48 protein-coding genes and 1 pseudogene (2 of these 49 cut by a window edge) are annotated in these 57671 nt (G+C 63.1%); 23 read left to right on the top strand and 26 right to left on the bottom strand.

The window, feature by feature from the left end; all coding sequences use genetic code 11:
- The 4 genes from BLS26_RS28435 to BLS26_RS28420 form a co-directional block, all read right to left on the bottom strand.
- Positions 1-1155: the 5' portion of an amidohydrolase family protein gene (locus BLS26_RS28435; RefSeq protein WP_092515825.1), read on the bottom strand. Its footprint begins 288 nt before the window's first position; only the first 1155 of its 1443 coding nucleotides appear in the window; it begins with the start codon at positions 1153-1155; the stop codon falls past the left edge of the window.
- Between the two features lie 140 nt (positions 1156-1295).
- On the bottom strand, positions 1296-2321 hold the full coding sequence (locus tag BLS26_RS28430) for an ABC transporter substrate-binding protein (RefSeq protein WP_092515824.1): 1026 nt from the start codon (positions 2319-2321) through the stop codon (positions 1296-1298).
- A gap of 46 nt (positions 2322-2367) precedes the next feature.
- Complete coding sequence (locus BLS26_RS28425) at positions 2368-3144, bottom strand: ABC transporter permease (RefSeq protein ID WP_074825941.1); 777 nt, start codon at positions 3142-3144, stop codon at positions 2368-2370.
- Positions 3144-4001, bottom strand: a complete 858-nt coding sequence (locus BLS26_RS28420) for an ABC transporter ATP-binding protein (protein WP_244541711.1) — start codon at positions 3999-4001, stop codon at positions 3144-3146. Before BLS26_RS28420 ends, BLS26_RS28425 begins: the two co-directional genes overlap by 1 nt.
- A 202-nt stretch (positions 4002-4203) precedes the next feature.
- Here BLS26_RS28420 and BLS26_RS28415 point away from each other — a divergent pair, with 202 nt between their 5' ends.
- The gene (locus tag BLS26_RS28415; RefSeq protein WP_092518721.1) at positions 4204-4962 is read left to right on the top strand and encodes a GntR family transcriptional regulator; all 759 of its coding nucleotides are present in this window, start codon (positions 4204-4206) and stop codon (positions 4960-4962) included.
- Between the two features lie 97 nt (positions 4963-5059).
- On the opposite strand, the gene BLS26_RS28410 is transcribed toward BLS26_RS28415, so the two are convergent.
- On the bottom strand, positions 5060-5476 hold the full coding sequence (locus tag BLS26_RS28410; protein ID WP_092515823.1) for a hypothetical protein: 417 nt from the start codon (positions 5474-5476) through the stop codon (positions 5060-5062).
- Between the two features lie 154 nt (positions 5477-5630).
- Here BLS26_RS28410 and BLS26_RS28405 point away from each other — a divergent pair, with 154 nt between their 5' ends.
- Both BLS26_RS28405 and BLS26_RS28400 read left to right on the top strand, forming a co-directional pair.
- Positions 5631-6872: an amidohydrolase family protein gene (locus BLS26_RS28405; RefSeq protein ID WP_092515822.1), complete on the top strand. Its 1242-nt coding sequence runs from the start codon at positions 5631-5633 to the stop codon at positions 6870-6872.
- Positions 6873-6955: 83 nt separating this feature from the next.
- On the top strand, positions 6956-8170 hold the full coding sequence (locus BLS26_RS28400; protein WP_092518719.1) for a mandelate racemase/muconate lactonizing enzyme family protein: 1215 nt from the start codon (positions 6956-6958) through the stop codon (positions 8168-8170).
- Positions 8171-8326: 156 nt separating this feature from the next.
- Here the strand turns inward: BLS26_RS28400 and BLS26_RS28395 are convergent, their stop codons facing one another.
- The 4 genes from BLS26_RS28395 to BLS26_RS28380 form a co-directional block, all read right to left on the bottom strand.
- Positions 8327-9553 (bottom strand): ABC transporter substrate-binding protein, encoded by a 1227-nt coding sequence (locus tag BLS26_RS28395; protein ID WP_092518717.1) that lies wholly within the window; start codon positions 9551-9553, stop codon positions 8327-8329.
- 230 nt (positions 9554-9783) lie between these two features.
- Positions 9784-11826, bottom strand: a complete 2043-nt coding sequence (locus tag BLS26_RS28390; protein WP_092515821.1) for a hydantoinase/oxoprolinase family protein — start codon at positions 11824-11826, stop codon at positions 9784-9786.
- Positions 11827-11828: 2 nt separating this feature from the next.
- Positions 11829-13493: a hydantoinase B/oxoprolinase family protein gene (locus BLS26_RS28385; RefSeq protein ID WP_092515820.1), complete on the bottom strand. Its 1665-nt coding sequence runs from the start codon at positions 13491-13493 to the stop codon at positions 11829-11831.
- Positions 13494-13516: 23 nt separating this feature from the next.
- Positions 13517-14830: an aspartate aminotransferase family protein gene (locus tag BLS26_RS28380; RefSeq protein WP_092518715.1), complete on the bottom strand. Its 1314-nt coding sequence runs from the start codon at positions 14828-14830 to the stop codon at positions 13517-13519.
- A gap of 184 nt (positions 14831-15014) precedes the next feature.
- Here BLS26_RS28380 and BLS26_RS28375 point away from each other — a divergent pair, with 184 nt between their 5' ends.
- Positions 15015-15800, top strand: a complete 786-nt coding sequence (locus BLS26_RS28375) for an IclR family transcriptional regulator (RefSeq protein WP_092515819.1) — start codon at positions 15015-15017, stop codon at positions 15798-15800.
- Positions 15801-15833: 33 nt separating this feature from the next.
- Here the strand turns inward: BLS26_RS28375 and BLS26_RS28370 are convergent, their stop codons facing one another.
- Positions 15834-17069, bottom strand: coding sequence for an MFS transporter (locus BLS26_RS28370; RefSeq protein ID WP_092515818.1), 1236 nt, complete (start codon positions 17067-17069; stop codon positions 15834-15836).
- Between the two features lie 204 nt (positions 17070-17273).
- A complete protein-coding gene (locus BLS26_RS28365) occupies positions 17274-18119 on the bottom strand; it encodes a CmcJ/NvfI family oxidoreductase (protein WP_092515817.1) in 846 nt (281 codons plus the stop codon).
- A gap of 285 nt (positions 18120-18404) precedes the next feature.
- Between BLS26_RS28365 and BLS26_RS28360 the strand changes: the two genes are divergently transcribed.
- Positions 18405-19184 carry an SDR family oxidoreductase gene (locus BLS26_RS28360; protein ID WP_092515816.1) on the top strand — a complete coding sequence of 260 codons (780 nt, stop codon included), beginning with the start codon at positions 18405-18407 and terminating at the stop codon, positions 19182-19184.
- Positions 19185-19358: 174 nt separating this feature from the next.
- On the opposite strand, the gene BLS26_RS28355 is transcribed toward BLS26_RS28360, so the two are convergent.
- Positions 19359-19658: an HU family DNA-binding protein gene (locus tag BLS26_RS28355; RefSeq protein WP_027536409.1), complete on the bottom strand. Its 300-nt coding sequence runs from the start codon at positions 19656-19658 to the stop codon at positions 19359-19361.
- Between the two features lie 436 nt (positions 19659-20094).
- Between BLS26_RS28355 and BLS26_RS28350 the strand changes: the two genes are divergently transcribed.
- Genes BLS26_RS28350 through BLS26_RS28335 form a run of 4 tightly spaced genes read left to right on the top strand, consistent with a single transcriptional unit; the run spans position 20095 to position 25173 of the window.
- The gene (locus BLS26_RS28350) at positions 20095-21711 is read left to right on the top strand and encodes an ABC transporter substrate-binding protein (protein WP_092515815.1); all 1617 of its coding nucleotides are present in this window, start codon (positions 20095-20097) and stop codon (positions 21709-21711) included.
- Between the two features lie 24 nt (positions 21712-21735).
- The gene (locus tag BLS26_RS28345) at positions 21736-22713 is read left to right on the top strand and encodes an ABC transporter permease (RefSeq protein ID WP_092515814.1); all 978 of its coding nucleotides are present in this window, start codon (positions 21736-21738) and stop codon (positions 22711-22713) included.
- 4 nt (positions 22714-22717) lie between these two features.
- Positions 22718-23548: an ABC transporter permease gene (locus BLS26_RS28340; RefSeq protein ID WP_092515813.1), complete on the top strand. Its 831-nt coding sequence runs from the start codon at positions 22718-22720 to the stop codon at positions 23546-23548.
- The gene (locus BLS26_RS28335) at positions 23545-25173 is read left to right on the top strand and encodes an ABC transporter ATP-binding protein (RefSeq protein ID WP_092515812.1); all 1629 of its coding nucleotides are present in this window, start codon (positions 23545-23547) and stop codon (positions 25171-25173) included. The genes BLS26_RS28340 and BLS26_RS28335 overlap by 4 nt, the downstream gene beginning before the upstream one ends.
- Before the next feature lie 6 nt (positions 25174-25179).
- Here the strand turns inward: BLS26_RS28335 and BLS26_RS28330 are convergent, their stop codons facing one another.
- A complete protein-coding gene (locus tag BLS26_RS28330; protein WP_092515811.1) occupies positions 25180-26544 on the bottom strand; it encodes an FAD-binding oxidoreductase in 1365 nt (454 codons plus the stop codon).
- Between the two features lie 74 nt (positions 26545-26618).
- Between BLS26_RS28330 and BLS26_RS28325 the strand changes: the two genes are divergently transcribed.
- The 4 genes from BLS26_RS28325 (at position 26619) to BLS26_RS28310 (ending at position 30747) form a co-directional block, all read left to right on the top strand.
- A complete protein-coding gene (locus tag BLS26_RS28325) occupies positions 26619-27473 on the top strand; it encodes a VOC family protein (RefSeq protein ID WP_092515810.1) in 855 nt (284 codons plus the stop codon).
- Between the two features lie 198 nt (positions 27474-27671).
- Complete coding sequence (locus BLS26_RS28320) at positions 27672-28994, top strand: sugar ABC transporter substrate-binding protein (protein ID WP_092515809.1); 1323 nt, start codon at positions 27672-27674, stop codon at positions 28992-28994.
- Between the two features lie 5 nt (positions 28995-28999).
- Positions 29000-29926, top strand: a complete 927-nt coding sequence (locus BLS26_RS28315) for a carbohydrate ABC transporter permease (RefSeq protein WP_371361042.1) — start codon at positions 29000-29002, stop codon at positions 29924-29926.
- Positions 29923-30747 (top strand): carbohydrate ABC transporter permease, encoded by an 825-nt coding sequence (locus tag BLS26_RS28310; RefSeq protein WP_172804719.1) that lies wholly within the window; start codon positions 29923-29925, stop codon positions 30745-30747. The genes BLS26_RS28315 and BLS26_RS28310 overlap by 4 nt, the downstream gene beginning before the upstream one ends.
- A gap of 9 nt (positions 30748-30756) precedes the next feature.
- Here the strand turns inward: BLS26_RS28310 and BLS26_RS28305 are convergent, their stop codons facing one another.
- Together BLS26_RS28305 and BLS26_RS28300 are read right to left on the bottom strand one after the other, a co-directional pair.
- Positions 30757-32415 carry a regulator gene (locus BLS26_RS28305; RefSeq protein ID WP_092515806.1) on the bottom strand — a complete coding sequence of 553 codons (1659 nt, stop codon included), beginning with the start codon at positions 32413-32415 and terminating at the stop codon, positions 30757-30759.
- Complete coding sequence (locus BLS26_RS28300) at positions 32412-33137, bottom strand: cysteine hydrolase family protein (RefSeq protein WP_092515805.1); 726 nt, start codon at positions 33135-33137, stop codon at positions 32412-32414. The genes BLS26_RS28305 and BLS26_RS28300 overlap by 4 nt, the downstream gene beginning before the upstream one ends.
- Positions 33138-33432: 295 nt before the next feature.
- Here BLS26_RS28300 and BLS26_RS28295 point away from each other — a divergent pair, with 295 nt between their 5' ends.
- Positions 33433-34446 carry a formamidase gene (locus BLS26_RS28295; RefSeq protein ID WP_092518713.1) on the top strand — a complete coding sequence of 338 codons (1014 nt, stop codon included), beginning with the start codon at positions 33433-33435 and terminating at the stop codon, positions 34444-34446.
- Between the two features lie 44 nt (positions 34447-34490).
- Here the strand turns inward: BLS26_RS28295 and BLS26_RS28290 are convergent, their stop codons facing one another.
- From BLS26_RS28290 to BLS26_RS28280, 3 genes are all read right to left on the bottom strand, one after another.
- Positions 34491-34913, bottom strand: coding sequence for a hypothetical protein (locus BLS26_RS28290; RefSeq protein ID WP_092515804.1), 423 nt, complete (start codon positions 34911-34913; stop codon positions 34491-34493).
- Positions 34910-36475, bottom strand: a complete 1566-nt coding sequence (locus BLS26_RS28285; RefSeq protein WP_092515803.1) for a sulfotransferase — start codon at positions 36473-36475, stop codon at positions 34910-34912. Before BLS26_RS28285 ends, BLS26_RS28290 begins: the two co-directional genes overlap by 4 nt.
- A gap of 102 nt (positions 36476-36577) precedes the next feature.
- Entirely contained in the window at positions 36578-38662 is a 2085-nt protein-coding gene (locus BLS26_RS28280) for an alkaline phosphatase family protein (protein WP_092515802.1), read from the bottom strand.
- A 717-nt stretch (positions 38663-39379) separates the two neighbouring features.
- Between BLS26_RS28280 and BLS26_RS28275 the strand changes: the two genes are divergently transcribed.
- Complete coding sequence (locus tag BLS26_RS28275; RefSeq protein ID WP_092509475.1) at positions 39380-40342, top strand: IS110 family transposase; 963 nt, start codon at positions 39380-39382, stop codon at positions 40340-40342.
- Between the two features lie 365 nt (positions 40343-40707).
- Here BLS26_RS28275 and BLS26_RS28270 read toward each other — a convergent pair.
- From BLS26_RS28270 to BLS26_RS28250, 5 genes and pseudogenes are all read right to left on the bottom strand, one after another.
- Positions 40708-41643: pseudogene (locus tag BLS26_RS28270) on the bottom strand (sensor histidine kinase); the annotation flags it as partial.
- A gap of 430 nt (positions 41644-42073) precedes the next feature.
- Positions 42074-42766 (bottom strand): response regulator transcription factor, encoded by a 693-nt coding sequence (locus BLS26_RS28265; protein WP_092515801.1) that lies wholly within the window; start codon positions 42764-42766, stop codon positions 42074-42076.
- A gap of 217 nt (positions 42767-42983) precedes the next feature.
- A complete protein-coding gene (locus BLS26_RS28260) occupies positions 42984-43451 on the bottom strand; it encodes a hypothetical protein (RefSeq protein WP_197681285.1) in 468 nt (155 codons plus the stop codon).
- Positions 43452-43843: 392 nt separating this feature from the next.
- Positions 43844-45220, bottom strand: a complete 1377-nt coding sequence (locus BLS26_RS28255) for a hypothetical protein (protein ID WP_092515800.1) — start codon at positions 45218-45220, stop codon at positions 43844-43846.
- A gap of 164 nt (positions 45221-45384) precedes the next feature.
- Positions 45385-45627, bottom strand: coding sequence for a hypothetical protein (locus BLS26_RS28250; RefSeq protein ID WP_092515799.1), 243 nt, complete (start codon positions 45625-45627; stop codon positions 45385-45387).
- Between BLS26_RS28250 and BLS26_RS36025 the strand changes: the two genes are divergently transcribed.
- On the top strand, positions 45626-45970 hold the full coding sequence (locus BLS26_RS36025; protein ID WP_157676608.1) for a hypothetical protein: 345 nt from the start codon (positions 45626-45628) through the stop codon (positions 45968-45970). The genes BLS26_RS28250 and BLS26_RS36025 overlap by 2 nt on opposite strands.
- Positions 45971-46001: 31 nt before the next feature.
- Here BLS26_RS36025 and BLS26_RS28245 read toward each other — a convergent pair whose 3' ends face one another.
- Positions 46002-46430, bottom strand: a complete 429-nt coding sequence (locus BLS26_RS28245; RefSeq protein ID WP_092515798.1) for a hypothetical protein — start codon at positions 46428-46430, stop codon at positions 46002-46004.
- Between the two features lie 484 nt (positions 46431-46914).
- Complete coding sequence (locus BLS26_RS28240) at positions 46915-48198, bottom strand: allantoate amidohydrolase (RefSeq protein WP_092515797.1); 1284 nt, start codon at positions 48196-48198, stop codon at positions 46915-46917.
- 441 nt (positions 48199-48639) lie between these two features.
- On the opposite strand from BLS26_RS28240, the gene BLS26_RS28235 reads away from it, so the two are divergent.
- Genes BLS26_RS28235 through BLS26_RS28210 form a run of 6 tightly spaced genes read left to right on the top strand, consistent with a single transcriptional unit; the run spans position 48640 to position 54524 of the window.
- The gene (locus BLS26_RS28235) at positions 48640-49752 is read left to right on the top strand and encodes a BMP family ABC transporter substrate-binding protein (protein ID WP_092515796.1); all 1113 of its coding nucleotides are present in this window, start codon (positions 48640-48642) and stop codon (positions 49750-49752) included.
- Positions 49749-50870 carry an ABC transporter permease gene (locus BLS26_RS28230; protein WP_092515795.1) on the top strand — a complete coding sequence of 374 codons (1122 nt, stop codon included), beginning with the start codon at positions 49749-49751 and terminating at the stop codon, positions 50868-50870. The genes BLS26_RS28235 and BLS26_RS28230 overlap by 4 nt, the downstream gene beginning before the upstream one ends.
- Before the next feature lies 1 nt (position 50871).
- Positions 50872-51798, top strand: coding sequence for an ABC transporter permease (locus BLS26_RS28225; protein ID WP_092515794.1), 927 nt, complete (start codon positions 50872-50874; stop codon positions 51796-51798).
- A 13-nt stretch (positions 51799-51811) separates the two neighbouring features.
- The gene (locus BLS26_RS28220; protein ID WP_092515793.1) at positions 51812-52495 is read left to right on the top strand and encodes a cysteine hydrolase family protein; all 684 of its coding nucleotides are present in this window, start codon (positions 51812-51814) and stop codon (positions 52493-52495) included.
- Positions 52492-54024, top strand: a complete 1533-nt coding sequence (locus BLS26_RS28215) for an ABC transporter ATP-binding protein (protein WP_092515792.1) — start codon at positions 52492-52494, stop codon at positions 54022-54024. Before BLS26_RS28220 ends, BLS26_RS28215 begins: the two co-directional genes overlap by 4 nt.
- Positions 54024-54524, top strand: a complete 501-nt coding sequence (locus BLS26_RS28210) for a nucleoside deaminase (protein WP_092515791.1) — start codon at positions 54024-54026, stop codon at positions 54522-54524. The genes BLS26_RS28215 and BLS26_RS28210 overlap by 1 nt, the downstream gene beginning before the upstream one ends.
- A 353-nt stretch (positions 54525-54877) precedes the next feature.
- On the opposite strand, the gene BLS26_RS28205 is transcribed toward BLS26_RS28210, so the two are convergent.
- Positions 54878-56011 carry a hypothetical protein gene (locus tag BLS26_RS28205; RefSeq protein WP_092515790.1) on the bottom strand — a complete coding sequence of 378 codons (1134 nt, stop codon included), beginning with the start codon at positions 56009-56011 and terminating at the stop codon, positions 54878-54880.
- Positions 56012-56610: 599 nt separating this feature from the next.
- Between BLS26_RS28205 and BLS26_RS28200 the strand changes: the two genes are divergently transcribed.
- A protein-coding gene (locus tag BLS26_RS28200; protein ID WP_092515789.1) for an ABC transporter ATP-binding protein crosses the window boundary here: on the top strand, positions 56611-57671 show its 5' portion. Its footprint extends 511 nt past the window's final position; only the first 1061 of its 1572 coding nucleotides appear in the window; the start codon lies at positions 56611-56613; its stop codon lies off the right edge, out of view.

Genomic DNA, 57671 nt, shown 5'->3' with positions numbered 1-57671 from the left:
GAAGTCGGCTGGCGCGCCGGATACCAGCGCCCCGGTTCCCGGCGCGCCGGTCGCCTTGCGCCCGTTGGCAATGGCGAGGCCGAAAAATTCGGCAGGCGTCCAGGTCCGCTTGAAGCCGAGACCGCCGTGCATCATCTGCACCAGCCGCATCTCGCGCAGCACATCGTCGTCCTCGTCGAGCGCCAGCCCGTCGACGCCGACGGCAATCGCGCAGCCGCAGCGGTGCGCGGCGGCGATCGGCGCGAGGCCGGAACGCAGATGCATGTTGGAACTGAAATTGGTGACGATGCGCGCGCCGGAGGCCGCGATCATCTCGATCTCGTCCGGACGCGCATGGATGCAATGCGCGAGTGTCAACCGTTCCGACAGGAAGCCGATGTCGTGGAGATAGCGCATGATACCGTCGGGGAAATTCGCATCGGCCCAGGCACGCTGATAGATGGTTTCAAGGAGATGCATGTGAATGCGGCGACCGGTCGCGGCCGAATTCTCCGCCACCGCTTCGAGCAGCGGCTTCGAGCACCACTGCACGCCAGCGGGGCCGAGTTGCACATCGACCTTCGGGCCAGATATCGCGGCAGCGATCGCATCGGTCAGTTCGATATAGGCCTTGGGCGACATCGGCGCGCGGACGAACAGTTCCTCGATCGTCTTGCGGTCGTCGTTCGCGAGCTCCGACAAGACAGGCTCGCCGTCGCCATACACGACCGGATTCTGGTCGCGCACCGCAATCGCAAAGGCAATGCGGATACCGACATCGGACGCCGCGCGTGCGATCGCCCGGGCTTCCTCAACCAGCGGCATGGTGCCGCTCGGCCGCGTGTAATGCACCATCATCGCGGCACACCCCGCCCGCGCCGAACGCCCCAGCGCGGAGGCCGCCGTCAGATAGGGATCAACGGGCGTGCCGAGTGCCGAACGCAGGATCCAACTTTCCAAGGGCATGCCGATCGCGCCGAACGACGATGCGGTCGGCCGCGCGTGGTCGTGGGCGTTGACGAAGGCCGGAAGCACGAGGGAACGCGGGCCGGTCGCTGATGCAGATCCCTCGGAGATCGAGGTGATAACGCCGTTGTCGTGCCGGACGACGGCATTCGAGAGCAGGCCAAACTCGGGGCTGGAGAAGAGGCTGGTGGCGGTAACTTCTTGTGGCACTGGCCCCTCCCCGTCATTGCGAGCGAAGCGAAGCAATCCATCTTTCCGCCAAGCGAAAGACTGGATTGCTTCGTCGCTCCGCTCCTCGCAATGACGGAAGAGCGGTCAGTGACGGATAGGACGTCACGACGCGGAGATCGTCAATTCGCCGTATACACCAACTCACGCTCCGCGCGCGGCGGCAGGAATTCGCGGGAGAAGACTTCCGATGGCGCAGGCGTCCGGGCAAGCTGGTAGCCTTCGACGACGATGCCGATGGCGCGGGCCATGCGCTCGTCCTTGACGTCGCCGACGCCGATTTCCTTCATCTCGGGCGAGACGATCAGCTTGTCGAAGGAATATTGCAGACGGCGCTTTTCGACATCGACGTTGATCTGATTGTCGAAGTTCAGCGCCGCCTTGATCCCGGCGTTCTGATCCTTGGCGACCGCGATCATGCCCTTGTTGATGGCGCGGACGAGGCCGGCCACGGCTTTCGGGTTGGAGGCCATCAGCTTGCGCGACACCATCACGCCGTTGGAATAGAGGTCCATGCCGTAGTCGCCGAACGAGAACCACTTGTAGTCCTTGTCGGGATCCTGGTTGTTCAGGACCAGGTTGAAATAGCTGGTGATGTTGAACACCAGAGCGGCGTCGATATCGCCCTTGATCAGCATCGGCTCCTGCAGATTCGGCGCCATGTTGGACAACTTGATCTTCTCGCCTTCCAGCTTGTTCTTCTGCACGAACACCGGCAACAGCCGCGTGGTCGGCGTGCCCTGCGCGCCGCCGAGCGTATGCCCTTCGAAATCCTTGATGGTGTTGATGCCGCTGCCGTTCTTGGTCACGATCGCGAATGGCGGCTGGTTCCAGACCATGTAGACCATGACCGGTGCATCCTCTGGCTTGGTCGAGGCATTCTGAATGATCGCGTTGATGTCGCCGAAGCCGGCGTCGTAGGCGCCCGACATGATGTGCGTCACGGTCGCACCGGAGCCGTTGCCCTTGTCGATCACGACGTTGAGGCCCTCCTCCTTGAAGTAGCCGTTGTCCTTGGCATAGAAGAACGCGGCGTCGCTGCCTTGCGTCGTCCACCCCAGCTTGAACTTGATGGTCGTGTCCTCGGCGTTCGCAGCGCTCGTGAACAGAACGGCTCCCAACAGCGCGGCACTTACTCTGGCTAACATGGTGACCTCCTCGACTGGGTTGGATGACGGTTGACGAAATCGTAGTTCAGGTGGCGATCAGATCGTTCTTGCGGGTGGCCCAACCGGTGACGCGCCCTTCGATCAGCGAGAAGATGACGTAGAGCGCGACGCCAAGCGCCGCGAGGACGAACAGCGCGGCGAACACCAGCGGCACGTTGAAATTCGACGACGCGGTCATCAGCACGTTGCCGATGCCGCTGTTCGAGGCGACGGTCTCCGACAGCACCGCGCCGACAAAGGCGTAGCTGACCGCGACCTTCAATGAGGCAAAAAAGAATGGCATCGTTCTGGGCAGACCGACATTCCAGAGGATATCGAACTTGCTGGCGCCCAGCGCTTTCAGCACGTCCTCGAGTTCGGGTTCGGTGGTAGCGAGCCCGGTCGCGATGTTGACGACGATCGGGAAGAAGCAGATCGACAGCGCCGTCAGTATCGCCGGCACCGAGCCGGAGCCGAACCACAGCACGAAGATCGGCACCACGGCGACCTTCGGAATCGAGGAGAAGCCGACCAGCAGCGGGTAGCACGTGTCATAGGCGGTCTTGGAAACGCCGATCACGGCGCCGAGCAAGACACCAAGGCCGACGCCGAGCACGAATCCGATCATGGTGGTCGCCAGGGTCTGCAAAATGTGCGGCCACAGGATCGGGAATTTCTGGAACAGCGTCACGAACACCTGCGACGGACGCGGCAGCACCAGATCGGACATGTGGGTCACCACGCAGAACAGTTCCCACCCCACGAAGAACAGCACGATCAGCCCCGCCGAAAAGGCCTTTTGGCGATAATCGAGATCGGGCATCAGGCCGCTCCCTGTTTTGCAGCAGTTCTGGCGTCGACGATGAACGCGCGCAGTTTCTGATTGAGCGCGACGAAATCAGGCTCGAAGGTTCTGGCGACCGTGCGGGGGCGCTCGAAGTCGACGGGGCTGTCGTCGACGATGCGGCCAGGCCGCGCGCTCATCACGCAGATGCGGCTGCCAAGGAACGCAGCCTCGCGCAGGTCATGGGTCACCAGCAGCACGGTCGGCTTGTGCGCCATCCAGAGGTCCTGAAGAATTGACCACAGTTCCTCGCGGGTGAACTGGTCGAGCGCGCCGAACGGTTCGTCGAGCAGCAGCATGCGCGGCTCGTGAATCAAGGCCCGGCACAGATTGGCGCGCTGAAGCATGCCTCCGGAGAGTTGCCAGGGATAACGGCTGCCGAACCCCTTGAGGCCGACCTGCTCCAGCAGCGCATTGGCCTTGTCGCGGAATTCGGTCTTGCGCAATTTTCGGAACTGGGAACGGAACGGTTCGACGATCTTGAGCGGCAGCATGATGTTCCGCTCGATCGTCATCCAGGGCAGCATGGTCGGATTCTGGAACGCCATGCCGACGCGCAAGGCACGCGCCGCGACTTCACGGCCGCCGACGATGACGACGCCGGTGGTCGGCTGCACCAGCCCGGAGACCAGCCTTAAAATGGTGGACTTGCCGCAGCCGGACGGCCCAACCAGGGCCACGAACTCGCCGTCGGCAATCTGCAGCGTCGTCGGCGATAGCGCCGGCACCGCGCGCTCGCCGCGACCGAAGGTGACGGAGACGTCCGACAGCTCGATCGCGATCGGCAGGGCGACGGGCGAAACCGGGGCTCCGGAGAATTCCTGGTGTGGTTGCATGCGCATCATTGCGAAAGTGCATGCAAGCCGGATGCCAGCGGAGTCAGCCTTGAAAATCAATGGGATCGCAATTTCTGGCGCAATTTTGCGGATTCGTTTTGGGCAATCTTCGGTTCAACCTGCATGCAATTGAGGCGCTCAATTGTTGGCCAATTATGATATCAGATGGCCATTCGAAGCACTTCCCTTCAGGATTCGCCCGATGGCGCCTCGTCCAGGCAGTAAGACCGCAGAATCGTCCGACAAGGTCAGCGTGATCTGCCGCGCGCTTCGCCGCGCCATTATCGAGCAGGCGTTGGCGCCCGGCGCGAAATTGCCGGAGGATTCGCTCGGCGAACGTTTTGGCGTCAGCCGCACCATCGCCCGCCATGCGCTGGGACAACTCGCGGCAGAAGGCCTGGTCGAGCTACGCCGCAACCGGATCGCCGTGGTGGCGACACCGAGCTGGCAGGACGCCCGCGACGCCTTCGACATCCGCATCGAACTCGAACGCCTGGTGGTGCGCCAGCTCGCCGGCAAGCTGACCAAGGCGCAGGTCGCCGAACTCACCGCCCATGTCGATGCCGAGGATGGCGCCCGTGGCGGCACCGACGCGGTTTCGATCCGGCTCGCGACCGAATTTCACATCCTGCTCGCCCATATGACGAACAGCCCGATTCTCGTGCGTTACGTCAGCGAAGTCGCCTATCGCTGCTGCCTCACTCTGTCCTTGTACAGCCGTCCGCATTCCACCGAATGCGCGATCAACGAACATCGCGCCATCATCGCGGCGCTGGTCAAGGGCGACGAGAGCAAGGTGATGGGCCTGATGCACAGCCATCTGGATTCGGTGGCGACGAGGGCGCTGGTAGCTCCCACCCCGCAGCGCGGCCGCGATTTGCTGGATATTCTGGCGCCGTACGCCGAAGAGGGCGAGAGCGCGCGGGTGGTGAAAATGTCGAAGGTGGTGAGGGCGCGCTAACCGTCATTGCGAGCGAAGCGAAGCAATCCATCTCACGGCGCAAAGAAAGAATGGATTGCTTCGTCGCTTCGCTCCTCGCAATGACGATAACGCAAAGCTAAGCCTCAATCCCTCGCTTCACCAGAATCCGCTCGGCGCTGTCGTTCCAGACGTCCATCTTCACGATCTGCCCGCCTTTCACCACGAAGCGATCGACATAGCGGTTGCCTTCGAACGGCGTGCCGTCGATCCATTCGCCGTAGAGCGTGCCGATGCTGTAGACCACAGTCTCGTCCACGCCCGGGCAGACGTCGAAGCGATCCATCTTTTTCTTGACCCAGCGATAGCGGGCCGCGTTGAAGCCGGTCGGGCCGCGCGGATGATCGAATTCGCGGCCGCCGGTGAAGGTGATGATGGTGCCCGGCTTCATATAGGCCGCGGCGGCATCCGGATCCGGGATCATCGACGCCGTCAGATAGGCTTCCACCACCTCGGCATCAGACATGGCTTTCTCGGCTTTGGCGGCAACGGACATGTGACTCTCCCAAGGATACGAAATACTACAATCAGTCCGCCAAATTGCATGCACATTTTTTGAACAGTTTAGCCTCCAAACTGCACACAATCTGGAGCTGTCCGTTCCCTGCGCTTCGGCTAGGCTGAAGGTCTGCTCCAGCCCGCCCGGACCCATGAACGCGAAAACGGCCTTCGACCTGATCTTCCGCAATGCCCGGACGCGGACCTCGCCCACCCCGGTCGATATCGGCGTCTCCGGCGGCCGGATCGCCGCCATCGAACCAAAACTCGCCTGCGAGGCTGTCGAGATCGAGGTCGGCGGGAAACTGGTGCTGCCCGGCTTCGTCGACACCCATATTCATCTCGACAAGGCCTGCCTGCTCGGCCGCTGCGGGCACGACCACTCGACCGTCTCCGAGGCCATTGCCGCGGTCGCGGCGATGAAGCGCGATTTCACGGTGGAAGACGTCTATGCGCGCGGCGCCCGCGTGATCGAGCGCGCCATCGTGCACGGCACCACGCGGATGCGCACCCATGTGGAAATCGATCCGCGCATCGCGCTGCGCGGCTTCGAGGCGGTCAAGGCGCTGAAGCGGGACTATGCCTGGGCCATTGACCTCTCGATCTGCGTGTTTCCGCAGGAAGGACTCACCAACGATCCCGGCGCCGAGGAACTGCTGATCGCAGCATTGCGCGACGGCGGCGAGGCGATCGGCGGCTGTCCCTATATGGACACCGACCCGAACGCGCAGATCGAAAGACTGTTCGACCTGGCGCAACAGTTCGACGTCGATGTCGACCTGCATCTCGACTTCGATCTCGATCCGTCGTGGTGGCACATGGAAGAAGTCTGCCGGCAGACCGAACGTCGCAACTATCACGGCCGGGTCGCGATCGGCCACGCCACCAAACTGTCGGCGCTGCCGCCGGAAAGCCTGAAGGCCGCGACCGCGCGGCTGGCGCAATCGGGCGTCGCCGTCACCGTGCTGCCGGCGACCGATCTCTATCTGATGGGACGCGACGCTACCCATAATTCACCACGCGGGCTGACGGTGGCACACAAGCTCGTCGAAAACGGCGTGCTGTGTTCGGTCGCGACCAACAATGTGCTCAATCCGTTCACGCCGTTCGGCGATGGGTCGCTGCTGCGGATGGCGAACTTCTACGCCAATGTCGCGCATGCCGGGGTCAGCGAGTTCGACGCCTGCCTCGACCTCGTTACGGAGCTACCGGCGCGCCTGATGAACCTGCGCGACTACGGCATCGCGCCGGGCAATCCGGCCGATCTGATCGTGCTCGATACCGACTCTGGCGCCAACGCGATCGCGGAAATGCCGGACATGCTGATGGGCTTCAAGAACGGCCGCCAGGTTTTTGCGCGGCCACGGCCGACGCTGTTTCCGCCGCAGGTTTAGGGACGCGCCTCCGCCCGATTGACGCGCCCGCCGATCCCTGTTTGTTATCTGCCAAAGACAACAACAAGATCGGGCAGGAAACCATGGCCAAGGCGTCCCAAATCAGAAGCGTCGAAACGCTCGCCTGCGACGCCGGCTGGCGCAACTACCACTTCGTCAAGATCATGACCGAAGACGGCATCGTCGGCTGGAGCGAATATGACGAGGGCTTTGGCGCGCCCGGCGTGACGGCGGCGATCGAGCGGCTTGCGGCGCGCGTGGTCGGCAAGAATGCGTTCCAGCATGAACGGATTTACGCCGAACTGTTTTCCGCGACGCGGCCTGCCGCCGGCGGCGTGGTGGCGCTGGCGCTCGGCGCCATCGAGAACGCGCTGCTCGACGTCAAGGCCAAGGCGCTCGGCGTGCCCTGCTACGACCTGCTCGGCGGCAAGATCCGCGACAGGATCAGAGTCTACTGGTCGCATTGCGCGACCTGGCGCATCAACCATCCCGACTGGTTCAAGCCGGCGATCACCGATCTCGACGGCGTCAAGGGAATCGGCCGCGAGGTGCGCGAAAAGAAATTCACCGCGATGAAGACCAACATCTTCGTCTACACCGACGGCAAGCCGCAGGGCTGGCGCCCCGGCTTCGGCTCGCCGTTCGAGCCCGAGATCAATGTCGATCGCACGGTGCTGCGAAATCTCTGCATGCATCTCGAAGCGATCCGTGACGGCGCCGGACCCGATGTCGACCTGCTGCTCGACCTCAACTTCAACGCCAAGACCGAGGGCTATCTCAAGATCCTGCGCGCCATCAAGGATATGGACATGTTCTGGGTCGAGATCGACACCTTCAACCCGCAGGCGCTGGGTTACATCCGCCGCCAGAGCCCGCACCCGATTTCTTCCTGCGAGACGCTGTTGGGCCTGCGCGAATTCCTGCCCTACTTCAACGAACAGGCGATGGACGTCGCCATCATCGACACACCGTGGAACGGGGTCTGGCAATCGATGAAGATCGCTGCCGCCGCCGAGCATTTCGAGGTCAACGTCGCACCGCATAATTTCTACGGCCACCTCTGCACCATGCAGAACGCACATTTCTCGGCGACGGTGCCTAATCTGCGCATCATGGAAACCGATATCGATCGGCTGGCGTGGGACCACGAACTGTTCACGCATGTGCCAGAGATCGTCGACGGCCACCTCATCATCCCGGATCGGCCGGGTTGGGGCACCGAACCGAACGAGGAAGGCCTGCGCGCCCATCCGCCGAAGAACAAGGGCGGGCTGTTGAATTACGGGCAGAAGAAGTAGCTGGGCTAAACCTCGCCCCGCCTGCGGGGAGAGGTCGGATCGCAAAGCGATCCGGGTGAGGGGGTACAGGTCTCTCGATGGTCTCTGCTCGCTGAGAGATGCCCCTCACCCCACCCCCCTCCCCGCAAGAGCGGGGCGAGGGGGAAGCACCACCGCTCAATTATCCCCGGGGCTCGCCGCGAACGCGCTTTCGATTACGTCGCCGATCGGCTGCCACGCGGTGCCGTCGAATTGCACCAGCCGCATCTGTTCGATCGGGCGAAAGTCCGCCGGCCCGGTGTTGATCGCAATGCCCGGCAGCGCGACCGGGCTCTGGTAGTTCTGCAATGACGCCGCCTGCTTCATGATGTTCTCGCGCGACAGGTCGTCGCCGCACTGGGTCAGCACCTGCAACAGGGTTTCGGCCGCGGCATAGCCGAAGATGGCGTAGCTGTCGTCCTTGTCGCCATCGGGATAATATTTGTCCATGAAGGCGAGCCACGCCTTGATGGCGGGATCTTCCTTCCAGGTGGTATCGCCGGTGTCCTTCAAGAACGAGGTCGAGATCACGCCGATGGCGTTCTCGAGGCCGGCCGGCCGCAGCGCGTTGGCGATCGAAGCCGCCGCATTGACCAGCAGCAGCACCGGATGCCAGTCGAGCTCGGCTGCGCGGCGGATGGCGCGCGCCGAGATCGGCGGTGCGCAGTTGAGCACCAGCACCTCGGCGCCGGACGCCTTGAGGATATCGACCTGGGCGTCAACAGACATGTCCGCCTCGATGGCGATATCCGCCACGATGTGGTTGGCGGTGACCCCGAGCCCCTCCTGCAATCCCTTGAACAGATCGCGGCCGAACTGGTCGTTCTGCCAGAGTACCGCGATCTTGCTGTCGGCATAGGAAGCCTGGATGTAGTTGGCGTAGATCCGCCCTTCGGACCGGAACGTCGGCTGCCAGCCCATCGTCCAGGGAAATTTCTTCGGATGCGCCCACTCCTCATCGCCGGAGGCGACAAAGAGCTGGGGGATATTCTTCTCATTGAGATATTTGCGCGTCGCCAGATTGCCGGGCGTGCCGAACGAGCCGAACATCACGAGCACGTTCTGCTCCTCGACCAGCTTCTTTGTCTCCTCGAGCGCTGTCACCGGGTTGGAACTGTCGTCGCGGGTGATGAACGTGATCTTGCGCCCGTTGATGCCGCCGCGCTCGTTGACCATGTTGAAATAGGCGGCCTCCGCCCGTCCGATCGCCGCAAACGCCGTCAGCGGCCCGGTATAGGGCATGATGTTGCCGATCCGGATTTCAGTGTCGGTGACCCCGGCGGCCGCGGCCGGCGGCAGGGGCGACGCCAGGATCACGGCGGCGACAACGGCTGACGTTAGTCCGGTTTTTCTTATGATTTGCATCAACATGGCCTCGAACGCCAAGCTAACGGAAGCGAGTGACGCCTAACCCAGCAGGCGGGAGGATAGCGCCGAAAATGGGGTTGTTGAAATCAAATGTTGAGTCGCAATCGTCATACCCGCACGCGGGACTCGTAGGGTGGGCAAAGGCGCGCTCGCGCCGTGCCCACCATTTAAATTCGCCGCACCCAATGGTGGGCACTCTTCGCTTTGTCCACCCTACGGGCCACATATCATCGCAACGCAATATCCAGCCACCCCAGCGGGTTCACCGTGACACGGTCGCCGGTGTCGACCAGCACCGTCGTGGTCTCGGCCTCGATGATCGCGGGGCCCGCCAAGGTGTGCCCGGGCTTGAGGTCATCCAGCGCATAGACCGGCACCTCGCGCCAGCAGCCGAAGAAGGCCTGCCGTTGGCCACGCGGCGTACAGGTTCCGGACGACGATGCGGGCCTGGTATCCTGCCCGCGTTGTGCGACTTCGCCGACAGCCGCGACGCGGGCGTTGACGAACACGACCTCCTGGCCGCGCGAGGCGTAGGTGTAGAGTTCCTCGTGCTTGACGTGAAAGCGCTCCTCGATCTCTTCGACGAGATTTGCCGCGTTCCAGTCCAGCCCATCGAGCGACACGTCGATCTCAAAAATCTGCTCGCCATAGCGCATCTCGGCGGAGCGCTCGATCGCGATCGGACCATCGAACCATGAACGAAGCCGGCCGGCGGCCTGCTGCTCCAGCTCGGCAAACAGCGCGCGGACTTCGCCCGCGGTGATACGCGGGCCCGCGCCATAATGGGTGCGGCTGACTTCGTAGCGGAGATCGCTGGTCAGCATGCCCCAGGCCGACAGCACCGACGCAACCGTCGGCACGATGATGCGCTTGATCTCGAGTTCGCGCGCCACTTCGGCTGCGTGCAACCCTGCGGCGCCACCAAAACTGAGCAGCGCGAATTTTCGCGGGTCGACGCCGCGGCGCAAGGTCATCAGGCGGATGCCGTCGGCCATCTTCAGATTGATCATGCGGTAGATGCCGGCGGCGGCCTCCTGCCGCGACAGTTCCAGCGCGGCGGCGACGCGATCGATCGCGGCTTCCGAGGCCGCACGGTCGAGCGGACGTTTGCCGCCCATGAACGCGGCCGCATCGAGATAGCCGAGCACGACATTGGCGTCGGTGACGGTCGCAGCCAATCCGCCGTTGCCGTAGCACGCCGGCCCCGGCACCGAGCCCGCGCTTTCCGGGCCAACTCGCAATGTCTTGCCGGCATCGACGCTGGCGATCGAGCCGCCACCGGCCGCGATGCTGGCGATATCGAGGCTGCGCAGCGCGATGCGCTGGCCGGCGAGCATACCATCGGCGGACAGCGAGGCTTGTCCGCCCGAGATCAGCGAAATATCGGTGCTGGTGCCGCCCATGTCGAACGGCACCAGATCGGGAATCCCGACCAGTTCCGCACAGCGCCGGCCACCGGACATGCCGCCGGCGGGACCCGACAGCACGGTGCCGGCAGCGAGCCGCGAGGCCTCCTCCACCGGCGCCATGCCACCATGCGACAGCACCACGAACAGCGAGCCCTTGAAGCCGGCTTCGGTGAGTCGCTGCTCGAGACTGGTCAGGTAGCGCCGCACGATCGGCTCGACATAGGCGTTCACGATCGTGGTCGAGACGCGCTCATATTCCTTGATCTGCGGCAGTACGTCGCTGGAGCGCGATACGCCGATGCCGGGCAGCGCCTGCGCCAGCCGTTTGACTGCGTCGGATTCGTGCGCAGGATTGATGTAGGCGTGCAGAAAACACACCGCGACCGAGGTCGCGCCTGACTTCATGATGCCGGCAATGGCGTCATCGACGGATTTCGCATCCAGCGGAATCGAAACCTCGCCGTTGGCCCTGAGCCGTTCGCGAATGCCGAAGCGCAATTCGCGCGGCACCAGCGGCTCCGGCGGCGGCGAGCGCAGATCGTAGCGGTCGGGCTTGAGGCCTTCGCGCATTTCGATGACGTCGCGATGGCCTTCGGTGGTAAGCAGCGCGACCTTGGCGCCCTTGCGCTCCAGCAGCGCATTGGTCGCCACCGTCGTGCCGTGAACCAGGCGATCGGTCGCAGCCAGCATGTCCGCGCGCGTGACGTTCAGGCGCCGCGCCAGTTCTTCCAGCCCCGCCATCACACCGATCGATTGATCTGATGGTGTGGACGGTGATTTCGCGAATACGGTCCGCCCGGTTTCATCCGTGGCCACCAGATCGGTGTAGGTGCCGCCGACGTCAACGCCAATTCTGTACATGGTTAGCTACGCTGCTCCGCCGGTGCGTCAACAAGACCCTGTTCGCGATCGCGCTGCCGCGCCTCGGCCGAACGTTTCGACGGTGGCCCCCAGCCGCCACCACCCGAGGAGCGAATTTCCAGACAATCGCCCGGATGCAGTTCGATGCCGACTTCCTTGGTGCGCAACACGCGCGGCTCGCGTCCCTCGGACAGCAGGCGGTAGCGATGCGGCTTGCCGTCCTCGCCGCCGAGCATGCCGCAGGGACCATGGCGCGCACCGTCGCCGGCGGTGTTGCCCTTCGCAGGCTTTTCCGTCTCCAGCACCAGATCAAGCGAGACGCCAAGGCCGCCGCGAAACTGGCCGTCGCCGCCGGAGCCCTCGCGAAATTCATGCTGACGGAAATGCAGGGGAAAGCGGGTTTCGGCGACTTCGATGCTGCCGAATTTCAGGCCGCCGACCGAATGCCACTCGCCGATCGACGACCAGCCGTCGCCACCCGACGACGCGCCGCCGCCGGGACGCGCCTGGAACAGATGCCAGATAAAATTCTTGCCGGTGCGCGGGTCTTCGCCCTGGATCGCGATCCGGAACCGGCGGCTCCAGCCGGCCATCGCGCGTTCCGGACAGGAAGCCGACATCGCCTTGACGATCGCCTCGACGATTTCGTTGGAAGGATGGCTGGTGCACAGCGTCACCGGCCGGCCGGGATCGGCCCAGACGATGGTGCCCTGTTTGGCGATCACCTTGAGCGGACGCAGCGCGCCGGTGTTCTTCGGAATTTCGGCGTCGATCAGATAGGCAAAGGCCATCGCGACCGCGGCCTGCATGTTGGCATGCGAGGAATTGACGAAGCTGGTCGACTGCGGATCGGAGCCGGACAGATCGACCTCGATGTCGCTGCCCTTCTTGGTCACTTTCGCCGCAATCCGGATATCGCTGCGGCCATGGCCGTCGTCGTCGAGAAACGCCTCGCCGTGGAATACGCCGTCCTTCCAAGTCGAGACCACGGCGCGGGTCTGCTGTTCGGTCGTGTCCAGAATGGCTTCGATCGCGGCTTCGACCACCGGCGCGCCGAATTCGTTGAACAATTTCGATACGCGCCGCTCGCCCAACTGCGCCGCGCCCAGCATCGCGGCGAGATCGCCGCGAAATTCCCGGGGGTTGCGAACGTTGAGCGCAAGCATGTCGAGCAGGTCGTCGCGCGGCTTGCCGGCTTCGTGGAGTTTGATCGGCGGAATCCGCAGGCCTTCCTGAAATATCTCGGTAGCCGCCGGGTTATAGGCGCCATGGGTGCCGCCGCCGATATCGCTCTGATGCGCGCGTACGATGGTCCAGAGCAGCCGCCTTTCGCCGGCGAAGACCGGCACGAATACGGTGAGGTCAGGCAGATGGCTGCCGCCATGATAGGGATCGTTGAGCAGGAAGACGTCGCCGGGCTTGACGTCCTTGAACCGCTCCTCGACCGCGATCGTCGCCCACGGCAGCGCGCCGACGTGAACCGGAAGGTGGTCGGCCTGCGCGATCAGGCGCGCATCTGTGTCGCAGATCGCCAGCGAGAAATCGCGGCTCGAATTGAGGATCTGCGAATAGGAGGTGCGAAGCATCGCCTCGCCCATCTCTTTCACAATCGAACTGAGCCGGTGCTGGACGACGGATCGCGTGATGGGATCGATCTTGGCGGACATGGTACCCGTTTTCTTGGTGTTGCTCAGAGTGATGCGACTTCCGCCAACGCGCCGGATGCCGCCTCGACGATTGCTTCGATATCGGCGTCCGTCATCGGGGTCGACAATGCCATCAGTCCGTAACCCGCGGCCAGCACCCCGCGATTGAGCAGGCCGCGGTTGAAAACCGCCTGGCGCTTGGCTTCCTCGTCGGTCAGATAGGCCGAGCGGTAATCGCGGATCGGCCGGTCGGCGAAGTGAATCTTCAGGAGCGAACCGAGGCCGACGGTGCGGCCGGGAACGCCGTGGCGGCGAAACGCCGCATCGATGCCGGAACGCACCGCCTCGCCCATCGCATCGAGCCGCGTGAAGGTCGCATCGTCCAGCAGCTCCATCGCGGCGATGCCGGCGCGCATCGTCACCGGATTGGCGGAGAACGTGCCGCCGTGCGGCAGCGCGGGCTTACCGGGGCGCGGATCGAACACGGCCATGAATTCCTTGTGGCCACAGATCGCGCCGACCGGAAAGCCGCCGCCGATGATCTTGCCGAGCGTGGTCAAATCCGGATCGATGTTCCAGATCCCCTGCGCGCCGCGATAGCCGAGGCGAAAGGTGATGACTTCGTCGAAGATCAGGAGCGCGCCGACCTCGCGCGTGACTTCTCGCAGCGCGTCCAGATAGGCCTGATCGGCCGGCGCCAGACCGGCGCGGTTCGGCATCGGATCGACCAGCACGCAGGCGAGCTCGGGACCATGCTCGCGGATCAGGCTGACCGCGGCTTCCGCATCGTTGAAGGGAATGGTGATGACGTCAGCCAGCACGTTGTCGGGCGTGCCCTTGGCATAGGCGACCGATACCGGCGCGTTGCGGCCCCAGGCTTCCGGGGTCGGATCGAGGCTGACCTCGGCATAGTCATAGGAGCCGTGATAGGCGCCCTCGCACTTGGCGATCTTTGGCCGGCCGGTATGCGCGCGCGCCGCCTTCAGTGCCATCATCACGGCCTCGGTGCCGGAATTGGCAAAGCGCACCTGATCGACCGACGGCAGTCGCGCCGCCAGCAGTTCGGCGAGATCGACTTCGGATTCGGTCGGCAGGCCGAACGCCGATCCCAGTGCGAGCTGTTGTGTCGCGGCCTTGACCAAGGCGGGATGGGCGTGGCCGTGAATCTGCGAGGTGAAGTTGTTGATGCAGTCGATATAGACATTGCCGTCGAGGTCCCAGACCCGGCAGCCCTCGCCGCGCGCGGCATAGATCGGATAGGGCTTCATGAACACGGTGGTGCGGGTATTGCCGCCCGGCAGGCTCGCCAGCGCCCGGTCGTACATTTTTTGTGACGATGAATTCGGGTCCGGATACATGCCTGCTTCCATCTTCCCGTTGCGTTGTCGGACCGCGTCTCCGAGCGAGGCGCTTGACATCTCTTGACAGTCGTTCCGTTTTTCGGAACAATGTTCCGTAATATGTTTAAACTAACCGTCGTCCCGTTCCCGAGTCAAGCCATCGGTGAGCGCGACGGCATTTCGATCATGCCGGGTCAACCCGATGAAGATGAATGAAGACAACGACGGCGGCCCGCTCGATCGCTACACGCAGGTCCTCGAACTGCTGGCCGCATTTCCGGGCGCACTGACCCTTGCCGACGTTGCTGCGTTGCTGGAATTGCCGAAAACCACCGCACACCGCTTGCTGAAAGGACTCGTGCGCGCCGGCCTGGCGAAGGACGGTGTCGGAGGCCGCGCCTATCATCTTGGTGATCGCCTGATCCGTCTGCTTCATGCCGGCGCCGACGATGGATGGCTCACAGCACTTGCCGGCCCGTACGTGCACCGGCTGACCGAGACTTCGACCGAGACCTGCTACCTGACGCGACTGATCGGCGCGCGTGTCGTCGTCGCCGTCTCTCATTCGCCGGACGCACGCTGGCGCGGCTATGTGCAGCCCGGACTCGAAATGCCGATCAATGCTTCGGCTACGGCGAAGGCCATCATGGCCTACCAGGACGAAGCGTTGTTGGCGGAAGCCCTGTCGCACGATCTTCCGGTGCTGACCTCCAATACCCGCAACGACCGCGAATGGGTCGAGCAAGAACTCGACGAAGTCCGGCGCCGCGGCTACGCCACCTGCATCGGCGAAATCGACGAGGGGTTGGCCGCGATCTCGGTCCCGATCGTGTTGTCGAACGGCGCGGTGTTCCACTCCATCGGAATGACCGGACCGCTGCAGCGGATCATGGGCGAGCAATTGCCCGATCGGCTTGCGGCACTGAACGATACGGCCGCGGCTTTGGGCAAGGTTCTCTCGATTGGAGAGCGGATCAGGACGCGATGATGCCGTCCGCGCCGGACGACGGTCCGCGCCGGATCAGGTGTAGACGAGAAACACGATGGTTCCGATCAACAGCGTCGCCGCCATGTACAGCAGCACGGCGGGCAACCCATAGACCGCCGCGACCACGCCGGTGCTCGATTGCATCAGCGCGGCGCCGAGGAAGAACGCCAGGTTGATCGCCGACAGCGCCTTCCCGGTATTTTGCGCGTCGACCATCTGCCGTGTCATCCCGTATAACAACGGCTGTGCCGATACCGATATCCCGATCAGCACGAACAGCACGGCGTCATATTGCGCCGGCATCACCGCGACCCCGAACAGGTCCGAGACCGGAAAATGCGGTGCGCCCGCCGCCATCAAGGCCAACGCCAGCACGGCGACGAGATGCGCCGCCGCCAGTACCTCGCGCCGATGGCCGATATTGCGGTCGAGAATGCCGATCAAAAGCGGCCCCACGATCAGCGCCAGCGTGAACAGGCCGAGCTCGTTACCGGCCTCGATGCGGCTCAGCCCCTTGATCTGCATCAGCCACGGCCCGCCCCACAGCCCGCGCAGCACCAGCGAGGCCGCCAGCGACACCAGCGCTACCGCGATCAGGCCGCGGAGCCGACGCGACAATCCGAGCCGGATCACTTCGGTCATTTGCTTGAGCGGCGACGAGCGATCGGCATGTGCGGCCTGTTGCCGCGGCACCAGCGCGAACACCGCGAGCGCCACCACCACGCCGAAACCGGCCGAGATCCAGAAACCCGCCCGCCATCCCCAGTGATCGACGACGAAGGCCAGCGGGCTCGACGACAGCAGCATGCCGATATTGCCGATCGACAGGATCACGCCGGACCACAGCCCGAACCGCGTCGCCGACATGCTCTTCGCCGCCAAGGTCATCGGGCACATCAGCATGCCTGAGGTGGCGACGCCGAGCAGGAACTGTCCGAACAGAAAGCTCTCCGGCCCGGTGGCGAGGCCCGAAGCCAGCGCACCGAACACCGTCCCGATCAGAAGGCTCAGCGACACCGGCCGGACGCCAAAACGGTCCATCGCGGCGCCGACCGGAATTTGCGAGGCGGCAAAGGCGAAATGATAGATCGAGGTCAGGCTGCCGAGCTTCTGCGGCGAGGTGCCGAAGTCTGCAGCCATCACGTCGAGGCTGATCGCCGGAATCGTGCGCAGCAGCGTCGACAGCATGTGACCGGAGGCCAACGCCAACAGGGCAAATACCAGGGCGCGGAAGCTGATACCCACGTTTTCGCCCGCGCCGCCATCCATGAACCGTCTCGCCCCGACTATCGTTCGGGGCGGCGTAACATCAATGCGCGGGGAATGCCATTCCCGGTCTCGTCTCGCCCGCTATGCAGGGCGAGACGATCACGTCAATCGTGTTCAGAGGCTTATCGGAGAATCAGAACCGGGCTCTTTTGTTTTGACGCGTTTTCTTTACGCGAACCGGCGTCCACTTCGCTCGAAACCGCTTTAGTTCTTGTGGAACACCAGCGTCCGCAGTTCGATGCTCTCGCGCGGCGGCGCATCGGCCGGCGTGGTGGGATCGATGAATGCTGTATGCGGCCCGAACCGGGTGCGGCCGTCCGTCGCGGAATCGTAGCACTTGAGCAGCAGCGCTTCGTCGGGCGTCATCTCGGGAACGTAGAACCAACGATGACCGGGATTGTATTTGACCGAATAGGTCTCGCCGCGCCGGTTCGGATAGATCAGGTCGGAAGCGACGAGATCGCCTGGCGCCAAGGTTTGACCGTCCAGCATCGCAAGCGGCGCATCGCGCAGCGGCCCACGGATCGGCCGCCACAGGTTGATGACCTGCACCCGCCCCTTCAGCAGTTCCTCGGCCTCGTCAGGCAGATGTTCGCGAACGCGGTTCGCCCCCGACAGTTCGGTCTGATCGACATGGACCCTGGTCGCCGGCTGTCGCGGACCTGCACCACGAACATCGGCCGAGCCCTCTACCCGCTTGCGAACGGTGTGGTCGAAGATCAAGACCCGGTCCGCCTTCAAACTCGCCTTGAGGAAAGCTTCGACGGCGGGATAGTAGACGCCGGTAACCTCCTTATCGTCATAGAAATTCCTGACCACGGTTGGATGCCGCACCAGGGCAAAGCCTTCACGGTCGAGCGAAATGCTGTCCGCGATCGCGCGCGCATCGAAAATCGGAACCCGGTGGGATTCGGGCAACGCCGTGGATTTTGCTTCGCCCGGCGGCGGATCGAACGCGTAGGTTCGCGGCTTTCCCGGAGTTGGCGCGAGATAGTTGAGTTCGGCGGTAACGAACGGCAGCGACTCGATTTTTGCTTGTTGAAGGCCCATGGCAATCTCCTGGACTCTATTGTTGGTTGATCTGATTTTGGCTGCCCCGCTCCGCCCGGCAAGCCTGCGGCGGAAATAGCAACGTTGCCGCTTCGCCGGGCCGGAAACGGGAAATATCCTTGTCGGCGGGATGGCCTGTTCCGGATGGATATTCCGGCTTCACGGGTTCGTTAGACGGCAACAGCCCGGCGCGAGGGTTGAGCCCCTGCGAGCCATCACAACCAGCGCGACGGGTTTCACTCGCGCTCCGCCTATCGTACGCTCCGCATACAGGGAGAGAAAAACATGCAAATAACCATGAAAGGCCGCGTCGCCGTCATTACCGGCGGCAGCAAGGGCCTCGGACTGGCGATGGCGCGGCGGTTTGCGGAGTCCGGCGCCAAGGTCGCGATCCTGGCGCGGCGCGCAGCGGAATTGAAGGCGGCGCGGGAAGAACTCGCCAGGGACGGTCTCACCGTCCGCGACTATGTCTGCGACGTCTCGAAAGCCTCGGATATTGCCAAGGCCCACGACAAGATCACCGCGGACCTCGGCGGCATCGACATCCTCGTCAACAATGCCGGTACCGCGCGCACGGTGGCGTTCGAGAACATCACCGACGAAGCCTGGCAGGAAGATCTCGACCTCAAACTATTCGCCGCCATCCGCTTCAGCCGGCTGGTCTGGCCGGGCATGAAGGCGCGCAAATGGGGCCGCATCATCAACGTGCTGAACACGTTTGCGAAGGCCCCTGCGGCGTCCTCGGCCCCGACCTCAGTGTCCCGGGCGGCCGGCATGGCGCTCACCAAGGTGATGGCGAACGAGGGCGGCGAGCACAATATTCTCGTCAATGCGATGCTGGTCGGCCTGATCATGAGCGATCAGTGGGTACAGCGGCACGCCAAGACGGCGCCGGACATGGATTTTGAAGTGTTCGCCCAAGGCCTCGCCAAGGGCACGCCCCTGGGGCGGATCGGCACCGCTGAGGAGTTCGCGAATCTCGCGTGTCTTCTGGCTTCGGATCAGGGCTCGTACATCACGGGCACGGCCATCAATGTCGATGGCGGACGCTCGCCGGTGGTTTAGACCGGGGCTTCATCCTTCGAGACGCCTGCTGCGCAGGCTCCTCAGGATGAGGTCTTCCATTGGCCTCATGGTGAGGAGCGCGGCAACGCCGCGCGTCTCGAACCATGATGCAGGGACAGCAGCCCTACCCCACAAACAAAAAGGCCCCCGTCGCCGGGGGCCGTTTCGCTTTTCTTAGACCGCGTCCTTGGCGGCTTTGACCGGGCGGGCGCGGACGATCTTGCGCGCCGGCTTGGCCTTGAACATCATTTCCTCGCCCGTGAAGGGGTTGGTACCCTTGCGGGCCTTGGTCGCGGGCTTTTTGACCACGACGAACTTTGCGAAGCCGGGAACGAGGAACACGCCGTTCTTCTTGAGCTCCTTGTGACCGACGTCAACCAGCGCTTCCATCACGCCCTTGACTTCCTTCTTCGAAACTTCGGTGGTGGTCGCGATCTTTTCGATCAGCTGCGACTTAGACATTTGGGTAGCCATGTTTGCTCCATTGATTCTGGATATGCGACGTTATGGCGGAAATTGCCTAAAAAAACAGGGTTTTCGGCATTCTTCACAACTAAATCGCCAAACCACTTAGACTGATTCGTGCGGTTTGGCGCGGCTTTTTCGTGTCTAAAGCCTCTAAAAGCCTATTTTTACAGGGTAATGAGACACATTGTCCGTGTTTCCGCACTGCAATCTGCGGCAGACTGCGGACTTCGACCTCAATTGCGGCGAGCGGCGACTCCAAATTGGCGGCCAAAAGCGGCGATCGAGCCGCGCGCAAATGCCTGCTTTCACCGCATGTTTTGAATGATTTTCCTCATGCGCAGGCGCATTAGAAAATGACTCACGTTCCCCTTCCATCGTAGCATCACCTTATAATGGCCGCCTCCCAACGGCCGCCACCTGACGTCCCCTTCGGAGAGTTCGTATGGATTTGACGCGTCTTGAGATCAATCGCCGCACCGCGCTGCTGACGTCGGCCGCGATCGCCGCCAACGTGATCAATCCGATGCGCGCCTTTGCGCAGGAAACACCGAAGAAGGGCGGCGTGTTCAACGTTCACTACGGCGCCGAGCAGCGTCAGCTCAATCCGAGCATCCAGGCTTCCACCGGCGTCTACATTATCGGCGGCAAGATCCAGGAAAACCTGGTCGATCTCGATGCCAACGGCCAGCCGGTCGGCGTGCTCGCGGAGAGCTGGGAAGCCACCCCCGACGGCAAGACGGTGACCTTCCATCTGCGCAAGGGCGTCACCTGGCACGACGGCAAGCCGTTCACCTCTGATGACGTCGAGTTCACCGCCATGAACATGTGGAAGAAGATCCTCAACTATGGTTCGACGCTGCAATTGTTTTTGACCGCGGTCGAGACGCCGGATCCGCAGACCGCCGTCTTCAAGTACGAGCGGCCGATGCCGCTGAACCTGCTGCTGCGCGCTTTGCCCGACCTCGGCTACATCTCGGCCAAGCATCTCTATGAGAGCGGCGACATCCGCCAGAACCCGACCAACCTCTCCCCTGTCGGCACCGGGCCGTTCAAGTTCGTCAAATATGAGCGCGGCCAATACATCATCGCCGACCGCAACGCCGACTACTGGCGCCCCAACGCGCCCTATCTCGACCGCATCGTCTGGCGCGTCATCACCGACCGTGCGGCGGCCGCTGCCCAGATGGAAGCCGGCGAACTGCACTACAGCCCGTTCTCGGGCCTCACCATTTCGGACATGGCGCGATTGGGCAAAGACAAGCGCTTCATCGTCTCGACCAAGGGCAATGAAGGCAACGCCCGCACCAACACCATCGAGTTCAATTTTCGCCGCAAGGAGCTGTCCGACATCAAGGTGCGCCGGGCGATTGCGCATGCGATCAACGTGCCGTTCTTCATCGACAACTTCCTCGGCGATTTCGCCAAGCTCGGCACCGGGCCGATCCCTTCGACCTCGACCGACTTCTATCCCGGCGGCAGCACGCCGCAATACCCCTACGACAAGGCCAAGGCCGCAGCATTGCTCGACGAGGCCGGCTTCAAGCCGGGTGCGGGCGGCACCCGGTTCTCGCTAAAGCTTCTTCCCGCACCGTGGGGCGAGGACATCTCGCTGTGGTCGACCTTCATCCAGCAGTCGCTGGGCGAGATCGGCATCCCCGTCGAGATCGTGCGCAATGACGGCGGCGGCTTCCTCAAGCAGGTCTATGACGAGCACGCCTTCGACCTCGCCACCGGCTGGCACCAGTACCGCAACGACCCCGCGGTCTCGACCACAGTCTGGTATCGCTCGGGCCAGCCCAAGGGCGCGCCGTGGACCAACCAGTGGGGTTGGGAGGACAAGGCGGTCGACAAGACCATCGACGACGCCGCCACCGAAGTCGACCCGGCCAAGCGCAAGGCGCTCTATGCCGAATTCGTCAAGGAAGTGAATACGGAGCTGCCGGTCTGGATGCCGATCGAGCAGATTTTCGTCACCGTGATCTCGGCCAAAGCGCGCAACCACTCCAACACGCCGCGTTGGGGCTCGGCGAGCTGGCACGATCTTTGGCTTTCCGCCTAAGCTTATATCCGTCAAGATAGGTTTATGCGCATCTTGAGCCTTGCGGGGCGGCGGCTTGCCGCCTCGATCCCGACCCTGTTCCTGATCCTGATCGGCGTGTTCCTGCTGCTGCAGTTCGCACCGGGCGACACCGTCGACGCCATGATGGCGCAGATGGGCGGCGGCGACGCCGCGACCGCGCGCGAGCTGCGCCAATTCTACGGGCTCGACCTCTCGATACCGATGCAGCTCGCCAATTATCTCTGGCGGCTGGTGCGGCTCGATCTCGGTTTCTCCTCGATTTACGGCAAGCCGGTGGCGTCCGTCATCCTGGAGCGGCTGCCGCCGACGATCCTCTTGATGACCGCATCGCTGTCGTTTGCGTTCTTCTTCGGGCTGTTGTTCGGCGTGATCGCCGCACGCGGCTTCAACCGCTGGCCGGACACGCTGATCTCGACGCTCGGCCTGATCTTCTACGCGACGCCCTCGTTCTGGTTCGGGCTGATGGCGATAGTGGTGTTCTCGATCTACCTGCAATGGCTGCCGGCCGGCGGTTTTCAGGATATCGGCACTGTGCAGACCGGGATCTGGAGTGTCATCGATATCGCCCGCCACCTGGTGCTGCCGACGCTGACGCTCGGGCTGATTTTCCTTGCGATCTATCTACGCATCATGCGCGCCTCGATGCTCGAAGTGCTCAACCTGGATTATGTCCGCACCGCGCGCGCCAAGGGCCTCGACGAGACTCGCGTGGTGACCCGGCATGTATTGCGCAACGCGCTGCTGCCGATGGTCACGCTGATTGGTTTACAGGCCGGCACCATGCTCGGTGGATCGGTCGTGGTTGAGAGCGTGTTCTCGCTGCCCGGCCTTGGACGTCTCGCCTATGAATCGGTGGTGCAGCGCGATCTCAACACGCTGCTCGGCATCGTCTTTGTTTCGGCGTTGCTCGTCATCGCCGTCAACTTCGCCGTCGACCTGATCTATGCGCGGCTCGACCCGCGCATCTCGGCGGAGAGCTAACGTGATGGACGCGATCAAGCGCTACTTCCGAAGCCCCGCCGCGGTCGCCGGCCTGGTCCTGCTGCTGGTCGTGATCGCGATGGCGATCAGTGCCGGCTTTCTCTATCCGCGCGATCCCTTGACGCTGGCCGGGCGACCGCTGATCTGGCCATTCTCCAATCCGCGCTTTTTGCTCGGCACAGACAATTCAGGGCGGGATATCGCAGCGCAAATCTTCTACGGCGCGCGGATTTCGCTTTTGATCGGCGGCGTCGCCACGGCCATTGCGATCCTGATCGGTATTCTGGTCGGCGCCTTCGCCGGCTATTATGGCGGCTGGGTCGACAACGTCCTGATGCGCATTACCGAGGCGTTCCAAACGCTGCCGAACTTCGTGCTGCTGCTGGTGCTGGTTGCGGTGTTCGGCTCGACGCTCACCACCGTCACCATCGCGGTCGGCGTGGTGTCATGGCCGGCGCCGGCGCGGCTGACCCGCGCCGAGTTCCTGTCATTGCGCAACCGCGAATTCGTCCAGGCCGGGCGCACGCTCGGGATGAAGGACGTCCAGTTGATCCTCGGCGAAATCTTGCCCAACGCGCTGCCGCCGGTCATCGTCTATGCCAGCGTCGTAATGGCGGTCGCGATCCTGCTGGAAAGCGCCCTCGCCTTCCTGCGGCTGTCCGACCCCAACGTCGCCTCCTGGGGCAACCTGATCGGGCTCGGCCGCGACGTGCTGCGGGTGCAGTGGTACGTCTCGGCGATCCCCGGCATCGCTATTCTCGTCACGGTGCTGGCGGTGTCGCTGGTCGGCCAGGGCCTCAACGACGCGCTCAATCCGAGGCTGAAGAGCCGATGAGCGACAGCATTCTCTCACTCGAACATCTCGGTGTGCGCCTGCCAGAGGGAGCCGACCGGCCGCATGCGTTGTCGGACGTATCGCTGGCGATCAAGCCTGACGAAATCCTCTGCGTGGTCGGCGAATCCGGCTCCGGCAAGTCGATGATGGCCAACGCCATCATGCGGCTATTACCCAACGACGTGACGATCGACGGCGGCCGGGTGATGTTCGAAGGCAAGGACCTCGCCTCCGCCACCGTTGCCGAGATGCGCCAGGTGCGCGGCGCGGGGATCGCCATGATCTTTCAGGAGCCGATGACCGCGCTCAATCCGCTGCGCACGATCGGCGACCAGATCGCCGAGATGTTTTCGATCCATACCGAACTGTCGAAGGCGGAGACCGCGGACAAGGTATTGGCCCTGCTCGCCGATGTTCGCATCCCCGATCCCAAAGTGGCGGCCAAAGCCTATCCGCACGAACTGTCGGGCGGCCAGCGTCAGCGCGCCATGATCGCGATGGCGCTGGCGCTCGACCCGAAATTGTTGATCGCCGACGAGCCGACCACGGCGCTCGACGTCACCACGCAGGCGCAGATCCTGAAACTGATCCGCGATCTGCAGCAGCGCCGCAAGGCCGCGGTGCTGTTCATTACGCATGATTTCGGCGTCGTCGCCGAGATCGCCGACCGCGTCCTGGTGATGCAGCACGGCGTCATTGTCGAGCAAGGCGCTGCCGCCGACGTGCTCAACAACCCGCAGCATGCCTACACCAGGCAGCTCATCTCCGCCGTGCCGCCCTTGAAGGCGCCGCCGCCGCGCGCTATTTCCAGCGAAAACATCCTGACCATTTCAGGCGTGTCGAAGACCTATCGCACCGGCGGCTTCCTCGGGCGCGGCGCGCGCGTGACGCCGGCCGTCAAGGACGTGACGCTGCATCTGCCCCGGGGCGCGACGCTCGGCATCGTCGGCGAGTCCGGCTCGGGCAAGTCGACCCTGGCGCGCTGCCTGGTGCGGTTGATCGATCCGGATAGCGGCTCGATCGTGCTCGAAGGCAAGGACTGGGCAAAGCTGTCGCGCGAGGAAGTGCGCCGCGAAACCCGGCATATCCAGATGGTGTTTCAGGACCCGTTTGCCTCGCTCAATCCGCGCCGCAAGGCCGCCGAACTGGTGGCGCAGGGCCCGATCGTACACGGCACGCCGCGAGCCGAGGCGCTCGCCTATGCCCGGGAATTGTTTGCGCTGGTCGGCCTCGATCCTTCCGCCGGCGACAGGTTCCCGCACGAATTTTCCGGCGGCCAGCGCCAGCGTATCGGCCTGGCGCGCGCCCTCGCGCTGAAGCCGGATGTGCTGGTCGCCGACGAGCCGGTCTCCGCGCTCGACGTCTCCGTGCAGGCGCAGGTGCTGAAGCTACTCGCCGACCTGCGGCAGCGGCTGGGACTGTCGATCGTCTTCATCACCCATGATTTGCGCGTCGCCGCGCAAATCTGCGACCTCGTCGCCGTGATGAAGGACGGTGCCGTGGTCGAGCAAGGGCTCGCCGGCGACGTGTTCGGTAACCCGCAGCATCCCTACACGCAGGCGCTGCTGGCGTCGATTCCCGGCGGCGATTTTACCCGCAAGCGCGATGCGGCCGTGCTCGCTTGATCGACGTCACGAGCGGCGCGAGGCGAGGACACGCTCCGCCCATCGCAGCAGTTCGAAATTGTCGCTCTTTCCCAGTTCCTGCGCGTCGCGACGCCGGTAGAGCACCAGCATCCACGGCGCGATCTTGCGCAACAATCCATGCGCCATGTAGGTCACCGGCTCGCTAAACGGCAGCGCCAGCTCACTTTCCGGCACGCCCTGAACCGCCTTCGACAATTCGCGGCCGAGCGGAATCGTCAGCGCCACGGCGCGGCCGTTGCAGCCGGTCCAGCCATAGGCGTTCGGCCCCAGCCGGTGGATGCGCGGCAAGAAGTCCGCCGTCATGCCGACATAGCCGTTCCAAACATAGTCGAAGGAAACCTCGCCGATCTGCGGCCACAGCCGCTGCAGCCGCTCCGTCACCCGCGCCTTGATGCGTTCCACCTTGTTGCCGGGACCGAGCACGGCGCCGCCGGTGATCAGCCGATTTCGCGCGTCGTAGCGCGCGAAGTAAAGCTCGCCGTGGGTGTCCGACATCGCCTGCCGGCCGGGAATGATGGTCTTGCGGACATTGTCGGACAGCGGCTGCGTCGACATCTGCCAGGACAGCACCGGCATCACTTCGGTCGCAATTTCAGGCACCAGCGATTTGGAGAACTCGCCGCTATAGGCGTTGGTTGCCATGACCAGCGCACGGCCTGAGATCTCGCCCCTCTCCGTCTTCACGATCCATTTGTCGTTGCGGCGTTCGAAGCTGATCGCAGGCGAACGCGCATAGATGCGTGCGCCAAGGCCGAGTGCGGCGCGCGCCAGCCCGCGGGCCAGGGCCAGCGGATTGACGTGGCCGCCGGTCCTGTTCCAGAAGCCGCCGTACCACGCATCCGAACCCGTCATGTCAGTTACTTGCTCGCGCGACAGCAACTCCACCGGCGCGCCGAATTTCGACCACTGCTTCACGCGCCGTTCCGCGATCCTGATACGATCAGGCGAATGCACCGGCTGCACCCAGCCGGATTGCTCGTGCTCGGCCTCGATCTTGTACTTCTGCACGACATCGAACAGAACAGAGGCACTGTCGCGCAACATCGCCACGAAGCGCTCGCCGACGGCGCCGTGTTTTGCGATGATATCCTCCGGATCCGGCCGCGACAGCGTCGGAATCACCTGGCCGTTGTTGCGCCCCGACGCGCCCCACCCCGGCTCGGCCGCTTCCACGATCGCAACATCGACGCCGGCCTCGCGCAAATGCAGCGCGGTGGAGAGCCCGGTAAAACCTGCGCCGATCACGATGACGTCGGCCTGCTGGGTGCCGATCAGTTCGGGAAGTTCAGGCCCCTGCGGCGTCACGGCGGCCCACAGAGAGTCGGGCCAGCGGACGTTGGTCGTAACCATCGTGATCCTTTCTTGCAGGCGACTGATCGTTCTGCTTAGTTTAATCAGCTAATTCATCTCGAGGAAATAACAGAGTGGCACTCAAGAACGTCATCGGCATCGATCACGCCGTGGTCATGGTGAAAGACCTCGACCAGGCCGCGGCCAACTACAAGCGGCTCGGCTTTACCGTGTCGCCGCGCGGCACCCACAGCGCGCATATGGGATCGGGAAATTACACCATCATGTTCGACCCCGACTATATGGAATTGCTCGGCGTCCTCACTCCGACAGAACATAATGCTCCGGCGCGCGCCTATCTCGACACACGCGGCGAAGGCATCGAACGTGTTGCCTTTACGGCGGTGGATTCGGCAGCCGGCGCTGAGGAAATTCGCGCACGCGGCTACCCGCCGGTTGGCCCGACCGACTTCGAGCGGCCGGTGACGATGCCCAACGGTGCCATCTCGGCGGCCAAGTTCCGGACCTTCGAATGGCCGAGGGCGGAAACGCCGGGCGGCATCCGGATCTTCGCCTGCCAGCACAAGACGCGCGAGACGGTGTGGATTCCCGAACTGATGCAGCACGCCAATGGCGCCAAGTGCCTGAAGCAGGTTGTGATAGTTTCGCCGGAGCCCGCCAAGGATGCCGCGCATCTGTCAAAGATGGTCGATCGCGACGTACGCAACGAAGCGGACGGCGCGGTCGCGGTACCGTCGGGCGGTGATCGCGCCGACTTCGTGTTCCTGACCCGGGAACAGCTCGGCAAGCGTTATCCCGGCGTGTCACTGGCCGGCCTGCCCGAACGCGGCGGCGCGGGTCTCGTGATCGCGGCCGATGTTGCCGCTACCGAGAAAGCGTTGGGCGCGACCGGCGTGCACAGCGCCGGCGGCATCGTCGTGCCGCCGGCCGCCGGCAACGGCACCCTGCTCGCCTTCGTCAAGGCGTAGCTGGAAATAGCGATCGCGCCGCGGCAAATCCTGCGGCGCGATCTCGACTCAAGATGCCCGCCGGACAGGCCGCGCGCCGAGCACGGACCGCACCGCTGCGACGAACGTTCAGCATTATACCGCACAAGGGGGCTATGCAGGACGTTCGCGAACGCTAGTATTCGCGCAAAATAAGCCGACCCCAGGGAGAGAACAACAATGAACAACCATATCATCTCGCGCCGCAAGCTTCTGGCCGGCACCGCCGCCGCGGGCGCACTCGGCCTCAGCGGCTTTCCGGCGCGCGCAGACGTGCAGTGGAAGAAATACGCCGGCACCAAGCTCGAAGTGATCCTCGCCAAGGGTCCGCGCGGCGACAATCTGCAGAAGAACATCAAGGAATTCACCGAACTCACCGGCATTCAGGTCGAGTCGGAGCAGATCCCCGAACAGCAGCAGCGCCAGAAAGCCGTGATCGAACTCGCCTCCGGCAAGCCGAGCTTCGACGTCGTTCACGTCAGCTATCACGTTCAGAAGCGGCAGTTCGAGAAGGCCGGCTGGCTCGCCGATATCTCCGGCTACATGAAGGATCCGAACCTCACCGCGCCCGACCTGGTCGAAAGCGATTTTTCGGCAGCCGGCCTGGAGTATGCCAAGAACGACAAGGGGCAGATGCTGTCGCTGCCGTGGTCGGTCGACTACTTCATCCTCTATTACAACAAGGAGCTGTTCCAGAAGAAGGGCGTCGCGGTGCCGAAGACGCTCGACGAGATGGTCACGGCCGCCGAAAAGCTCACCGACGCCAAGGACGGCACCTTCGGCTTCGTCGGGCGCGGCCTGCGCAACGCCAACATGACGCTATGGACCAACTTCTTCCTCAACTATGGCGGCGAATTCCTCGACGCCAAAGGCGGCATCCTGACCGATGGGCCCGAGGCGATCGCAGCCACCAAACTCTATCAGACGCTGCTGACCAAGGTCGCGCCTCCCGGCGTCGCCGGCTTCAACTGGATGGAGTCGATGGCGTCGTTCACGCAAGGCCGCTCGGCGATGTGGATCGACGGCGTCGGCTGGGCGCCGCCGCTGGAAGACCCGGCCGCCTCGCGCATCGTCGGCAAGGTCGGCTACACCGTCGTTCCGGCCGGACCGAAGGGACAATATTCGGCGACCTATGGCGACGGCCTCGGCATCGCGGCCGCCAGCAAGAACAAGGAAGCCGCCTATCTGTTGTGCCAGTGGGCGGTCTCCAAGACGCAAGGGGCGCGGCTGTTGCAAAGCGGCGGTGGCGTGCCGTTCCGCAACTCGATCCTCAATGACGCGGAAGTGCAGAAGGGCGTCAAGAATCGGGAGTGGCTGCAGTCGGTGATCGATTCCGCCAAGATCTCAAAGCTCGGCCTTCCCGTCGTGATACCGGTCGCCGAATTCCGCGACCTCGTCGGTGCGGCGCTGACGTCGACGCTGTCGGGCGCCGATCCGGCCACCGAACTGAAGAAGGCGCACGAGCAGTTCCGCCCAATCCTGGAGCGCAGCGAGAAAGCGTGAAGGCCATCACAGAGATCGCTCCGGCGGCGGCAACTGACGCCGCGCCGGAGCAGGAATTGCGCAAGCCGTCCTACTGGCCCTTCGTGGTGCCGGCGCTCGTCGTCGTGCTCGCGATCATCATCTTTCCGTGGGTGTTCACGATCTGGATGAGCCTGAACGAATGGAAGGTCGGCTCGCCGACCACCTTTGTCGGCCTTGCCAATTACCTGCGGCTGCCGAACGACCCCCGCTTCGTCGAGGCGGTGGGCCATACGATCCTTTACACCGCGCTGTCCGTGGCTCTGCCGCTGATCTTCGGCACGCTCGCGGCCGTGGTGTTCCACCAGAAATTTCCCGGGCGCGGCTTCCTGCGCGGGGTGTTCATCATGCCGATGATGGCTACTCCCGTGGCGATCGCGCTGGTCTGGACCATGATGTTTCATCCGCAGCTCGGCGTGCTCAATTATCTGCTGTCGCTGGTCGGCCTGCCGCCGCAGCTCTGGGTATTTCATCCCGGCACCGTGATCCCCTCGCTGGTGCTGGTCGAGACCTGGCAGTGGACGCCGCTGGTGATGTTGATCGTGCTCGGCGGCTTAGCCGCGATCCCGATCGAGCCTTACGAAAGCGCCGAGATCGATGGCGCCAATTTCTGGCAGATGTTCCGCTACATCACGCTGCCGCTGATCGCGCCGTTTTTGTTCATTGCCGGCATGATCCGCATGATCGATGCCGTGAAAAGTTTCGATATCATCTTTGCGATCACGCAGGGCGGTCCGGGCTCGGCGTCGGAGACCATCAACCTCTATCTCTACAGCGTCGCCTTCATCTACTACGACCTCGGCTACGGGTCGGCGATCGCGGTGATCTTCTTTGTCCTGATCATTATCCTGGCGGCGCTGCTGCTGTACCTGCGCCAGCGCACGGTGTGGACCGAGATCGGCGGTGGCGCATGAGCCTCCGGCAAATCCTCGGCAAGATCGCGCTATGGCTTTCGGTGTTCGTCATCGTCTCGCCCGCCATCCTGTTTTTCCTCTGGATGATCTCGCTCTCTCTCAAGTTCGAGGTCGACAACGCGTCGTATCCGCCGGTCTTTATCCCTGAGCACTTCGCCTGGAAAAATTATTCGGATGTGCTCGCCTCCAACCGCTTCCTGACCTATTTCGTCAACAGCCTGGTGGTAACCGGCAGCGCGACGTTGCTGGCGATGCTGATCGGCGTTCCCGCCGGTTACGGCATCGCGCGCATGGCCGCGCACAAATCGGCGGTGGTGATCCTGATCGCCCGCATCACGCCGGGTCTGTCCTATCTCATTCCCCTGTTTCTGCTGTTCCAGTGGCTCGGCCTGCTCGGCACCCTGGTGCCGCAGATCATCATCCATCTGGTGGTGACGGTGCCGATCGTGATCTGGATCATGATCGGCTATTTCGAGACCACGCCGCTCGAGCTCGAGGAAGCCGCCTTGATCGACGGCGCCACGCGCTGGCAGGTGTTCCGCCATGTCGCGCTGCCAATCGCCAAGCCGGGCATGGCAGTCGCCTTCATCCTCGCGGTGATTTTCTCCTGGAACAACTTTGTGTTCGGCATCGTGCTGGCCGGACGCGAAACCCGCACGCTGCCGGTGGCGGTCTACAACATGATCTCGTTCGACCAGTTGAGCTGGGGACCGCTGGCGGCGGCCGCCCTGATCGTAACGTTGCCGGTGCTGCTATTGACGGTGTTCGCCCAGCGACAGATCGTCGCCGGGCTCACCGCGGGTGCCGTCAAGGGCGGTTGATAGGACTCCTCATTCCGCAGGCGCTGCGTGCGGCATATCCATGTGTGAGGTGTAGGGCACGCTGACGCTGGTTCGGCCGAGTGCGTAGAAGCCGCCCGCCATCACGAGATAGGCCAGCGCCACGCTCGGCGTGACACCAAGACCGCCGCCGATGCCGACCGCTTCGCCGTGCATGAAGCCGAAGTAGGTCATGACAGCGCCGGCCAGCGCGAAGGCCGAGGCCTTGAGGAAGTCACGCTCGATCACGAACACACCGATTGCGCCGAGGATGAGCCCGGCGAGAATCGAGCCACCGCCCATCACATCGAGGCCGTGATACAGCACGCCCTGCTGCGGCAACGACGCGATCGCAGCCGACTTGACCGCGCCGACCTTGTCGGCGGCGAGTCCACCGACGCTTTGCGCGGCATTCATCGTCGCACCGAGCATGGTGTCGATCTGCAGCTTGGCCCACGCCGCCAGATGCGGCGTCAGCGCCAGCACCACCGCAGGCGCATGCTTGACCGGCGTGGTCTGGAACGCCTGCGCGCCGATCAACATGCCGATATAGAGCAGGATCGGCGAGATTGCGACGACCGGCACCAGCGCCAGCAGCACCGAGATGATGCCGAACCAACTGAGGATCACCACCATCAAGCCGGTCGCGGCGGAATAGCCGATCCGGCCGCCCATCGCCTTCCAGCCGGGATGGCCGATATAGACCGCGTTGATGAACGGATTGCCCATCAGGCAGCCGATCAGGCTGACGACGCCGTCGGCGGTCAGCACCCGCGTGGTCGGATATTCGTCACCGGCGGCTTCCGCGCTTTCGACGTTATCCATGGCCTCGACGAGGTCGTAGATGCCGAACGGAATCGCGGTGACGAGGATGACGCCGAGGAATTCGAAGCCGGAAAATACCTGGCCGACCGCCGGGATCGGCACCGAGAAGCCGAAGGAGGCAAAGGCGTCGCCGAGGCCCTTGACGCTCAATCCGCCGAGCCCGAGGCCGAACAGGTTCGAGCCCCAGGCGATGATCATGCCGACCGCGATCGCGACGAGACCCGCCGGAATGTTCTTCCAGTATTTCACCCCGCCGAACCAGCTCACCAGGATGATGGCAAAGCAAACCAGACCGATCTGCGGCGTCATGTACATTTCCAGCGCCGGTCGCATCGAGATGAAGGTGACGGAAACGCCGGCGAGCGTGCCGAGCAATGCCGCGCGCGGCGTAATCTTTCTGATGTACGGCGCGATGAAGCCGCCGATCATCAGGATGAAGCTCTGGAAGAACACCCAGACCAGGCCCGCCGACCAGCCCTTCATCGGATCGCCGGTCTTGATCGTGATCGGCAGCATGATCACGAAGGTGACGATGAACATGTGCGGCACGGAAACGCCCGACGGCAGCGCGCAGACATCGGTGCGGCCGGTCTTCTGCGCCAGCTTGTAGGCGAGGAAGGCGTAATAGAAGGTCGAGAGGCACATCATCAGGCCGAGCGCCGGCAGGATGCGGCCGAACACCAGCGTATCAGGCATCTTCAGCACGAACCGCAACAGGCCGGTCAATACCAGCATGTTGACGAGAATATTGGTGCCGAAGCCAAAGAATGCGTTCCAGTCGCCCGGCGTCCACAACACCGGTTTGAAATCGAGTTTGCCTGCAGTCCCCGTCGTGCTCGTGCTCATCGTGATGCCCCCGCTGCTGCTGTTTTTGACGTCTCCGGTGAAAGTGCCTCCAGTACCGCGGCCGAGTCAGAGACCCAGCCGAAGATTCCGCCCTGGGCCTTGATCATCTTCAGGCCCATCTCGTGAAACTCAGGGAAATAGGACGCGCAGCCGTCGGCCAGCACCACGCAGCGATAGCCGCGGTCGTTGGCCTCGCGCACGGTGGTGTTGACGCAGACTTCTGTCGTGACGCCGCACACCAGCAGGTTCTCGATGCCGTATTGCTGCAGCACGTCGTCGAGCTCGGTGGCGTAGAACGCGCCTTTACCGGGCTTGTCGATCACGACCTCGCTGTCGAGCGGATAGAGTTCGGGAATGATGTCGTGGCCGGCCTCGCCGCGAATGAGAATGCGCCCCATCGGGCCGGGATCGCCAATCCGCAGCGACGGCGCGCCACGCTCGATCTTGGCCGGCGGCGCATCCGACAGATCCGGCAGATGGCCCTCGCGGGTGTGCACGACCAGCATGCCGATGTCGCGGGCCGCCTCCAGCACCGCCGCGATCGGCTTCACCGCGCGCGCGAGCTGGGAGACGTCGTTGCCGAGCGTTTCACCGAAGCCGCCGGGCTCCATGAAATCGCGCTGCATGTCGATGATGAGAAGTGCGGTCGCGGCGAAGTCGAGCGCAATCGGCTCCGGCTCTGCGGCGACCGTGCCTGTTAGTGGACCCCTGGAGTTCGCCATGATGCACACGCCCCGAACGAGAGTACCCGGAGCTAGCTAAGCAAGGCGCGTGCCATTGTGTACAATGCCGGTGGGCCGCCGCCTGAAACTGAATCCATCGTATTTTCAATCCATTGGGTGAAACGCCGGCGGCTGCTCATTCTCTATGCGAAGCTTTCGCGGCGGGCAGTTGCACAAGAGCTGAGCGAATTTTTCGCTGCACCCGATTTGCGCAACGCGGCTTTTCGCTGGCATGGTTGTTGCTGAATACCGCCGCATCGACCATCCCGCGCAAGACAACCGCATGGAGGAACCAATGAACGGACTTGGCGGCCTGAACAAATCCCCCGATGGCGTCGTCATCGGGCTGGTTCAATTGCAATTGCCCGTGGTCGTGACCCGGGCCGACCTGGCGCGGCAGACCGAGCGCATCGTCTATATGGTAGGCAAGGCGCGGCGGAATCTCGGCACCATGGACCTCGTGGTGTTCCCGGAATACTCGCTGCACGGCCTGTCGATGGACACCAACCCCGAGATCATGTGCCGGCTCGACGGTCCGGAGGTCGCGGCCTTCAAGCGGGCCTGCATCGACAACCAGATCTGGGGCTGCTTCTCGATCATGGAGTTCAACCCGGACGGCAATCCGTATAACTCGGGCTTGATCATCGACGACCACGGCGAGATCAAACTGTATTACCGCAAATTCCATCCCTGGATTCCGGTCGAGCCGTGGGAACCCGGCGATGTCGGCATTCCCGTGATCGAAGGCCCGAAGGGCGCCAAACTCGCGCTGATCATCTGCCATGACGGCATGTTCCCGGAGATGGCGCGCGAGTGCGCCTACAAGGGCGCCGAGATCATGATCCGCACCGCCGGCTACACCGCGCCGATCCGCGAAAGCTGGCGCTTCACCAACCAGGCCAACGCGTTCCAGAACCTGATGGTGACGGCGAATGTCTGCATGTGCGGCTCCGACGGTTCGTTCGATTCCATGGGCGAAGGCATGATCGTGAACTTCGACGGCTCGATCATCGCCCACGGCACCACCGGCAGAGTCGACGAGATCATCACCGCCGAAGTTCGGCCCGACCTGGTGCGCGAGGCGCGGATCCACTGGGGCGTCGAGAACAACATCTATCAGCTCTGGCATCGCGGCTATGTCGCGGTGAATGGCGGCGCGATGGATTGTCCCTACACCTTCATGCAGGACATGGTGGCCGGCACCTTCCGCCTGCCGTGGGAAGACCAGGTGAAAGTCACCGACGGCACCTCGTGCGGTTTTGCGGCGCCGACCCGGATGTTCGGCAAGACCGCGAAGGCGGCGGAGTAAGCTTTCGAGGTCCGTTGGCTCCGCCCATCTTTCTGGATCATGCTCTAGCGCAGATGTCCAAGCGCGTAGTGCTTCACTTCCGCTCTGGTCAGCGGCGGCCTGACTGCCATCGCTGAGGTAACGGTCACGGCGGATTCGCCGTGTTGCCGCAGCACCAGCACGTCGATGCCTTGCGGGGTGATCTTCATGGCAAAATCGTAGCCATCGAGGATCCGTGCGGCGACGCGCTGCAATGGCCCATCGAAGACGCCGGTCTTTCGCATCTGGAGCGCGTCGTCCGAACGGTAATGCAGATTGAACTTGTCCTGCAATGCAGCAAGTACCTCGCTCAGCGGCACGTCACGGGCTTCGACGTGGACCATCTCCGGCCTGCCATCGACCACCACCTGCGCCGGCGCCGCATGGCCGCTGGCCAGCAGGATCGCCGATGCGATCGCAGCCAACAGAACTTTGCGCGGCATCATCATGCCAGTTCCGCTTCCGGAATCTCGCGCAACAGCCGGGCACGCAGTGGCGCCAGCCGCTCCGCATGGTGGCGCCACTTGCCAAGCGACGATGCGTAGATCGGCCGGCGCACCTGAACGGCGCTGGCGGTTGCCGACGGCGCCGGGCTTTCATGGAAACGCATCACCTCGTCCTCCCAGGGAAGGCCGATGAAGCCGATGATGGATCGGCTCGCCGCCGCCTGGTCTCGCACGATATCCTCGTAGTGGACTTCGCGCAGCACGTCTGGCGGCAAGACTGCGCGCCAGTGCTGCGACAGGCGACGAAAGGCCAAATAGTAATCGGCCAGCTCGGTCTGGTGATACGAAAACGAGAACTTGCCGCGGAAGTGCGCCTTGTAGATCGCCCAGCACGCATCCATCGGATGCCGCTGCACCAGGATGATCTTGGCCGCCGGCAGTGCCGCGTGAATCAGCCCGCTGTAGAGATAATTTTCCAGCGTCTTGTCGACGAAACGAGCGTCCGGCGGCACCCGCAGCCCAGTCGCCGCCTCCACATAGCGCTTGCCGATGCCGGCGAGATCTTGCGCTGCCGATCGGTCCGCCACGGCGCGGCGCATTTCGGCCGCGAACGCGCCGGTTTCGCCGACCGACCGCATGGCGGAGTGGCTGGCGATGATCCGTTCCACCAGCGTCGTGCCGGTGCGCGGCAAACCGGTCACGAACACCGGAGCCGCAGAGGCGTGGCCGGCGGGCGCGGTGTCGATCCAGTTTCGCGTATGCGATCGGATGATCGCGTCGATTTCCCCGATCTCGACCGCAGGGTCGCGCGCGAGCGCGCGATGTTGCAACTCGCAGCCGGCCTGCACATGGCCGAAGGCGCGGTCGTACTGTTCCAGATCCTCGCATTCCTTGCCCAGCGCAAAGCGCAGCATGACTTCGCTGGGTCCCGACAGCTTGCCCTCGCCGATCAGCGCTTCCATCTCGCCGATATGATTGCGGTCGGGGGTCTGGATGCGCAAATCGGAACGCAAATAATGCGCAAGGCCATAATGACGGTCGCGCGCAATCGCCGCATCGCTATGCGCCTCGGACTGCGCCAGCGCCCCGGTCATTCGCTCGGTCGCCGCGAGATTGAACAGATATTGCGGTACATCGGGCCGGGCGGCGGCGGCACGCCGGAACAATTCGTCTGCCTTTCCGTGCAGGCCGAGCAGGCCGAAAATCGCGCCAAGTGCGTCCTGCGCTTCGGCGGAATCGCCGATGACCCGAGAGGCGGCTTCGGCAGCCTCGAAAGCGCCGCGCGCCTCACCGGAAACAAACAGGCATTTTGCGCGCAGAATGTGCGCGATCGGATCCTTCGGCATCAGGGCGACGGCGCGGTTGGCGCAGACGATGGCCGCGTCGGGGCGCCCGCGCTGCAGCGCGGTTTCCGTCAGCAGCGTCCATGCGGTCCCCTCGTCCGGCGCGCGGGCGAGCACCTCGGTGCAAATCCGTTCCGCGGTCGCCACATCTCCGGCGGCAAATGCGCGGCGCGCGGCCTCTATGGTCGGTGCGGGAGCCCGATGCGGTGCAGTCGTCCTCAAGATAGCGGCTCCATGACGAAGGCCGGATATTGATCCGGCCTTCCATACGGGTTGGAGAAGCGAACGGGCCGTTCCCCCAGCTGGGGGAACGGCCTTCGTCGATCAATGATCGCCGTGGTCGTCGCCGTCGTGGTGACCGTGATCCCCGCCGTCGCGATCCGCGAACGCGAAATTGCCGAAGAGATCGCCGATCGCCGGCCGGTTCTGCGGCACATACGGATTGTCATCCGAGGTCTGCGGGTTCGGCAGGTTGTCGCGGCTCCGGGTCGAGAGTTTCGGCAGGCGCCAGTTGCGTTCGATGAACTTGATGATCGAGGCATGATCGGAATATTCGTGCGACATGTGTCCGCCTTGCGAATATTTCGACACCACGATCATCGGAATGCGCGTGCCGTCACCGAAATAGTCGACCGGCTGGACGTAACCGGAGTCGTAATAGCCGCCGCCCTCGTCGGTGGTGACCAGGATCGCGGTGGACTCCCAGAGCTCCTCGTTGGACTTGACCTGGTCGATGATCCGCCGGGCGAAGGATTCGAACAGATCGAGCCGGGACGAGGACGGATGGCCGTCGTTGAAGGTGCTCGGCTTCACGTACGACACGGCCGGCAGCTTGCCATTGGCGATGGCGTCATAGAGGTCGGTTGTATCCTTCATGTGCGCGTTGATCGCCGCCGGGTTGGTCATGACGGAGGCGGAATAGAGGAACGGATTGCAGATGTTGCAATAGAGGTAGGCGACCGGGTCGAGAGCGCCGAAGTTCGCGCCTTCGCCGGGAGCGGTCTTGAAGTCGTTCCAGCGCTCGCCGAAATAGGCCCACGATACCTTGGCCTGGGTGAGCACATCGCCGATGTGTTGCTGCTTGATGACCGGCGGCAACGTGAAGGGACCGTTATTGATCGGATCCTGGGCGCCGCTGCCGATATACGAGGGGACATAGTTGTTGAGCAGATAGTAGGCGTGCGGCGCGCAGTTCGCCGGCACGTGGATCGACGTCAGATAGTTGACGATCGGAGCGACGCCCGGCTGCGTGAAGTCGGAGCAATTGGTGTAGCTGCCGCCGCCGTAACCGTCGTTGGCATACCAATTGTTGGTGCCCGGCGCCGGGTTGGGGTTCTCGACCTCGTCGACGTAAACCGGCGGGTTCGAACCGGGGACCAGAACGTGGTTGGGGGTAGCAGGATCGCCCTTGGCGTCGGCGTAATAGAGCGCGTCGGCATAACCGAACATCATCTGGTTGGCGAACGTACCGCCCATTACCGGCTGGTGATAGTTGTCGTTGAGCGTGTACTTGCGGGCGAGTTCCGTCAGATAGGGCGCGTCGCCCTTGGCGACGTTGTAGAAGCCCATGGCGATATTGCCTTCCTTGAGCGGATGCGGCGTCGGATTGCCGTTGCTGCCGGAGGAGACGGTCTGCTCGACCCAGGGAAACAGATCGGCCTGACATCCGCTTGCGTTACGCGCGGTAACCTTGCTGACGTCGCAGTCAAGCTCCTGCCACATCTGGTAGAAACGATGCACCGGGCTGCCGCCGTAGGTGGCGTAAAGGCTCGTGGTGGCTTCGCCGGGCACCAGCGTCTCCAGCGGGTACGGGCCGTTCGGCAGGTTGTTGTAACTCACGATGCGGGTATCGGGCGAACCGCCCGCGATGCCGGTCGCGCCCGTCGTCAGTAGCGGCAAATCCTGCGGACGCAGGCCGTAGTCGCCGCGAGCGGCTTCGGACAGCGTGGTGAGGCAACCCGGACCATTGAGGGCAGCATCTTCCACGGTGGCATAGCACTGCTGCGGCGCATACGAGGTTCCGGGCGCCTGCAGCTTGTTGGTCGAATTGTTGTAGGGGGTCTTCTGACCCGGGCTGATCGCGTAGACGTTGTTGACCACCGCCGAGAATTGGGCCGCTTTGGCGTAATTCGGGCCGGGCGAGCCGTCCTTGTTGATGATTCCCTTGGACAGGAGATTGTCGACGCGTTCGCCGTGGCGCGGCTCGTAAGTCGCGAACACATGGTCGAAAGTCCGGTTCTCGCCCATGATGATGATGACGTGCTTGATCGGGCTTTCGGTTCGGCGGCCGTTGGTGTTGTCGCCAAAGGCGATGTTGTCCATTGCGTAGACGTCATGTCCCATCAGCGACAGAATCGCCGCGGTAACGACGGTACGATCGCGTAAACGCCTTGTCAGTCTAGGAAGCATGACGCGCCCTCTCTCGTTCTGATTTGGGGGAAAATGGTTCGGCAGGCAGCAACTGCCCGGACGAACGTTAAGGGGCGCAGTTGTCAGATGTGCTGCGGGGACATGTCAGTTCCGTTAAAGAATAATGACATGCACGTGGCGCAGGTCCGCATTCTCGCGGCGCGATGCGCCCGAAGTTTTGCAATCAACCTTGCCCTCGAAATCAGAGGGCGCAGGGAAGACCGGGTGCGCGCCGCACCCGCGGTCTCGTACGCGATAGTTGCAACAAGATTTGCGCACGAGCATACAGGTTTGGCGGAAGCCTCCGGCCTTCCCTGCGCAATGGCTTTACGGCTTATACGAGATCGTCCTGGTGACCCTGCTTTTTGTGACACCATCGCTCTCGGGCAGCGTTGGCCGCCTTCGAACTTGACGCCTGCATCGGGGCGTCGGACCCAAACGATTTCACCGTACGTAAAGACCACGCTCGTCAGTCGCGATCCCACGTCCACCGCTCCCTGCCCCTCGTTTGCGACGATGGCCTACGCCCCTTGTGTCCAAAAAATTTGGCAGAATGAGCGAACGGGCGGTTGCGGACCAACCGCCCGTTGCTGGAACTGAGCCCGTACGCCCCAAAGGCGACAGAGCCTGTACCAGAGCGAGGGACAGCTCCGGCGTCTTCCTCAACCCGAACAGTTGCAAGGGCTTCGAGCCCGTACCGAGCAAGGAAGGGAGTGGATGATGGCACAAGATGATCGCATTGTCGTGGGCATCGATGTGGCAAAGGACAAGGTCGATGCGTGCATTCGCTCGCTGTCATTGCGTCAGGTCTGTCCGAACACGGGACAAGGCCACCGCAAGCTGGTGGCCTGGCTTCGCAAGTACAAGGCAACCAGGGCTGTGATGGAGGCGAGCGGCGGTTACGAGCGTGACTGGGCCAAGCTACTGCGCCAGGCCGGTGTCGAGGTGCGGATCGTCGACCCCAAACGCGTCCGCAGCTTCGCGCTATCGGCCGGCCGGCTGGCAAAGAACGATGTGATCGACGCGGAGATGATCGCCTGGTTCGCCGAGATATTTACCGAGGCGCCGAGCCAGACCCACGATGCCGCACGCGAGGAGTTGCTGGCGCTGGTGAAAGCGCGCATCGGTCTGGGTGATCTCAAGACGCGCTTGCAAAGCCAAAACGAGCATGCTGCACCAGGACTGGTTCAGAAAACGCATGCCCGCGTCTTGAAGAATCTGGTCAGTGAAATTGCCAAGCTCGAGGCGGCAATTGCGGCCAAGATCAAGGCCTCGCCACACCTTGCCGAGCGTGCCGAGATCATCGAGAGCGTGCCGGGCCTCGCCGAAACGACCTCCGCCAACCTCATTGCGGGGATGCCGGAGCTTGGGCAGGTGAGCAACAAGATCGCCGGTGCGTTATTAGGCGCCGCCCCGTACGACGACGATAGCGGCCATCGGCGCGGTGAGCGTCATATCAAGGGTGGCCGCCGCTGGGTCCGCAACGCCATCTACATGCCCTGCCTCGGCGCAGCCACGCAGAACAACCCGGTGCTCAAGGCCTTCTACGACCGCCTGATTGCCAAGGGAAAGAAGCCGAAAGTGGTGCTTGTCGCCTGCATGCGCAAGCTCATCGTCATCCTCAACATCATGATCGCACGACGGCAGAAATGGGATCCCAGCCGTTACGCACTGAACTGAGCGAGCGCACCTCACCGCGCTCGGTCATCGACCGAGCGCATGCCAAGCCAACAGACCGGAGAGCGGACGGGGTCAAGGCCGTAAGCCGCCGAAGGCGGGGCGCGCCCCGCGCCAGCCTTGAGGCCCGGCCGATCGCCGGTTTACTTCAGCACAGTTGCTCTGGTGGGACAGGATGGCGGGAGTCCTAGATCTGATTTGCCCGACGGAGCCAGCGGAATATTTTTATCCGAAGGGCTGGACAGACTTTTGCTGATTTGCCCGTCGGGTTACTTTGTCGCAGGGCGACAAGTAAATTCGCCCTTGCGTGCGCAAGCGAAGCACTCCATGGCGTCCCGTCGGTTGCCCCCGACCGGGCGCGCAACCGGTCAACTCGTGGGTGCGAGGAAGTACAATCGGAGTTTGAGACCGGGCGAGTTATCAAGCATTTCTATCCGCACGCCGTGAAGGCGGGCGACGGCCGCGACCAAGCTGAGGCCGAGACCGTTCCCCGGGGTGTAACGGTTCTGTTCGAGCCGGTAAAAGCGCTTGAAGACATGCTCGTATTCGTCGGCTGGAATTCCCGGCCCGTCATCGGAAATCGAGATCACCGGTTGACCGTCGATGTTTTCGTTGGCGACGACGACCTGCCCTCCTGGACGGCCATGCTTGATCGCATTGTCCACGACGTTGGCAATGGCATCAAAGATCAGATCACGATCGCCGGTCACCAGTACCTCAGGGTCGCCGATCACCATGAGACGGGTTCCGTCCTGTTCGGCTGCGGCATCGTACAGTTCAACGACTTCACCGGCGACTTCGGCGAGGTTCACGGTGCGGAACGCTCCCTTGCGCGCCTCGGTCTCGATCTGTGCTATTCGCGTCAGTGACGAGAATATCCGCAACACGGCATCGAGGTCGGCGATCGTATCGCCGATCAGCGCCTGGTCGTCCTCGCCGACGCGCCGACTGTGAAAGGCCTTCTCCAGCCGCCCGCGCATTCGCGTCAATGGCGTCCGCAGGTCGTGCGCGACGTTGTCGCTCACCTGCTTGACTTCCCCCATCAAGGTTTCGATGCGTTCCAGCATCAGATTGAGGTTTTCCGCCACGCGGTCCCATTCGTCATGGGTACCGCGCAACGGGATACGCTTGTCGAGACCGCTGAGCATGATGGCCTGGCTGGTCGCGTTGATCGATTCAATCCGCCCCACGGTCCGCCGCGTGACCAGGATGCTCGCGACCGCCGCTATCAGGAACATCAATGCAACGCTCAGGATCACGGCTGTCTCAATCCGGTCGGTGAAGCTGTCGAGGTCGCTGATATCCTTTCCCACCAGCAGGCGATCGCCGCTTGCGAATGTTTCGAGCATTGCCCGCACGAGCGGAGGGTTGCTCGCGCCGGGCAACGGCTCCGATCCGCGAAACTCGATCCATCCGCTGGCGGCCGCGACCGTCGCTGGCCATGCCTTGAGGTTGCCGCTCACCGGGGTCAACGAACGATCGACCAGCAGATAGGCATTGTCCGCAAAGCTCGTGTCGGCGATGTGTTGCTCGATCAGGGCGATCAGCCCGCCGCGGCCCGATCGCAGATAAGCGCCCTGCAAGGTCGAATACTCGGCCAGGATCGCGCGATCCGATCGGCTGCGCACATAGGAGGAAGTCGACAAATAGACGAAGCCGAGTACGGCCATTGCGATCACACCGAAGGTCCCGATAGCGATCAGCGCCAGCTTGAACGTCGATGACGTCAGGGTCTTAGCCAGGAGCACGGAGACAATACCCGATGCCGCGAACCGTATGAATCAGCGGATAGGCCTGCTGGCCATCGACCTTACGGCGCACACGCCCGACATAGACGTCGATGATGTTCGTCGAAGGATCGAAATGAAGATCCCAGACGTGTTGCAGCAGCATTGTCCGGGATACGGCGCGGCCTTCGTTGCGCACCAGGTACTCAAGAAGCTGGAATTCCCGGTGCAGCAGGACAATTTCTTTGCCGCGGCGGCTCACGGTCCGCGATACCAAATCGATCGCGAGGTCGCCGACACGCAGCATCGTCTCCTTGGCAAGGGTGTCGCTGCGTCGTCCCAGCGCCTCGACACGTGCCAGCAATTCGACAAAGGAAAACGGTTTAACCAGATAATCGTCGCCGCCAGCGCGTAGGCCGCGTACGCGATCGTCGACCTCCCCCAGTGCACTGATGATCAGGACGGGAGCGCCGATGCCGTCGTCGCGCAATTGACGCATGACCGCGATGCCGTCGATGTCCGGAAGCATGCGGTCGATCGTAATGATTGCATAGTCGCCGGTGGCGCCGCGGTTCAACGCCTCCTTGCCGTTGGTCGCCAGGTCCACCTGGTAACCATTCGTCGTGAACGAATCCACGAGCTGGCCGGCAGTTTCCGGGTCGTCCTCGACGACCAGAATGCGGCGATGGCCTCCCGTCATGGCCTCTAGTCTCCGAACGGCTGGTCAGCAGTCTAACTGGCTTCTGCCCATGCGCGCGAAATCAACGCAATTGTGATCAAAAAAGCTTGCATATGGGTCGTTTTCCCGCGAGCCGCGCCGACGCGTCGGGGCCCACCACCGACGCGCCGGGTAACGCTTCAGCGCCCGGCCAGATCGGCCGGAACATGCCGCATCGATCGCATATGTATCTGCAGCCTCAGTAATAGCCGTAGTCGCCGCAGACATTGATCCATCGCACGCCATATGGCGTCCAAACCCTGCGCAAGCAGCTGTCATAGGCGGCATAGGCAAAGGGCCCACCGACGAACGCAAAGCGATTGAACCGGTGATGGCGGAAGAAGCGATGGTCCCGGAACGCGAACCGCGGCGTGAAGGCCGCGTGCGCAAAGCGCGCCGAGGCGAAACGGGGTCCGCTGAATCGCATACCGCCGGACATGGCTCCGAAGTGCGGACCTCCGCCCCAGCCGCCGCCATGCATTCCGCCTCCCCAGCCGCCGCCGTGCATTCCGCCTCCCATACCGCCGCCATGCATTCCGCCACCGCCGCCGCCGCCATGCATTCCGCCGCCGCCGCCGCCGCCGCCGCGCGCGAATGCCGGCGGTGCGAGAGCAAGTGTCGCACTCAATGCGCCTGCGATGAGGCAACTAAGGACTTTGTTGGTCATCCCGATTTCCTCCTCCGTGGTTGAATTGCAGCGACGAATAAAGTCGCAAGAACAAGACGACCAAGAGAGGCAAATGATCCAATGATTTCAACTGAATAATGTGACAGATTCTGACACGGAAGTTAGTTTCGCAAGCTGCGGCAAGCAATGCCGAGCTGGAATGACGGCGTGAAGACCCTCACTTCCGCTTGTCGCGTGAAGCGATCCGGGAACGGCTTCAACGGGCTGCTAGCTCCCATTCAATAGCGACGTTCCGAATGCCCGCTTCCGCACCAACAGTCCGTAGGGTGGGCAAAGCGTAAGCGTGCCCACCATTCGAGATTACAAAGCGCGGATAGATGGTGGGCACGGCGCAAGTGCGCCTTTGCCCACCCTACGGATCTCAAGCCATCCTACGCATTCAACAGCGACGTTCCGAACGCGCGCTTCCACACCGACAGGAAGCGCGGAAACCATGAATGCGCGACCGCGCTTTGATAGGCCCAGGTCTGATACTTCTGGCCCCGTTCCGACAGCAGTTCCTGATAGCCGCCGTGGGTTTCGGTCGCGGTGCGGATGTCGCGCAAGATGTCGCGCGCGTGAGCACGATAGGTATCGGTGCCGGAACACTCGTCGTAGTCCAGCATGCGGTCGGCGAATTCGACGTTGAAGGTCGGCCAGGACGAACGGCCCTGATAGGCCGGCGCCGCGATCTTGTGAATGAGCTTGTTCAGCGGATTATCCACCGACACCAGGAAGTGAGACGTATCCGGGATTCGAAACCGCGGCTCGGCGAGAACCATATCTGTCGTGGTCGCGAACAGCGCGCGCTCGCCGGCGTCGTTCAGATCCCAAAATCCCCGATGCACATTGACGAAATCGAGCGCGATGGAAAACACCGGCGGCTGCTGACGGGAATCCAGGGAATGGCTGATATAGCCATGCTTGCCGAACAACTGCAGCAACTCGCTCTTGTAACGCTGGAGCTCGCGGCCGAGCCGCCGCTCCAGTTCGCTCCGCTCGATCACGCCGAGCTTGATGCCGCGCAAAAATGTCGCGTAGACGCTGGCATTGGTGACGAAGCGCCGACGTTCGGCGCGGGTATCGGTGGCGGCAGATCGCGGCGCTGTCGCGTCGCACAGCAGGGCCGTGAGACCGTTGTCATCGAACGGCTGCAGCGATCCGGCGAGCTCGAGCAGCGCCCGCTTCAGGTCGTTGCGATACTCCGCCAGCAACAAGCGGCCGGCATGCGCACCTTGTGACATCGCTACATAGGAAGACGATCTTTGCTCGGCAGTCAGCAATTGCTCGAGGCCCGCAAGGATGCCGAGCAGCGTATCCGAGGGCAACGAGAAATAATTGATGCCGATGTAGCGGTTGCGTCCGGCGGGAACGATCGTGGTGGTGACGACGCCGGCGCGAACCGCCTCCAGCATCAGCCGCACACTTTTTTCCAAGAGACGAACCCGGCGAACCGCGTCCGCGGAATCCATCACGGTCTCCGGATCGAGCACGTCGGGATAGAACCAGGCAAAGTCGCGCGGATAGTAGGCGGAAGCGTGCGGCGCGCCGGTGACCAGAAACGCTTCGGTCTCGGAAAACGCCGCGTTCATCGAGTGCCGGTACAGCTCGTCGATCGCGGCTGCGAGGTGATATTTTCGCAGGAACCGGTCGCCGAGAAAATTGACCGCCTGAATACCGTTGGCGACAACGGATGCGAGCAGGCCCTGGTAAAATCTGGCTTCGCGATGCGAGCGAAATGTAATCTGACTATGAGTCTGGCTATTCATGGGCCTGAATGAACGCTTGTCCGGTGCGTCGGGTGTTACCCCGTTCGTACTGCAAACGCCATTGATTCGTCTCTGCGCCCGAGCGCGACGAATGTCACCGAACTGTCATATTGCCCGAAGCGGACCACGCTGGGACGATCGTGTCAGCTTCGATTGATCGACGATCACGAAGAGCCGCGCGACGACTCCGTCTCGCCCGCGGCTCTCTCGGGAAGGTCTCCGAGCAGGTTCGATAGCTTGACGGCGAGCTTTCGAAGCCGGGCATTCTCCTCAAGCAGCTGCAGCAAATCATTGGCTTCAGCCTGCTGCGATTCAAATGTCCCGGCCTCTTCGAGCAGAGGCGACAGGGCTGCGAGAAATTTGTCGCGTTGATCCTGCCGGTTGTGCGGCGGATGTCCGATACTCATGGCCAATCCCCGATCTGGACGCGCGTCGGCGACCCGTTCAGCGGATAAGGTCGATCGAGTCGGCGGCAAATTTACGTCGGGAAAAGGGACACGCGACGGCGCGTTGGTGATCTGTCTGCGCTACTATCGCGCAGACAGACTGGCATTCGGTGCGCACATGGATCGATCAACCAAGGCAACACTGTGGATCGCGTTCGCTGTCCTGTTGTCGTATTTCGTCTGGTTCTTCGCCGACTGCGCGATGGATGACGCCTGCCGCATCGTCTGCGTGAAGACTGGTCGCAGCGGCTGCCATACGGAACGAACGCCTGGTCCAGACCAGTCCCGGCGATCCGCGGGGTGAAGCGCGAGGGAACACCCTCCTCATTGACCAGCTATTCCGCACTTCGGGCGAATGCGTTTCCAGTGCAGACTGCGCCCTGCGCGTTCGGCTCAATATTGACCGAATATTGGGAACCGTCCCGACAGCCGATGCTCCAGTTATCGACCCCGGATTCAGCGCCGCCATGATACGTGGTCCGAACAACAGCATCACAAGCCAGCTTTTTAGCTTTCAGAACCAGGGTCCAGAAAGCGAGATGCTTCGCCCGATCCATCGCAAGTATCCTGGTCGTCCTTTGATTGGGGGCGTGGACCGTCTTGAAACTCTCGGAACCTGCGGCCGTGGATGGCGCGGCGGTTGACGGCGCCGTGGCATACGCATTGTTCAAATGCAGATCCGCATTCAAAACAGACCAGACAGCCGATGCGACGACGAAGCTCGCGGCAGCCGCCAAAAAGACAATAAGTGATCGCTTCAGCATGTTTCCCCCTCCCGAAACTCGAGAGACAGGCCGACATTGCGGCGTCGCGAGGCGGCAAAGACCTGAGAGCCGCAAGACCCGGGAAATGAATGTACTTCGCAAACAACACCGACAGCTGCAATCGCTGCGGCTGGGCTGGAATTTCGATCGGTAGCCGATCGAGGTTGTCCGCACCGGCGGCAAGCGGATTCGAGCAGCGGCGCTGACGTGTCGCGGAAAAATATCAAGGTCGGGCTGACGATACCTTTAGAACCGTGTCAGCTGGGCTCGAACCGTTGTGTGCCGTCGCCGCGAGCAACGTAGCACGGAGTTGCTAAACCTGATCCGCCAGCAGGCCTTACGTTCGGTCAACCTGATCTGGAGCGGGGCACGATGATCCGACCAGCGGCAATTACAAGTCACGAATTATAAACGCGTGGAAGTTTTAGAATCCCCCCGCGCCTCAACTAATCCGGATTGCAGGCTTCGTTATTGGCGCCACTGACTACCCTCCTGCGTCCACTTCCCTCGGCCTGAAGTTCTCGATCAACCGCAGCAACACCCGCGCGCCGGCATCGGCGTCGGCGAGTTCGACATGCTCGTCGGGATGGTGGCTGATGCCGCCGCGGCAGCGGACGAACAGCATCGCGACATCGGATATGTCGATCATCGCCATGCCGTCATGCCCTGCCCCGCTCGGCAGTTCGAACACGGAAAAACCCTCAGCGGCGACGGCTTCGGCGACCTGCGCCTTCAGCCACGGCGCGCAGGGCACGGTGCGGTTTTCATGGGTGACATCGACCTGCAGCGCAAGTCCGCGGGTTTTGGCGATGCTCTCGATGCGGCGAACGATATCGGCAACCGCCTCGCGGCGATGCGTATCGGTCGGCGCACGGATGTCCATCGTGAACGACACTTTGCCGGGAATGACATTGGTCGCGCCCGGCATCGCATTGATGTAGCCGACGGTGCCGACCAGGCCGTCCGGATCGGTGCGGCACAGCTCCTCGATCGCGACGATGCATTCGGCGGCGCCCGTCAGCGCGTCACGGCGCAGCGCCATCGGCACGGTGCCGGCATGGCCGGCCATGCCGGTGAGACTGGCGGCCAGCCGCGTCGCACCCGCGATCGCGGTGACGACGCCGACCGGCAGATTCTTCGCTTCCAGCACCGGCCCCTGCTCGATGTGCAATTCGACGTAGGCCAGCAACTCGCCCCGCGCGCGCGCGGCCGCACCGATGTGATCGGGGTCCAACCCGAACGCGATCATCGCCTCGCGCATGGTGATGCCGGCGCGGTCCTTGGCCCCGAGCACGCTCTCCACGAACGTTCCCGCCACGGCGCGGCTGCCGAGCAAGGTCGAGGCAAAGCGCACGCCTTCCTCGTCGGCGAAACCTGCGATCTCGATCGCGAACGGCAACCGCTTGCCGCGCCTGTTGAGGTCGGCGACACAGGAGATCGCGGTGATGACGCCGAGCGGCCCGTCCCATTTGCCGGCGTCGCGCACCGTATCATAGTGCGAGCCCAGCATCAGGCACGGCAGGCCGGGACGCTCACCCTCGTAGCGGCCGCAGACATTGCCGATGGCATCGAGCCGCGCGGTCATGCCGGCCTCAACCATCCAGGACAGGATCAGGTCGGCGGCGACGCGGTGTTCGGGCGAAAGGAACACCCGCGCCAGGTGCTCCGGCGTTTCCGAGATCATCCCGAGCTGGTTGATCCGGCCGACGATTTCATCGCCGAGCAGGAATTGCCTCGCGCCGCCGCTCGCCACTTTTGTATTGCTCATGTTGTCCCAGTGTCGCGGCGCTTTCCGCACCTATTCGCTCGAAAACGCTATGTTCGATACAAGTTCAATGCCAGTAGATGAAACGCAAACCGCTGGTACCGCCGACCTTTTTACAGGTAGCAGCCCCGACCGGCGTGACCAGCCGCTATCAGGCGGAATCCGTGCACAAGCCGGCCCCCGGAAGGCGCCCTGCGGGTTAAGAACTGCTTAACGGCCTTGCATACAATCAATAAATGGCGCCCAAAAAATACTCATATCGGCTCCTGCTCAAAGTTTGAACGAGCGACAGACCTCAGATTTAATCCAGTAATTTTAATAGCTTACAGAAATATGCTCACCAGACGTGCTCTGGCACGAAGATTGCGACATGCGCTCCAAGCTCCGCCGTTCGGCGCGGCTGCGAAATATGGGGGCGGCTCGTCCGCCAGAGGGAGCAGGCATATGGATTTCAGCAGGATTTCTCGACGGCATCTGTTGCAGGGCGGCGCAGCGTTAGCGCTCGGCGGCACCCTTGGTGCCGGCCGGGCTTTTGCCGCCGATACCACCATCGGCTTCATCTATGTCGGGTCGCGCGACGACTACGGCTACAACCAGGCCCATGCCGCGGGGGCTGCGGCGCTGAAGAAGATGCCCGGCCTGAAAGTGGTCGAGGAAGAAAAGGTCCCCGAGACCGACGCAGTCGAGAAGACCATCGAGTCCATGATCAATCTCGACGGCGCCTCGCTGCTGTTCCCGACCTCGTTCGGTTACTACAACCCGCACATGATCAAGATGGCGAACAAGTTTCCAAAACTTCGCTTCGAGCATTGCGGCGGCCTCTGGGCCGACAAGGATCCCAAGAATGCCGGCAGCTATTTCGGTTATATCGACGAGGCCCAGTATATTTCCGGGATCGTTGCCGGCTACTCCTCCAAGACCGGCAAGCTCGGTTTCGTCGCGGCGAAACCGATCCCGCAGGTGCTGCGCAACATCAATGCGTTCACGCTCGGCGCCAAACTCGCCAACCCGAAGGCGACCTGCCAGGTGATCTTCACCGGCGACTGGTCGATGCCGGTCAAGGAAGCCGAAGCCACCAACAGCCTGATCGATCAGGGCGTCGACGTCCTGACCTGTCACGTCGACGGTCCCAAGACCATGGTCGAGAACGCGGCGCGCCGCGGCGCCATGGTCTGCGGCTATCACGTCAACCAGTCGCCGCTGGCGCCGAAGGCCTACCTCACCGGCGCCGAATGGAACTGGGAAGCGCTGTACCCGAAATTCGTCAAGATGATCGCGGCCGGCGAGACCATCCCGAACTTCTATCGCGGCGGCCTCAAGGAAGAGATCGTCAAGTGTTCGCCCTACGGCGAAGCAGTCTCGGCCGAAGCGCGCAAGCACGCCGACGACATCAAGGCCAAGTTCCTGTCCGCCGACGGTTACACCATCTTCAAGGGTCCGATCATGGACAACAAGGGCAAGACCGTGATCGCGGCCGGCACCGATCGCGGCCAAAAGGATCCTGAACTCGAGAAGATGGATTATCTGGTCGAGGGAGTGATCGGAGCCACTTCGTGACATCTGATGCGGCGGATCCGGTGGAGGCGGTCGGCATTGCGCCGGCCGGGCCCACCGGATTCTTGCCCGGATTCCTGCAACGCTACGGCGCCAGCATCGAATATGTCCTGATCCCGGGCGCGGCGCTGGTCGGCGCGCTCGCGGTGTTCGGGGTGTTTGTGGCGCTGTTCGGCAAGAGCCCGCTGGATCTGTATTTCTACATGTACCAGGGCGCGTTCGGCACCTGGTTCTCCTGGCAGAACACGCTGACGCGCGCGGCACCGTTGATCCTGACCGCGCTGTGCACGGCGCTGCCGGCGCAGCTCGGCATGGTCATCATCGGCGGCGAAGGCGCGCTCTTGATCGGTGCATTGTCCGCCACCTCGATCGCGCTGGCGATGCCGTGGGCGCCGCCCTTTGTCGTGCAATTCGCGATGATCTGCGCCGGCGTTGCCGGCGGCGGGCTCTGGATCATGCTGGCGGGCGCGATGCGGCAATATCGCGGCGTCAACGAAACCATTTCAAGTTTGCTCTTGGTCTATATCGGGCTTGCGATCCTCAACCATCTGGTCGAGGGCGCAATGCGCGATCCGGCCAGCCTCAACAAGCCGTCGACTCGCGAAATCGGCGCTGCCAACATGATCGGCAGCATTCCCGGCACCGATATCCATTGGGGACTGGTGTTCGGCGTGATTGCGGCGATCGCGTCCTATATCCTGATCTACCACACGGTATTCGGCTTCGCCGCGCGCGTCGCCGGCGGCAACATCCGCGCGGCCAAAATCGTCGGCCTCGGCGTCAGCAAGCTGATTCTCACGATCTGCTTTCTCGCCGGCGGCGCCGCAGGACTCGCCGGCATGATCGAGGTCGCCGCCGTGCAGGGCCGCACCAACGCCAATCTCGCGGCGGGTTATGGTTTCACCGGCATCCTCGTCGCCTTCCTGGCACGGCAAAACCCGCTCGCCATCATTCCGGTCGCGATCCTGCTCGGCGGCATCAGCGCCAGCGGCGGCCTGCTGCAGCGCCGGCTCGGCCTGCCCGACGCCTCGGTGCAGGTGCTGCAGGGGATCATCTTCGTATTCGTGCTGGCGAGCGACGCGCTGTACGGACGCATCGGCTTCCTGAAAGGAAAATCCTGACATGGCGGATGGAACGATTGGCCTCTGGACCGTCCCGCTCGCGGTGTTCGGCGGCGCCATCCGCGTCTCGACGCCGTTCCTGTTCGTCAGCCTCGGCGAATGCATTACCGAGAGAAGCGGCCGCATCAATCTCGGCCTTGAGGGCACGCTGGTGATGGGCGCGATGAGCGCCTACGGCATCTCCTATCTCACCGGTTCACCCTGGCTCGGCGTGCTTGCTGCCGGGATCACCGGCGCGATGCTCGGCGCGCTGCATGCCGGTATCTGCTCGCTCCCAAGAGTCAACGACGTCGCGGTCGGCATTGCGCTGATGCTGTTCGGCACCGGGCTCGCGTTCTATCTCGGCAAGCCGCTGATCGAGCCGACTGCTGCCAGATTGCCGGCGATCGATTTCGGCTGGTGGAGCGACGTTTCGCAAGTCCGTGCCGCGCTGCGGATCAACGTGCTGTTTTTGATCGGCGTCGCCATCGCACCCATTTTGTACTGGGCATTCCGGACCACGCGCTGGGGCCTCCTGATCCGCACCGCCGGTGAAAGCTCGGATGCCGCGCGCGCGATGGGCTATTCGGTGCTTTGGATACGATTGCGCGCCACCATGGTCGGCGGTTTCCTTGCCGGGATCGGCGGCTCGTTCCTGTCGCTGTTCTATCCCGGAAGCTGGAACGAAGGCCTCTCCAGCGGCCAGGGCATCACCGCGGTGGCGTTGGTGATCTTCGCGCGCTGGGACCCGATGCTGTGCCTGTGGGCCTCGCTGGCCTTTGGCGGCGCCGCGGCGCTGGGACCTGCGCTGCAATCGGTCGGGGTCACCTCCGGCTACCACCTGTTCAACGCCGCGCCCTACATCCTGACGCTGGCGATCATGATCATCACCTGTTCGCCGAAGCGCACGCTGACCGGCGCGCCGGCGGAGTTGTCCATCACCCGATAGGCGAGAACGTGACATGCCCGAGCGCTACCTGAAATCCGAACCCTATGCGTGGCCCTATAACGGCGACCTTCGCCCGCAAAACACCGCGCTCATCATCATCGACATGCAGACCGATTTTTGCGGCGTCGGCGGCTATGTCGACAAGATGGGTTACGACCTGTCGCTGACCCGGGCGCCGATCGAACCGATCAAGAAGCTGCTGGCGACCATGCGCGCGCAGGGTTTTCATATCATCCACACCCGGGAGGGGCATCGCCCTGACCTCACCGATCTGCCCGCCAACAAGCAGTGGCGTTCGCGCCAGATCGGCGCCGGGATCGGCGACCCCGGCCCCTGCGGCCGGGTGCTGGTGCGCGGCGAGCCCGGCTGGGAGATCATTCCCGACTTGGCGCCATTGCCGGGCGAACCTGTTATCGACAAGCCCGGCAAAGGCTCGTTCTGCGCCACCGACCTCGAACTGATGCTGCGGCTGCGCGGCATCGAGAACATCGTGCTGACCGGCATCACCACCGACGTCTGCGTCCATACCACGATGCGCGAAGCCAACGACCGCGGCTTCGAATGCGTGCTGATCGAGGATTGCTGTGCCGCGACCGACAAGAGCAACCACGAGCACGCGCTGAAAATGATCAAGATGCAGGGCGGCGTGTTCGGCGCGGTCGCGACGTCAGCCGCAATGATCGGGGCGCTGTCATGATCATCGGCGAAACGCCGCTTCCATCCGGCGCGCTCGGCGTCGACACGGTCGCCATGACCATGCAGTTCGGCGACTTCAAGGCGCTGGACAATGTCGAGCTGAAGGTGCGCCCGGGCTCGTTCCACGCGCTGCTCGGCGAGAACGGCGCCGGAAAAAGCACGCTGGTCAAATGCATCATGGGCTATTACCGCGCGACGCAAGGCGACGTGCTGGTCGGCGGCCGCGAACAGGCGATTGCCAATCCGAAGGAAGCCCACGCGCTCGGGCTCGGCATGGTCTACCAGCACTTCACGCTGGTGCCGGCAATGACGGTCGCGGAAAACCTGGTGCTGGCGCGCGACGACGTGCCGGCCGTCGTCGACTGGGCCCAGGAAAAGAAAGAACTCGAGGCGTTCCTGGCGCGGATGCCGTTCAAGGTGCCGCTCAACGCAAAAGTCTCTGATATCTCCGCCGGCGAGCGGCAGAAATGCGAGATCCTCAAGCAGCTCTACCTGAAGCGGCGCTTTCTCATCCTCGACGAGCCGACCTCGGTGCTGACACCCGGCGAAGCCGACGAGGTGCTAGGCATGCTGCGCGCCATGGTGGTCGCCGGCGACCTCACCATCCTGATGATCACCCACAAGTTCCGCGAAGTGATGGCCTTTGCCGACGAGGTCACAATTCTCCGCCGCGGCAAGCTCGCCGGCGCCGGCAAGGTTTCCGAACTCACGCCCGACGACATGGCCCGCACCATGATCGGCGCCGAGCAGTTGACCGTGCAGCCGCCACGGGTCGGCGAGGTCGGTGAGACCAGGCTGGAGCTATCGAAGATTACCGCGCTCGACGATGCCGGCGCCGTGGCTGTCCATAATGTGTCGCTGTCGGTGCGCGGCGGCGAAATCGTCGGGATCGCCGGCGTCTCCGGCAACGGCCAGCGCCAACTGGTCGAGGTGCTGGCCGGTCAACGCGAGGCCGAGAGCGGCGAAGTTCGCGTCCGCGGCGATCTCTATGCGGCGAGCCGGGAGGAGATGCGCCGGCACAAGATGTCGCTATTGCCGGAGGAGCCGCTGAAGAACGCCTGCGTCGGCGGCATGAGCGTCGCCGACAACATTGCCTTCCGCGAATTCGACCGCGCGCCGTTTGCCAGCGGCGGCTGGTGGTTGAACAAGTCGGCATTCCGCAACAGCGCGATGCGCAAGATCGGACTTTACAAGATCAAGACCCGCACGCCGGACACGCCGATCTCGGCGCTGTCGGGCGGCAACGTGCAGCGCGCCGTGCTGGCACGCGAGCTCGGCGGCGAAGTCGAGGTCTTGATTGCCGCCAATCCCTGCTTCGGGCTGGACTTTGCTGCCGTAGCCCAAATCCACGCCGAAATCATGGCCGCCCGCAACCGCGGCGCAGCGGTGCTGCTGGTCAGCGAGGACCTTGACGAACTGCTGGAACTGTCCGACCGGCTGGTCGTGATGTTCCACGGTGAATTCGTCCACGAGGCCCGCGCCAGCGAGGCGGACCTGACGGAAATCGGACGGCACATGGCCGGGCATTGATGGTCGACATATCCACGCTGAGCCCGGCGGAGCGCGACGCGCACTTTCTACGCCGGGCGTTCGACATCGCCCGCCGAGCCATGACCCACGGCAACCATCCCTTCGGCGCGCTGCTGGTCGATGCCGATGGCAACGTGCTGATCGAGGCCGAGAACGGCTACATGCCCGCGCATGACGGCACCGCGCATGCCGAGCGCCTGCTGGCGACGCAGGCCTGCACCACGATCTCGGCCGACATCCTCCGTAACGCCACGCTGTACTCGTCCGCCGAGCCCTGCGCGATGTGCGCGGGCGCAATGTACTGGGCGGGGATCGGCCGGCTGGTCTACGGCCTGAGCGAACACCGGCTGCGCGATATCACCGGCAACCATCCGGAAAACCCGACGCTCGATCTGCCGTGCCGCGCGGTGTTCGGCAGCGGCCAGCGGGAGACCGAGGTAGTCGGGCCGCTGCTGGAAGACGAGGCTGCTGCGCTGCACGACGGGGTGTGGGGCAAGTAGGGCTTAGGGCTGTAGGATGGGTGGAGCGCAGCGATACCCATCGCCGCCACCACGGGTCGTCATTGATGGGTATCGCTTCGCTCCACCCATCCTACGATTCTTTCCGCGAACGCTGACTGCCCTACCTCTCCCGCTTGCGGGGGAGGTCGACGCGCTCGTCAGAGCGCGGCGGGTGGGGGAAATCTATCCACGAACTCTGGCCGCCGTTATGCGGCAACACCCCCACCCCAACCCTCCCCCGCAAGCGGGAGAGGGAGCGCGCACACTTCCGGTGAATCACCCAAACAGAAAAATGGCGCCGCGGGGAACATCGCGGCGCCATCGCTTTTTCACCTGTGGAGATGATCAGGTGGTTAGAACTTCACAGTGATGCCCGAGTAGAGCGAGGACTCGGTGCAGGCACCGCTCGGACGGTTGACGCCCGAAATGGTGGCGGAGCAGGCCACCGAGGGGGCGTTGTGGTCTTCGCCGAACTTGTTCTGCCAGTAGCGGTAGGCAACCCAGACGTCGACGAAGTGCGAGTACTTCGGACCCCAGAACGCCTTGGAAGCGTCGAAGGTCAGACGGATCGGCTCGGAGTTGAATTCGACCTTGGTCGGGTACACGTTGTTCGCGGGATTGTTCGGCAGCGGAGAAGTATCGGCTCCCTTCGGACCGTACCAGGCCGCACGACCGCTGATCGAGAAGAACTGGTAGGCCTCGGGCAGGAAGCCAAGATCCATGTAGTAGTTGGTTTCGACCGCCCAGGTCGGCCGGTAGCTCAAGTTGCCGTTGGCGTTACAGCCCACACCCTGAACGTTGTTGATGGTCCAGCCGGCACCGCACTGGCTGTAAGAGTCGTGGTTGTAGTACTCCCAATAGACCAACGGCGAAACGTTGAAGTAGCCCTTGTAAGGCAGGTTAAAGGCGAATTCCAAACCGGCGACGACGTCGCGCTTGGCCGCACCGAAGTAGCGGTTCTCGGTGTTGGCATCCATACCGACTTCGAACGATACGTTCTGCAGCGGTCCGACGGTAAAGGCCTTGGTGTTGAAGATCTCGTTGAAGCCGAATGCGGAGCGGAACAAACCGTAGATTTCGGTGGCGCCGGCGCAATTCGCGGGAGTGGTCAGGAAGCCTGCCGTGGGGGCTGTGATACCGCCCACCTGCGTACAGGGGTTCGCCACGTCGTTATGGTCCGACTTGTACATCGAGATGGTGAAGAAGTTGTGGCCGTACTGCCATATGTCGAAGTGGGTGAACGAGTAGACCTGCTTGGCGGTCTTGGCATTGACGGTGCCATCAGGCTTCTGCGACCACATGCCGGGCTGAGCCGCGGTGAAGATGTAGGAGAAGGTCACCCGGTCGTCGATGACAAGGAAAAACGGAAGCTCTGCCGCTTTCTTGACGGCCTTGACCGGCAAATCGGCCGCCGCGGCGTAGCCGGCCGGTACGAGTGTGGCGAGTGACAGCGCCGCTGCTGCCAATGTTCTGCGAAGACTAGACATCCCATTTACCCCCAAGTTGAACGACCGAATGATCGAGGCCCTTGGAAGCGACCCTTGCGCCGTTCACATGAAGTGAGAAGCCTCAAGATTCCCCAGGGCTTGCTGCAAGTTTCATCAAGAAGAAGTGAGGCCTGCGCGGCACGTGCGGCGGAAGGCCGAGCGGCTGCCACCGCGAAGCAATCTCCGGTAGAGCCGGATTTTCTCGTTTAGGCCTGTCACAATTGGGCTTTCTGCGGCGTTCGGGCGCAGGGAGCAGCGCACAAAAACGCGCGAACAGGGCATTCCCGGCAACGCGTACACAGATGCGACAAAACTGCTCAACTTCGCAGCAGCGCTGCTTCCGGCATTTCGAATTGTCTGGACCGTCACAAATTTACAACAACGTGACAGGCGTTTTTGCGGGGCACCCGCGGCGCGCGACGCGTCCGTGCCGGCGCAAGGACGGTCCACCAGATCGAAGAGCAGCAAATCCGGCCGGGAATCGCACCGCTTCTGCTCTGCCAAAGACTTGAGCAAAGGCTGACGCTTTTTCCCTACTTACGCATGCGGCGAAACTAGCACAGTATTGAGGCATCCTTTCCTCATACGCGTGACCACGAATGTCAGATTCGACGCCTGCCGCGCTGCACACAGGTGGCACGCCGCTGCTCCAGACGGTCGGCCTGACCAAGCGGTACGGCAGCTTCCTCGCCAACGATGCGATCGACATCGAAATCTGGCCGCGGCAGATCCATGCCCTGCTCGGCGAGAACGGCGCCGGAAAATCCACGCTGGTCAAAACCATCTACGGACTGGTGCAGCCGAGCGAGGGCGAGATGCTCTGGCAAGGCGAGAAGATGGTTCTGTCCGGTCCCTCGGAAGCCCGCAGCCGCGGCATCGGCATGGTGTTCCAGCACTTCTCGCTGTTCGACAATCTCACCGTCGCCGAGAACGTGGCGCTCGGGCTCGACGGTAGGGAATCCTTCAAGGACATGTCGGCGCGCCTTGAAGAAGTATCCCATGTTTACGGGCTTCCGCTCGATCCCAAACGCGAGGTCTGGCAGTTGTCGGTCGGCGAGCGACAGCGCATCGAGATCGTGCGCGCGCTGATGCAGAATCCGAAATTCCTGATCCTCGACGAACCGACCGCGGTGCTGACGCCGCAGGAGGCCGATCAGCTCTTCGTCGTGCTCAACCGCCTGAAGGACGAAGGGCGCGCGATCCTCTATATCAGCCACAAGCTCGACGAAGTGAAACGGCTCTGCGACACCGCCACCATCCTGCGCGGCGGCAAGAAGATCTCGACCTGCAATCCCAAGGCGGAGACCGCTTCGTCGCTTGCCCGCATGATGGTCGGCGGCGAGATCAAGGAAGTGAAGGCGGCGGCCAACCGCCAGACCACGGTGCCGCGCCTTGTGGTCAACGACCTCAGCCTCGAGCCTGATGATCCGCACGGGGTGCGGCTCCAGCACATTTCCTTCGAGCTCAAGGGTGGTGAAATCTTGGGCATTGCCGGCGTTGCCGGTAACGGCCAGGACGAACTGTTCGCAGCCCTTTCGGGAGAGCGACTGGCCCAGGACCCCGGTACGGTCGTGATCGACGGGCATGCCGCGGGGCACCTCTCGATCACCAAGCGGCGCAAACTGGGTGCAGCCTTCGTACCCGAGGAGCGGCTCGGTCA

Origin of the sequence: Afipia sp. GAS231 (assembly GCF_900103365.1) — a bacterium.
Taxonomy (GTDB): domain Bacteria; phylum Pseudomonadota; class Alphaproteobacteria; order Rhizobiales; family Xanthobacteraceae; genus Bradyrhizobium.
Note: the sequence above shows the minus strand (reverse complement) of the source record. Positions and strands in the feature narration are given on the sequence as shown.

Bases quoted from the DNA above. Each gene is read 5' to 3' on its own strand.
- BLS26_RS28430 (WP_092515824.1), bottom strand. From the start codon at position 2,321: ATGTTAGCCAGAGTAAGTGCCGCGCTGTTGGGAGCCGTTCTGTTCACG.
- BLS26_RS28425 (WP_074825941.1), bottom strand. From the start codon at position 3,144: ATGCCCGATCTCGATTATCGCCAAAAGGCCTTTTCGGCGGGGCTGATC.
- BLS26_RS28420 (WP_244541711.1), bottom strand. From the start codon at position 4,001: ATGCAACCACACCAGGAATTCTCCGGAGCCCCGGTTTCGCCCGTCGCC.
- BLS26_RS28415 (WP_092518721.1), top strand. From the start codon at position 4,204: ATGGCGCCTCGTCCAGGCAGTAAGACCGCAGAATCGTCCGACAAGGTC.
- BLS26_RS28410 (WP_092515823.1), bottom strand. From the start codon at position 5,476: ATGTCCGTTGCCGCCAAAGCCGAGAAAGCCATGTCTGATGCCGAGGTG.
- BLS26_RS28405 (WP_092515822.1), top strand. From the start codon at position 5,631: ATGAACGCGAAAACGGCCTTCGACCTGATCTTCCGCAATGCCCGGACG.
- BLS26_RS28400 (WP_092518719.1), top strand. From the start codon at position 6,956: ATGGCCAAGGCGTCCCAAATCAGAAGCGTCGAAACGCTCGCCTGCGAC.
- BLS26_RS28395 (WP_092518717.1), bottom strand. From the start codon at position 9,553: ATGCAAATCATAAGAAAAACCGGACTAACGTCAGCCGTTGTCGCCGCC.
- BLS26_RS28390 (WP_092515821.1), bottom strand. From the start codon at position 11,826: ATGTACAGAATTGGCGTTGACGTCGGCGGCACCTACACCGATCTGGTG.
- BLS26_RS28385 (WP_092515820.1), bottom strand. From the start codon at position 13,493: ATGTCCGCCAAGATCGATCCCATCACGCGATCCGTCGTCCAGCACCGG.
- BLS26_RS28380 (WP_092518715.1), bottom strand. From the start codon at position 14,830: ATGTATCCGGACCCGAATTCATCGTCACAAAAAATGTACGACCGGGCG.
- BLS26_RS28375 (WP_092515819.1), top strand. From the start codon at position 15,015: ATGAAGATGAATGAAGACAACGACGGCGGCCCGCTCGATCGCTACACG.
- BLS26_RS28370 (WP_092515818.1), bottom strand. From the start codon at position 17,069: ATGGATGGCGGCGCGGGCGAAAACGTGGGTATCAGCTTCCGCGCCCTG.
- BLS26_RS28365 (WP_092515817.1), bottom strand. From the start codon at position 18,119: ATGGGCCTTCAACAAGCAAAAATCGAGTCGCTGCCGTTCGTTACCGCC.
- BLS26_RS28360 (WP_092515816.1), top strand. From the start codon at position 18,405: ATGCAAATAACCATGAAAGGCCGCGTCGCCGTCATTACCGGCGGCAGC.
- BLS26_RS28355 (WP_027536409.1), bottom strand. From the start codon at position 19,658: ATGGCTACCCAAATGTCTAAGTCGCAGCTGATCGAAAAGATCGCGACC.
- BLS26_RS28350 (WP_092515815.1), top strand. From the start codon at position 20,095: ATGGATTTGACGCGTCTTGAGATCAATCGCCGCACCGCGCTGCTGACG.
- BLS26_RS28345 (WP_092515814.1), top strand. From the start codon at position 21,736: ATGCGCATCTTGAGCCTTGCGGGGCGGCGGCTTGCCGCCTCGATCCCG.
- BLS26_RS28340 (WP_092515813.1), top strand. From the start codon at position 22,718: ATGGACGCGATCAAGCGCTACTTCCGAAGCCCCGCCGCGGTCGCCGGC.
- BLS26_RS28335 (WP_092515812.1), top strand. From the start codon at position 23,545: ATGAGCGACAGCATTCTCTCACTCGAACATCTCGGTGTGCGCCTGCCA.
- BLS26_RS28330 (WP_092515811.1), bottom strand. From the start codon at position 26,544: ATGGTTACGACCAACGTCCGCTGGCCCGACTCTCTGTGGGCCGCCGTG.
- BLS26_RS28320 (WP_092515809.1), top strand. From the start codon at position 27,672: ATGAACAACCATATCATCTCGCGCCGCAAGCTTCTGGCCGGCACCGCC.
- BLS26_RS28310 (WP_172804719.1), top strand. From the start codon at position 29,923: ATGAGCCTCCGGCAAATCCTCGGCAAGATCGCGCTATGGCTTTCGGTG.
- BLS26_RS28305 (WP_092515806.1), bottom strand. From the start codon at position 32,415: ATGAGCACGAGCACGACGGGGACTGCAGGCAAACTCGATTTCAAACCG.
- BLS26_RS28300 (WP_092515805.1), bottom strand. From the start codon at position 33,137: ATGGCGAACTCCAGGGGTCCACTAACAGGCACGGTCGCCGCAGAGCCG.
- BLS26_RS28295 (WP_092518713.1), top strand. From the start codon at position 33,433: ATGAACGGACTTGGCGGCCTGAACAAATCCCCCGATGGCGTCGTCATC.
- BLS26_RS28290 (WP_092515804.1), bottom strand. From the start codon at position 34,913: ATGATGATGCCGCGCAAAGTTCTGTTGGCTGCGATCGCATCGGCGATC.
- BLS26_RS28280 (WP_092515802.1), bottom strand. From the start codon at position 38,662: ATGCTTCCTAGACTGACAAGGCGTTTACGCGATCGTACCGTCGTTACC.
- BLS26_RS28275 (WP_092509475.1), top strand. From the start codon at position 39,380: ATGATGGCACAAGATGATCGCATTGTCGTGGGCATCGATGTGGCAAAG.
- BLS26_RS28265 (WP_092515801.1), bottom strand. From the start codon at position 42,766: ATGACGGGAGGCCATCGCCGCATTCTGGTCGTCGAGGACGACCCGGAA.
- BLS26_RS28260 (WP_197681285.1), bottom strand. From the start codon at position 43,451: ATGACCAACAAAGTCCTTAGTTGCCTCATCGCAGGCGCATTGAGTGCG.
- BLS26_RS28255 (WP_092515800.1), bottom strand. From the start codon at position 45,220: ATGAATAGCCAGACTCATAGTCAGATTACATTTCGCTCGCATCGCGAA.
- BLS26_RS36025 (WP_157676608.1), top strand. From the start codon at position 45,626: ATGGCCAATCCCCGATCTGGACGCGCGTCGGCGACCCGTTCAGCGGAT.
- BLS26_RS28250 (WP_092515799.1), bottom strand. From the start codon at position 45,627: ATGAGTATCGGACATCCGCCGCACAACCGGCAGGATCAACGCGACAAA.
- BLS26_RS28245 (WP_092515798.1), bottom strand. From the start codon at position 46,430: ATGCTGAAGCGATCACTTATTGTCTTTTTGGCGGCTGCCGCGAGCTTC.
- BLS26_RS28240 (WP_092515797.1), bottom strand. From the start codon at position 48,198: ATGAGCAATACAAAAGTGGCGAGCGGCGGCGCGAGGCAATTCCTGCTC.
- BLS26_RS28235 (WP_092515796.1), top strand. From the start codon at position 48,640: ATGGATTTCAGCAGGATTTCTCGACGGCATCTGTTGCAGGGCGGCGCA.
- BLS26_RS28225 (WP_092515794.1), top strand. From the start codon at position 50,872: ATGGCGGATGGAACGATTGGCCTCTGGACCGTCCCGCTCGCGGTGTTC.
- BLS26_RS28220 (WP_092515793.1), top strand. From the start codon at position 51,812: ATGCCCGAGCGCTACCTGAAATCCGAACCCTATGCGTGGCCCTATAAC.
- BLS26_RS28215 (WP_092515792.1), top strand. From the start codon at position 52,492: ATGATCATCGGCGAAACGCCGCTTCCATCCGGCGCGCTCGGCGTCGAC.
- BLS26_RS28210 (WP_092515791.1), top strand. From the start codon at position 54,024: ATGGTCGACATATCCACGCTGAGCCCGGCGGAGCGCGACGCGCACTTT.
- BLS26_RS28205 (WP_092515790.1), bottom strand. From the start codon at position 56,011: ATGTCTAGTCTTCGCAGAACATTGGCAGCAGCGGCGCTGTCACTCGCC.